55 protein-coding genes, 2 tRNA genes and 4 rRNA genes (1 of these 61 running past the window's edge) are annotated in these 57,671 nt (G+C 41.6%); 1 reads left to right on the top strand and 60 read right to left on the bottom strand.

Translation table 11 applies throughout. The annotated features are described in order from the left end of the window. The 47 genes from ATG70_RS18595 to metG all read right to left on the bottom strand — a co-directional run. Window positions 1-291 (bottom strand): 16S ribosomal RNA (locus ATG70_RS18595); it reaches 1,262 nt to the left of the window's first position. 430 nt (window positions 292-721) lie between these two features. Beyond that, the gene (lysS, locus tag ATG70_RS18590) at window positions 722-2,215 is read right to left on the bottom strand and encodes a lysine--tRNA ligase (protein ID WP_098445945.1); all 1,494 of its coding nucleotides are present in this window, start codon (window positions 2,213-2,215) and stop codon (window positions 722-724) included. 198 nt (window positions 2,216-2,413) lie between these two features. Further along, on the bottom strand, window positions 2,414-3,400 hold the full coding sequence (dusB, locus tag ATG70_RS18585; protein WP_098445944.1) for a tRNA dihydrouridine synthase DusB: 987 nt from the start codon (window positions 3,398-3,400) through the stop codon (window positions 2,414-2,416). A 16-nt stretch (window positions 3,401-3,416) separates the two neighbouring features. Then, entirely contained in the window at window positions 3,417-3,629 is a 213-nt protein-coding gene (locus tag ATG70_RS18580; RefSeq protein WP_098445943.1) for a helix-turn-helix domain-containing protein, read from the bottom strand. After that, window positions 3,581-4,105, bottom strand: a complete 525-nt coding sequence (gene folK / locus ATG70_RS18575) for a 2-amino-4-hydroxy-6-hydroxymethyldihydropteridine diphosphokinase (protein WP_098445942.1) — start codon at window positions 4,103-4,105, stop codon at window positions 3,581-3,583. The genes ATG70_RS18580 and folK overlap by 49 nt, the downstream gene beginning before the upstream one ends. Next, window positions 4,098-4,463 carry a dihydroneopterin aldolase gene (gene folB, locus ATG70_RS18570; RefSeq protein ID WP_098445941.1) on the bottom strand — a complete coding sequence of 122 codons (366 nt, stop codon included), beginning with the start codon at window positions 4,461-4,463 and terminating at the stop codon, window positions 4,098-4,100. Before folB ends, folK begins: the two co-directional genes overlap by 8 nt. Window positions 4,464-4,477: 14 nt before the next feature. Beyond that, a complete protein-coding gene (folP, locus tag ATG70_RS18565; protein ID WP_373560793.1) occupies window positions 4,478-5,296 on the bottom strand; it encodes a dihydropteroate synthase in 819 nt (272 codons plus the stop codon). Window positions 5,297-5,371: 75 nt separating this feature from the next. Then, window positions 5,372-6,226 carry an aminodeoxychorismate lyase gene (gene pabC / locus ATG70_RS18560; RefSeq protein ID WP_098445940.1) on the bottom strand — a complete coding sequence of 285 codons (855 nt, stop codon included), beginning with the start codon at window positions 6,224-6,226 and terminating at the stop codon, window positions 5,372-5,374. Next, window positions 6,217-6,801, bottom strand: a complete 585-nt coding sequence (pabA, locus tag ATG70_RS18555; RefSeq protein WP_098445939.1) for an aminodeoxychorismate/anthranilate synthase component II — start codon at window positions 6,799-6,801, stop codon at window positions 6,217-6,219. The genes pabC and pabA overlap by 10 nt, the downstream gene beginning before the upstream one ends. An 18-nt stretch (window positions 6,802-6,819) precedes the next feature. Then, entirely contained in the window at window positions 6,820-8,256 is a 1,437-nt protein-coding gene (locus ATG70_RS18550) for an anthranilate synthase component I family protein (protein ID WP_373560792.1), read from the bottom strand. A gap of 192 nt (window positions 8,257-8,448) precedes the next feature. Then, entirely contained in the window at window positions 8,449-9,372 is a 924-nt protein-coding gene (cysK, locus tag ATG70_RS18545) for a cysteine synthase A (protein WP_098445937.1), read from the bottom strand. 89 nt (window positions 9,373-9,461) lie between these two features. Further along, window positions 9,462-10,343: an Hsp33 family molecular chaperone HslO gene (gene hslO, locus ATG70_RS18540; protein ID WP_098445936.1), complete on the bottom strand. Its 882-nt coding sequence runs from the start codon at window positions 10,341-10,343 to the stop codon at window positions 9,462-9,464. A 270-nt stretch (window positions 10,344-10,613) separates the two neighbouring features. Then, window positions 10,614-11,399 (bottom strand): type III pantothenate kinase, encoded by a 786-nt coding sequence (locus tag ATG70_RS18535; RefSeq protein ID WP_098445935.1) that lies wholly within the window; start codon window positions 11,397-11,399, stop codon window positions 10,614-10,616. Between the two features lie 159 nt (window positions 11,400-11,558). After that, window positions 11,559-13,493 carry an ATP-dependent zinc metalloprotease FtsH gene (gene ftsH / locus ATG70_RS18525; protein ID WP_098445933.1) on the bottom strand — a complete coding sequence of 645 codons (1,935 nt, stop codon included), beginning with the start codon at window positions 13,491-13,493 and terminating at the stop codon, window positions 11,559-11,561. Window positions 13,494-13,563: 70 nt separating this feature from the next. Further along, the gene (hpt, locus tag ATG70_RS18520) at window positions 13,564-14,103 is read right to left on the bottom strand and encodes a hypoxanthine phosphoribosyltransferase (RefSeq protein WP_098445932.1); all 540 of its coding nucleotides are present in this window, start codon (window positions 14,101-14,103) and stop codon (window positions 13,564-13,566) included. Window positions 14,104-14,124: 21 nt separating this feature from the next. After that, window positions 14,125-15,510: a tRNA lysidine(34) synthetase TilS gene (tilS, locus tag ATG70_RS18515; protein ID WP_179886342.1), complete on the bottom strand. Its 1,386-nt coding sequence runs from the start codon at window positions 15,508-15,510 to the stop codon at window positions 14,125-14,127. A 91-nt stretch (window positions 15,511-15,601) separates the two neighbouring features. Further along, window positions 15,602-16,579 carry a protein kinase domain-containing protein gene (locus ATG70_RS18510; RefSeq protein ID WP_098445930.1) on the bottom strand — a complete coding sequence of 326 codons (978 nt, stop codon included), beginning with the start codon at window positions 16,577-16,579 and terminating at the stop codon, window positions 15,602-15,604. Further along, window positions 16,548-17,276, bottom strand: coding sequence for a VWA domain-containing protein (locus tag ATG70_RS18505; protein WP_098445929.1), 729 nt, complete (start codon window positions 17,274-17,276; stop codon window positions 16,548-16,550). Before ATG70_RS18505 ends, ATG70_RS18510 begins: the two co-directional genes overlap by 32 nt. Window positions 17,277-17,335: 59 nt before the next feature. Then, entirely contained in the window at window positions 17,336-19,795 is a 2,460-nt protein-coding gene (gene spoIIE, locus ATG70_RS18500) for a stage II sporulation protein E (RefSeq protein WP_257147805.1), read from the bottom strand. Window positions 19,796-20,288: 493 nt separating this feature from the next. Then, window positions 20,289-20,363: transfer RNA gene (locus ATG70_RS18495), tRNA-Glu, on the bottom strand. A gap of 12 nt (window positions 20,364-20,375) precedes the next feature. Next, window positions 20,376-20,452 (bottom strand) — tRNA-Met (locus ATG70_RS18490). Window positions 20,453-20,668: 216 nt separating this feature from the next. After that, a complete protein-coding gene (locus ATG70_RS18485; RefSeq protein ID WP_098445927.1) occupies window positions 20,669-21,151 on the bottom strand; it encodes a S1 domain-containing RNA-binding protein in 483 nt (160 codons plus the stop codon). A 74-nt stretch (window positions 21,152-21,225) separates the two neighbouring features. Then, a complete protein-coding gene (locus tag ATG70_RS18480; protein ID WP_098445926.1) occupies window positions 21,226-21,609 on the bottom strand; it encodes an FtsB family cell division protein in 384 nt (127 codons plus the stop codon). Window positions 21,610-21,621: 12 nt separating this feature from the next. Beyond that, window positions 21,622-22,212, bottom strand: coding sequence for a spore cortex biosynthesis protein YabQ (gene yabQ / locus ATG70_RS18475; protein WP_098445925.1), 591 nt, complete (start codon window positions 22,210-22,212; stop codon window positions 21,622-21,624). Next, a complete protein-coding gene (gene yabP, locus ATG70_RS18470) occupies window positions 22,209-22,517 on the bottom strand; it encodes a sporulation protein YabP (protein ID WP_098445924.1) in 309 nt (102 codons plus the stop codon). Before yabP ends, yabQ begins: the two co-directional genes overlap by 4 nt. A gap of 131 nt (window positions 22,518-22,648) precedes the next feature. Continuing rightward, a complete protein-coding gene (locus tag ATG70_RS18465) occupies window positions 22,649-22,909 on the bottom strand; it encodes an RNA-binding S4 domain-containing protein (protein ID WP_098445923.1) in 261 nt (86 codons plus the stop codon). Between the two features lie 15 nt (window positions 22,910-22,924). After that, window positions 22,925-24,382, bottom strand: coding sequence for a nucleoside triphosphate pyrophosphohydrolase (gene mazG, locus ATG70_RS18460; RefSeq protein ID WP_098445922.1), 1,458 nt, complete (start codon window positions 24,380-24,382; stop codon window positions 22,925-22,927). A 3-nt stretch (window positions 24,383-24,385) separates the two neighbouring features. Beyond that, window positions 24,386-25,978: a putative polysaccharide biosynthesis protein gene (locus ATG70_RS18455; protein ID WP_098445921.1), complete on the bottom strand. Its 1,593-nt coding sequence runs from the start codon at window positions 25,976-25,978 to the stop codon at window positions 24,386-24,388. A gap of 179 nt (window positions 25,979-26,157) precedes the next feature. Then, the gene (spoVT, locus tag ATG70_RS18450; protein ID WP_098445920.1) at window positions 26,158-26,688 is read right to left on the bottom strand and encodes a stage V sporulation protein T; all 531 of its coding nucleotides are present in this window, start codon (window positions 26,686-26,688) and stop codon (window positions 26,158-26,160) included. Window positions 26,689-26,839: 151 nt separating this feature from the next. Continuing rightward, window positions 26,840-30,373 carry a transcription-repair coupling factor gene (mfd, locus tag ATG70_RS18445; RefSeq protein WP_098445919.1) on the bottom strand — a complete coding sequence of 1,178 codons (3,534 nt, stop codon included), beginning with the start codon at window positions 30,371-30,373 and terminating at the stop codon, window positions 26,840-26,842. Between the two features lie 194 nt (window positions 30,374-30,567). Continuing rightward, window positions 30,568-30,798: an anti-sigma-F factor Fin family protein gene (locus tag ATG70_RS18440; RefSeq protein ID WP_098445918.1), complete on the bottom strand. Its 231-nt coding sequence runs from the start codon at window positions 30,796-30,798 to the stop codon at window positions 30,568-30,570. A gap of 57 nt (window positions 30,799-30,855) precedes the next feature. Next, on the bottom strand, window positions 30,856-31,413 hold the full coding sequence (pth, locus tag ATG70_RS18435) for an aminoacyl-tRNA hydrolase (RefSeq protein WP_098445917.1): 558 nt from the start codon (window positions 31,411-31,413) through the stop codon (window positions 30,856-30,858). Window positions 31,414-31,534: 121 nt separating this feature from the next. Next, window positions 31,535-32,185, bottom strand: a complete 651-nt coding sequence (locus ATG70_RS18430; RefSeq protein ID WP_098445916.1) for a 50S ribosomal protein L25/general stress protein Ctc — start codon at window positions 32,183-32,185, stop codon at window positions 31,535-31,537. A 77-nt stretch (window positions 32,186-32,262) separates the two neighbouring features. Then, the gene (locus tag ATG70_RS18425; protein WP_098445915.1) at window positions 32,263-33,213 is read right to left on the bottom strand and encodes a ribose-phosphate diphosphokinase; all 951 of its coding nucleotides are present in this window, start codon (window positions 33,211-33,213) and stop codon (window positions 32,263-32,265) included. A 106-nt stretch (window positions 33,214-33,319) separates the two neighbouring features. Further along, entirely contained in the window at window positions 33,320-34,687 is a 1,368-nt protein-coding gene (gene glmU / locus ATG70_RS18420) for a bifunctional UDP-N-acetylglucosamine diphosphorylase/glucosamine-1-phosphate N-acetyltransferase GlmU (RefSeq protein WP_098445914.1), read from the bottom strand. A 193-nt stretch (window positions 34,688-34,880) separates the two neighbouring features. Continuing rightward, window positions 34,881-35,171, bottom strand: coding sequence for a septation regulator SpoVG (spoVG, locus tag ATG70_RS18415; protein ID WP_098445913.1), 291 nt, complete (start codon window positions 35,169-35,171; stop codon window positions 34,881-34,883). Window positions 35,172-35,375: 204 nt separating this feature from the next. Then, window positions 35,376-35,750 carry a RidA family protein gene (locus ATG70_RS18410; protein WP_098445912.1) on the bottom strand — a complete coding sequence of 125 codons (375 nt, stop codon included), beginning with the start codon at window positions 35,748-35,750 and terminating at the stop codon, window positions 35,376-35,378. Beyond that, on the bottom strand, window positions 35,747-36,601 hold the full coding sequence (gene purR / locus ATG70_RS18405; RefSeq protein WP_098445911.1) for a pur operon repressor: 855 nt from the start codon (window positions 36,599-36,601) through the stop codon (window positions 35,747-35,749). The genes ATG70_RS18410 and purR overlap by 4 nt, the downstream gene beginning before the upstream one ends. A 61-nt stretch (window positions 36,602-36,662) precedes the next feature. After that, window positions 36,663-37,532, bottom strand: coding sequence for a 4-(cytidine 5'-diphospho)-2-C-methyl-D-erythritol kinase (gene ispE, locus ATG70_RS18400; RefSeq protein ID WP_098445910.1), 870 nt, complete (start codon window positions 37,530-37,532; stop codon window positions 36,663-36,665). Window positions 37,533-37,695: 163 nt separating this feature from the next. Beyond that, window positions 37,696-37,878 (bottom strand): small, acid-soluble spore protein, alpha/beta type, encoded by a 183-nt coding sequence (locus ATG70_RS18395; protein ID WP_098445909.1) that lies wholly within the window; start codon window positions 37,876-37,878, stop codon window positions 37,696-37,698. Window positions 37,879-38,012: 134 nt separating this feature from the next. Next, the gene (gene veg / locus ATG70_RS18390; RefSeq protein ID WP_098445908.1) at window positions 38,013-38,270 is read right to left on the bottom strand and encodes a biofilm formation stimulator Veg; all 258 of its coding nucleotides are present in this window, start codon (window positions 38,268-38,270) and stop codon (window positions 38,013-38,015) included. A gap of 289 nt (window positions 38,271-38,559) precedes the next feature. Next, complete coding sequence (gene yabG, locus ATG70_RS18385) at window positions 38,560-39,438, bottom strand: sporulation peptidase YabG (RefSeq protein WP_098445907.1); 879 nt, start codon at window positions 39,436-39,438, stop codon at window positions 38,560-38,562. A gap of 170 nt (window positions 39,439-39,608) precedes the next feature. Next, window positions 39,609-40,484, bottom strand: a complete 876-nt coding sequence (gene rsmA, locus ATG70_RS18380) for a 16S rRNA (adenine(1518)-N(6)/adenine(1519)-N(6))-dimethyltransferase RsmA (RefSeq protein ID WP_098445906.1) — start codon at window positions 40,482-40,484, stop codon at window positions 39,609-39,611. Then, on the bottom strand, window positions 40,481-41,038 hold the full coding sequence (rnmV, locus tag ATG70_RS18375; protein WP_098445905.1) for a ribonuclease M5: 558 nt from the start codon (window positions 41,036-41,038) through the stop codon (window positions 40,481-40,483). Before rnmV ends, rsmA begins: the two co-directional genes overlap by 4 nt. Window positions 41,039-41,183: 145 nt before the next feature. Continuing rightward, window positions 41,184-42,479, bottom strand: a complete 1,296-nt coding sequence (locus ATG70_RS18370; RefSeq protein WP_257147802.1) for a G5 and 3D domain-containing protein — start codon at window positions 42,477-42,479, stop codon at window positions 41,184-41,186. A gap of 155 nt (window positions 42,480-42,634) precedes the next feature. After that, complete coding sequence (locus ATG70_RS18365) at window positions 42,635-43,405, bottom strand: TatD family hydrolase (protein WP_098445904.1); 771 nt, start codon at window positions 43,403-43,405, stop codon at window positions 42,635-42,637. Between the two features lie 279 nt (window positions 43,406-43,684). Further along, window positions 43,685-45,625 (bottom strand): methionine--tRNA ligase, encoded by a 1,941-nt coding sequence (metG, locus tag ATG70_RS18360; RefSeq protein WP_098445903.1) that lies wholly within the window; start codon window positions 45,623-45,625, stop codon window positions 43,685-43,687. 515 nt (window positions 45,626-46,140) lie between these two features. Between metG and ATG70_RS18355 the strand changes: the two genes are divergently transcribed. Next, window positions 46,141-46,419 (top strand): AbrB/MazE/SpoVT family DNA-binding domain-containing protein, encoded by a 279-nt coding sequence (locus tag ATG70_RS18355; protein WP_098445902.1) that lies wholly within the window; start codon window positions 46,141-46,143, stop codon window positions 46,417-46,419. Window positions 46,420-46,469: 50 nt separating this feature from the next. Here the strand turns inward: ATG70_RS18355 and rsmI are convergent, their stop codons facing one another. The 13 genes from rsmI to ATG70_RS18285 form a co-directional block, all read right to left on the bottom strand. Further along, window positions 46,470-47,336: a 16S rRNA (cytidine(1402)-2'-O)-methyltransferase gene (gene rsmI / locus ATG70_RS18350; protein WP_098445901.1), complete on the bottom strand. Its 867-nt coding sequence runs from the start codon at window positions 47,334-47,336 to the stop codon at window positions 46,470-46,472. Further along, on the bottom strand, window positions 47,296-47,598 hold the full coding sequence (locus ATG70_RS18345) for a GIY-YIG nuclease family protein (protein WP_098445900.1): 303 nt from the start codon (window positions 47,596-47,598) through the stop codon (window positions 47,296-47,298). Before ATG70_RS18345 ends, rsmI begins: the two co-directional genes overlap by 41 nt. After that, on the bottom strand, window positions 47,585-48,322 hold the full coding sequence (locus tag ATG70_RS18340; protein WP_098445899.1) for a tRNA1(Val) (adenine(37)-N6)-methyltransferase: 738 nt from the start codon (window positions 48,320-48,322) through the stop codon (window positions 47,585-47,587). Before ATG70_RS18340 ends, ATG70_RS18345 begins: the two co-directional genes overlap by 14 nt. An 87-nt stretch (window positions 48,323-48,409) precedes the next feature. Further along, window positions 48,410-48,754: a DNA replication initiation control protein YabA gene (gene yabA, locus ATG70_RS18335; RefSeq protein ID WP_098445898.1), complete on the bottom strand. Its 345-nt coding sequence runs from the start codon at window positions 48,752-48,754 to the stop codon at window positions 48,410-48,412. A gap of 16 nt (window positions 48,755-48,770) precedes the next feature. Then, complete coding sequence (locus ATG70_RS18330) at window positions 48,771-49,598, bottom strand: PSP1 domain-containing protein (protein ID WP_098445897.1); 828 nt, start codon at window positions 49,596-49,598, stop codon at window positions 48,771-48,773. A 4-nt stretch (window positions 49,599-49,602) separates the two neighbouring features. Further along, window positions 49,603-50,589 carry a DNA polymerase III subunit delta' gene (holB, locus tag ATG70_RS18325; protein WP_098445896.1) on the bottom strand — a complete coding sequence of 329 codons (987 nt, stop codon included), beginning with the start codon at window positions 50,587-50,589 and terminating at the stop codon, window positions 49,603-49,605. A 22-nt stretch (window positions 50,590-50,611) separates the two neighbouring features. Then, window positions 50,612-50,941: a cyclic-di-AMP receptor gene (locus ATG70_RS18320; RefSeq protein WP_098445895.1), complete on the bottom strand. Its 330-nt coding sequence runs from the start codon at window positions 50,939-50,941 to the stop codon at window positions 50,612-50,614. 35 nt (window positions 50,942-50,976) lie between these two features. Then, the gene (gene tmk, locus ATG70_RS18315) at window positions 50,977-51,618 is read right to left on the bottom strand and encodes a dTMP kinase (RefSeq protein ID WP_098445894.1); all 642 of its coding nucleotides are present in this window, start codon (window positions 51,616-51,618) and stop codon (window positions 50,977-50,979) included. A gap of 4 nt (window positions 51,619-51,622) precedes the next feature. Then, window positions 51,623-53,062: an aminotransferase class I/II-fold pyridoxal phosphate-dependent enzyme gene (locus ATG70_RS18310; protein ID WP_098445893.1), complete on the bottom strand. Its 1,440-nt coding sequence runs from the start codon at window positions 53,060-53,062 to the stop codon at window positions 51,623-51,625. A 154-nt stretch (window positions 53,063-53,216) separates the two neighbouring features. Further along, window positions 53,217-53,411 carry a sigma factor G inhibitor Gin gene (locus ATG70_RS18305; protein ID WP_098445892.1) on the bottom strand — a complete coding sequence of 65 codons (195 nt, stop codon included), beginning with the start codon at window positions 53,409-53,411 and terminating at the stop codon, window positions 53,217-53,219. Window positions 53,412-54,047: 636 nt separating this feature from the next. Beyond that, window positions 54,048-54,164: ribosomal RNA gene (gene rrf / locus ATG70_RS18295) — 5S ribosomal RNA — on the bottom strand. A gap of 91 nt (window positions 54,165-54,255) precedes the next feature. Next, window positions 54,256-57,185, bottom strand: a 23S ribosomal RNA gene (locus tag ATG70_RS18290). Between the two features lie 237 nt (window positions 57,186-57,422). After that, window positions 57,423-57,671, bottom strand: a 16S ribosomal RNA gene (locus ATG70_RS18285); the annotation flags it as partial.

The raw sequence follows: 57,671 nt of genomic DNA, 5'->3' as shown, positions 1-57,671 counted from the left end.
TCGTCGCCTTGGTAAGCCATTACCTTACCAACTAGCTAATGCGCCGCGGGCCCATCCTGCAGTGTTAGCTCAGAAAGCCAACTTTCAACATTGCACCATGCGGTGCGATGTATTACCCGGTATTAGCTCCGGTTTCCCGGAGTTATCCCAGTCTGCAGGGCAGGTTGCCCACGTGTTACTCACCCGTCCGCCGCTAAGATCAGGGAGCAAGCTCCCATCTCTTCGCTCGACTTGCATGTATTAGGCACGCCGCCAGCGTTCGTCCTGAGCCAGGATCAAACTCTCCGATAGAAAGCTTAATCTAGCTTTTAAAACAATTTTTGTTTCCGTAGAAACAACTACTTACATGGCGTTTCGTTCAGTTTTCAAAGAGCAATCCATTTCTTTCAATGTCGTTTTCAGCGACTTTATTAATATACCATATTAACTCAGTTGGCGTCAACAACTTTTTTTAAATTGTTTTTCGTGTCAACCGCGTTGTTGCGGCGACCTATATAACTATATCAGGGTTGTCTTAGTAACGCAACCTTTTTTCAAATCTTTTTCAAAAAAGATTCATTACCTCCTGATGCCTTGTGTATTGTAATGAAATCATTGTACTGAGACCTCCCTAAGACATACATTTATTTGAACAACCTTCGACACAGAGTCTTCCACTGAACGATGGAAACAAAGATAAAAAAAGAATGAAGCTCGATGAACGAACTTCATTCTTAATCTTTTACCGCTCCGTATTTCTCATCTGCGGAAATAGAAGAACATCTCTAATGGAAGGAGAATTCGTTAATAGCATAACGAGACGATCAATTCCAATACCTAGACCGCCGGTTGGTGGTAAACCATACTCTAGCGCTTCAATAAAGTCATGGTCCATCATATGTGCCTCATCATTACCTTGCTCGCGCTCGACTAATTGCGCTTCAAAACGTTCTCTCTGATCAATTGGATCATTAAGCTCAGTAAAGGCATTTGCATGTTCACGAGCTACGATGAACAACTCAAAACGATCTGTAAAACGACCGTCTTCAGGGTTTTTCTTAGCAAGAGGTGAAATCGCAACAGGATGGCCGTAGACAAATGTCGGTTGAATTAGCGTGTCTTCTACTTTCTGTTCAAAGAATTCATTCACAACGTGACCAAATTCCATTGTTTCTTTTACGTCTACACCGTGTTCTTTTGCAAGACTCCGCGCTTCTTCATCCGTCATTTCCTTCCAGAAATCAACGCCAGTTAGTTCTTTAACAGCATCAACCATATGAACTCTCTTCCATTCTGGTTCAAGATTGATTTCCTCTTCCCCATACTGGATAGTTGTAGAGCCTGTAACTTCTTTCGCGATATGAGCTACCATTTCCTCAGTCAACGTCATCACATCTTTATAGTCCGCGTAAGCTTCATACAGTTCAAGCATTGTAAATTCAGGGTTATGCCTAGTCGATACACCCTCGTTTCGGAAAACACGTCCAATTTCATAGACGCGCTCCATACCACCCACAATTAAACGCTTAAGATGAAGCTCAATAGCAATACGCATGTAAAGCTCCATATCAAGTGCATTATGATGAGTGACGAACGGACGTGCCGAGGCCCCTCCTGGAATGGAATGCATCATTGGTGTTTCCACCTCAAGAAAGCCTTGATCATCAAGGTAGCGGCGCATCGATTGAATGATACGACTTCTGGCAATAAAGGTTTCTTTTGATTCTGGACTCATAATCAAATCAAGGTAACGCTGACGGTACCGTTGTTCAACATCTTTTAAACCATGGAATTTATCAGGTAGCGGACGAAGTGACTTCGAAAGCAAATGAAGGTCATTAACCTTTACGGAAAGCTCTCCCACTTTTGTTTTAAATGCCTCACCGCTTACTCCGATGATATCTCCAATATCCATAGAATCAAAAAGATCATATTGCTCATCTCCAACAGTATCTTTTCTAATATAGAGCTGGATTTGACCAGTTAAATCCTGTATATGCGTGAAGCCAGCTTTTCCTTTTCCACGTTTAGTCATAATTCTACCAGCTAACGAAACGGTTTTATTTTGTTCAGCTAGTTCTTCTTTTGTGAAAGAATCAAATTCTTCTAGCATTTTGCTAGCAGTATGAGAACGATCAAATCGATGTCCGAATGGATCGATGTTGTTCTCTTTTAGCACATCAAGCTTTTCTCTTCTTACTTTTAGAAGGTCATTCAATTCAAGCTCCTGACTCATCTCTATCACTCCTGTCAAGTCTATGTTTATCCCGCTATAACTTTATCGGAAAGCACTATGAATAGCAAGCCTTCCCATATATAAAATCAGTGACAAATGCGCCGGGTGTATCATGACATATATGAAGAAAACTGCCAGTATCCATTACTGGCAGTCCGTTATTTCCTAGATGTAGTATAGGAAATGCTAGTTAGAAAGTCAAACCGCCTGTTTCGCTTCCAATTCTTCAATAAATCCGTACAGTAGTTCAGCTACACCGTTTCTTGTATTCGTTTCATTAACTTTATTCCTTATTGTCCCATTACCGCGAATTCCTTTTAAATACCATGCTGCATGCTTACGCATCTCACGTACTGCGACATTTTCACCTTTTAGTGGGATGAGACGATCAAGATGGAGCATAGCGACATCAATTTTCTCACGAGGTGTTGGATCATCTAGAATCTTTCCAGTTTCGAGATACTGAACCGTACGATAAAGCATCCACGGATTTCCGAGTGCGCCTCTTCCAATCATCACTCCGTCTACTCCCGTTGTCTCCATCATTCTTTTTGCATCCTGGGGCGTCTTCACATCTCCATTCCCGATTACAGGAATAGAAACTGACTCTTTCACTTGTCGAATAATATCCCAATCCGCTTCCCCTTCATACATCTGGACGCGTGTACGGCCATGAAGTGAAACAGCTTTGCCACCTGCAGCTTCAATTGCTTTTGCATTCTCAATCGCATAAATGTGATCTTCGTCCCATCCACTACGCATTTTAACCGTAACAGGTTTTTCTACTTCCTTTGTAACAGCTGAAACCATTTCATAGATTTTATTAGGATCTAGAAGCCACTTGGCACCCGCATCACATTTTGTTATCTTCGGAACAGGGCATCCCATATTAATATCAATAATATCTGCGTTTGTCGCTTGGTCAACATAGCGAGCAGCACCAACAAGCGTATCTTTTTCGCCACCAAAGATTTGAAGACTCATTGGTTTCTCTCGATCATCTACAAAAAGCATATCCATCGTCTTCTCATTCTTGTGCAAAACAGCTTTATCGCTAACCATTTCGGCACAGACTAACCCCGCACCAAACTCTCGAGCGATTAAACGAAAAGCTGGATTACACACGCCGGCCATGGGAGCAAGTACAACGGGATTCTTTAACGAAACATCTCCTATTTTCAACATACTATCACCTCAATTCTCAATTGTGTTCTAATGGAAAAAGTTCATCTATTGAAACTCTAAGCTTTTGTGCTACTAATTGCATAAAGTCGTTTGTAGGCTTTCGATTTCCCCGCTCGATCTCCCCTAGTACAGATACCGATACACTAAGTTCTTTTGCTAGCTGTTCCTGAGTATAACCTTTTAACTTTCGAAAAGCGCGAATACGTCTTCCGTAGATTTCCGCTTCCATAGACGTACACCTTCTTTATCTTCTATATGATTAAAATAAGAATCAATCCTCTTATTAGTAGTTGGAATAATAATTTCAGGATTCAGTTCATGAAGAGGAATGATAACAAACCCCCTTTGAAGAAGTCTAGGGTGTGGAACCACCAGACCCTCTGCTACAATATTTTCTTGATTATAAAGCAGAATGTCAAGGTCTATTGTTCGAGGCCCCCATCTGATATCACGCTCTCTCCCAAGAGACTGCTCAATGCCCTGGAGAATCTCAAGTAGTTGGAAAGCGTTCATCTCCGTTCCTAGTATAGCTACCATATTAAGAAATGGGCCTTGCTCCGTCACTCCTATAGGGGCAGTTTCATATAAAGAAGATGTCGAAGTAATCTGTACTCCTGGGTATTCTTGCAACCTTAGTAAGGAGGTTTGGATATAGCTCTCTCTATCCCCGATGTTGGAACCAATTCCAATATATACACTATTCATTTCGTTCCCTCTTCATCTCGATCGCAACAGAGTCATAATGGCCATCTATTGGTGGATCAGGTTTAATCACTTTAACCGTACACGCACGAACAATTTCAAATTGCAGAAACATCTTATCCGCTATTTCCTCAGCTACTGTTTCAACTAATTTCCTAGGCGTCCCTTCTACGATACCTTTTATAACATTATACGCATCTGCATAATTCACTGTATAGTTTAGATCATCCGATTGACTGGCATTCGAAAGATCTGCTTCGAGGGTTAGATCGACATAAAAACGTTGGCCGAGCTTATTCTCTTCAGGGAATACTCCGTGGTAACCGTAGAATTTCATTCCGTTTAGATAGATTTTATCCATCCCATTCACTCTCCTTATCCATTGAGATGAGGTTTAAGCATCGCATCCATCATACGAGCCATTCGTGCCATCTGCTTCACGTCATGAACTCTGATAATTTGTGAGCCCCGCTCAATGCCAAGACAAACAGTTGCCCCAGTTCCTTCCACCCGATCATCTGGTGGCGTATTTAAAGTCTTTGCTACGATGGATTTTCTTGATGTACCAAGCAACACAGGATATCCCAATGCAACGAATTCATTAAGCCTTCTCATTACTTCGAGATTCTGCTCATGTGTTTTGGCAAAACCAATGCCGGGATCAAGAATGATATTCTCATCTTTCACGCCTGCTAAACGAGCAATCGCTACGCTTTCTTCTATATCTGCCTTTATATCAATCATGATATCACTATAGTTCATGTCATTACGATTATGCATTAAAATAATAGGAACTTCGTGTTCTGCAGCCACAGTAGCCATTTCTGGATCTGCCTTGGCTCCCCACACATCATTAATGATATCTGCACCAGCCAGAACCGCTTGGTTGGCAACTTCTGCTTTATACGTATCAATTGAAATAGGTACATTAACCGCGTGACGAACTGCTTTTATAACAGGAACAACACGGCGAAGCTCTTCTTCCAATGAGACAGGAGTTGCCCCAGGTCGAGTTGATTCTCCCCCAATGTCAATTAGATCTGCGCCGTCTTCAACTAGTTGGACCGCATGGGCAACTGCCTGGGCCGTCGTATTATATTCTCCACCATCTGAAAATGAATCCGGAGTTGTATTCAGGATACCCATAACCCAGGTTTTTTCATTCCAGTTAATTAGCTTGTCCCGCCACTTCATCATCATTGGATGTGCTTTATGCTTATCAATTACCGTTGCCACGCAGCTCACTCCTCTTCGTACGTATGTTCTTAGTTAGTATTCCTCTCGGCTCATTAATGACGTGCGATGGTGTTCATATTGAAGGATGAGCTCGTTCGTCGCAGGACCATCAAGTCCGGGCAATGGCTTTTGTTCGATTTGAAACAACGGAACGATTTCTTGAATAGAGTTTGTTACAAACACTTCATCTGCTTCAACAAGGGATTCTCTCTCGAAGCCACCTTCTCTAACGCTAATTCCCATTTTTTTCGCAACATGCACAACAAACTGTCTTGTGATTCCATTTAAAATTCCTGTCGAAAGGTCCGGGGTAAAGAGAATGCCGTTTTTAAACCAAAATAGATTCGAAACTATGCCTTCCGCTAGCCTTCCATCTTGTGATAGAAAAATGCCTTCAATTGAAGGGTCACTTCCAACTTCTCTTTTCGCGAGGATATTATTTAAATAATGATGTGACTTTAACCTATATTCCCCCTCGGGGGAATTCCGCCTAAGAGAAAGAATGACACCTCGCTTTGCATTTCGAACAGGATTGCCAATTACTTTCACATAAACAATAACCGTCGGAGTTAGGTATTCATCTGTTTTAAGTCCGATTTCTCCGGCTCCCGCTGAAACGTTTAGTCGAACATACGCATCCTTCATTTCATTGGCTTCTATCGTTTGCTTTATCTGTAATAGGAGTTCGTCATACGTATAAGGGAGTGAGATCTGAAGATTTTCAAGTGAATCACGTAGGCGCTTATAGTGATCACCGAATAAAAAAGGGTGACCTTCATAAGTTCGGAATGTCTCAAATACGCCCACACCATATAAATAACCATGATCAAAAACCGAGATAGCCGCTTCTTTTTCGTCAATTAGCTTCCCATTAATCGTTAGAAACATGCTTCTTTTCGATGCGTTTCAATAAAGTTTTTCAATAATTTTTTTCCAGTACCGGTCATAATGGATTCAGGATGGAATTGAACGCCTTCGATCGCAAGTTCTTTATGTCGGATCGCCATAATTTCACCCTCTGCTGTCCACGAGCTAATCTCAAAACATTCTGGAAGAGTTTCTTTTTTTACTATTAGCGAATGATACCTCGTTGCAGTAAATGGATTCTCAAGATCTTTGAAGATTGATCTTCCATCATGATGCATTTGAGACGTTTTTCCATGCATCAGTCGATCTGCTTTTATAACATCACCACCAAATACTTGAGCAATGGATTGATGACCAAGACATACACCGAATATAGGTATGTTTCCTGCAAAATGCTTAATAACTGCCATGCTAATACCCGCTTCATTTGGACTGCATGGTCCGGGCGATACCATTATGGAGGATGGATTAAGCTCCTCGATTTCCGAGATAGTGATTTCATCATTTCGTTTCACAACAAGCTCTTCACCCATTTCACCAAGGTACTGAACCAAGTTATACGTAAATGAATCGTAATTATCAATCATTAAAATCATTCTAATTCCTCCTCTAAGCTAATCTCTGCTAGTCTCTTTTCCTTCACTTAACTCTTTTGCCTTCCATAAAGCTCTTGCTTTCTTTAATGATTCTTTATACTCAGCTTCTGGATTGGAGTCAATCACTATACCTGCGCCAGCCTGGACATGTGCAATGTTATCTTTAATAACCATTGTGCGGATAGCAATATTCAACTCCATATCATCATTAAACCCTATCCATCCAATAGAACCAGTGTAAACCCCACGGCGCACAGGCTCAAGTTCTTCAATAATTTCCATCGTTCTGATCTTTGGAGCACCCGTAATCGTACCACCTGGAAATGTGGCTTTAATAGCATCAAAAGCAGTTGCTTCTTTTGAAGAAATACCACGCACGTTGGAAACGATATGCTGCACGTGTGAATATTTCTCAATCACCATAAACTCATCTACTTCAACCGTGCCGTATTCACATACACGACCAAGATCATTACGTTCAAGATCAACAAGCATCACATGCTCAGCACGTTCTTTTTCATTTTCGATGAGCGTACGAGCAAGCTGTTGATCCTCTTCATCATTCTTCCCCCGTGAACGCGTACCAGCGATTGGCCTAGTACTCAATTCTACGCCCTTTTTCTTGATTAGAAGCTCCGGGGATGCACTGACAAGATCGAATGTATCGGTATGGATAAAAGACATGTATGGTGAAGGATTAATCGTTCTAAGCGTTTCATATATCGAAACAGGGTCAGAATGGAGTGTCCTAGATTCTCTAAGTGAAAGATTTACTTGAAAAACATCTCCATCCGATATATATGCTTGTATCTTTTGAACAGCTGACGAAAAGGCGTGCTGATCCATTGAAAATAACTGTCTTGCTTCTTTTGAAAAAGAAGAAGAGTTTAACGGTTTACTTACGTCCTTTTTCGTCCACTTTCGTTTATACATTTTCAGACGCTGTTCAGCTTCATATTCCTCACCATTTGGAGCCTGTGAAATGAACCACAGCTTTTCTGATAAATGATCATACACGCCAACATCTTCATAAACGATGAAGAAAAGTTCCGGTAGTTTGAGATCATCGGCAGCTAGCTGTGGTAGTTTTTCAATTTGGCGAACAATATCGTAACTAAGATACCCCATGGCACCGCCTTGAAAGTCCGGTAAAGACTTGTCATTGATCGCCACATGACGCTGCATCCATTCTTGCATTAACTCTAATAAATTACCGTCTAAGTATTTAGGATCTTTTCCTTCCTCTATGATGGTTAGAGAAGTACCATATCCAATAAGCGAAGCAATTGGCTTGATTCCAAACATACTATATCGACCACCACGTGTACTATCCAATAAAATATGCTCTTCACATTCTTCGGCGAATGATTTATATCGTGAAAACCACTCATTCGCGCTTAACTCGATTGTTTCATAAATTGAATGACGCGTGGTTTTCTCTAGCTGTTCTGGCAAACTGTTCACACCCTATCAAAAGCTTAAGCATACGCTGCCGCTCAGTTTATGCCTCTATTCTACATGAAGTTCCCTTACGCTTCATCCTTTTTATCCTCCCCAAACACTTTCAAATACTCAATTAGAAATACTTACCTATTCTATTACTTAAAATAGAAAAGCAGCCCTTATAAGGACTGCTTTTCGCGCTTTTTATTCATCATCGAATTGAAACAGTGGTGTACTTAGGTAACGTTCCCCATTACTTGGAATGACAGCAAGAACTTTTTTACCTTTACCAAGCTTCTTAGCTACTTCAAGCGCTGCATAAATTGCAGCACCTGAAGAAATACCGCCTAGAATACCTTCTTCTCTTGCTGCCTTTCTAGCCCACTCAAAAGCTTGATCGTTTTGAACTTGAATGACTTCATCATAGACATCCGTATTCAGAACCGCGGGTACAAATCCAGCACCAATCCCTTGAATCTTATGAGGACCAGGTTTACCACCAGATAAAATAGGCGAGTCGGTTGGCTCTACAGCGTAAAGCTTAACTGACGGAAAGTGCTTTTTCAATACTTCACCTGCACCTGTAATTGTTCCACCAGTACCAATACCCGCAACAAATCCATCAAGCTGGTCCATCTGTTCAACAATCTCTTGACCTGTTGTACGACGATGCACGTCAGGATTTGCTTCATTTTTAAATTGTTGGGGCATGAAATACCCGTGCTCTTTTGCTAACTCCTCGGATTTGCGAATAGCTCCGCCCATACCTTCAGAACCAGGAGTAAGAACAAGCTTTGCTCCGTATGCTTTCAATAGGTTACGTCGTTCCATACTCATCGTATCAGGCATAACGAGAACAGCCTGGTAGCCTTTTGCTGCTGCAACCATTGCAAGACCAATTCCCGTATTACCACTTGTAGGCTCCACAAAAGTATCTCCGGGCTTTAATTCGCCCTTTTCTTCAGCTGCTTCAATCATTGCAAGGGCAATACGATCTTTCACGCTGCTTCCAGGATTCATAAATTCAAGCTTTAAGTATACCTCTGCTTGGCCCTCATCAGCGATGCGGTTAAGTTTCACAATAGGTGTTTGACCGATTAGATCTGTAATTGAATTTGCTATTCTCATCGTCGCGCCTCCTCAAACCCGAGTATTTTTATAGGGATTATCTAACCTAAAGAATATCACCACTAAACTTATCTGTCAATTTGAACCTTTTATACTTTGCTTTCAGCGTATAACTCTTGGAGTTCTTCTTTTGAAAAGTGGTAGTGGGCATTACAGAAGTGACAAGCGGTTTCTGCTTCTCCATCTTCCTCAATCATATTATTAATTTCTTCTTTTCCAAGTCCCATAATCCCATTTGAGAAACGCTCTTTCGAACAGCTACACTCAAATTGCACAGGCATGTTGTCGATGATTTTAATATTTTCTTCTCCAAGAAGAGCGTACAAAATCTCTTCTGGCGTTTTTCCAGATTCGATTAATTTTGAAATTGGCGGAATCGCTTCAATTCGCTTCTCAATAAAACGGATGGTTTCCTCACCAGCGCCAGGAAGCAATTGAATCATAAAACCTCCAGCTGCAAGGATCGTGTTATCCGGATTTACAAGGACACCAACGCCAACTGCTGAAGGCACTTGCTCTGAAGTAACAAGATAATACGTAAAATCTTCCCCTAATTCACCAGACACAATCGGAACTTGCCCTGTGAATTTCTCGCGCATGCCAATATCTTTCACCACTGATAGAAAGCCGTCGCGTCCTACCGCTTGAGCCACATCAAGCTTACCTTGATCATTTAAATCAAAGTGAACGTGTGGGTTGCTGACATACCCGCGTGTTTCACCTTTGGCATTCGCGTCCACAATAATAGCGCCGATCGGACCGCCACCTTCAATTTTTACCGTAATTTTTTCTTCTCCTTTTAGTCCAGTAGCCATCATTGTCGATGCTGTCATGGCGCGCCCAAGCGCAGCAGATGCAGTTGGCCAAGTCGTATGACGTCGCTGTGCCTCCGCAACCATTTCTGTACTAGATATCGCATAAGCCCTTACATTACCATCGAATGCAAGTGCTTTAATTAAATAATCATTCATTACTTTGTAGCTCCTTTCACTAGTGGGCCATTGCCCACTTACACGATACATTATTTTTTCAAGAACTTCCATTATGAGCAACTGGGTCTAGAATGTAGGAAGATCCTTGCATTAAAAGTCGTGATTTCATTACTTTTCCCTTGATCACCGTAAACTTTCTGATGCTATTAAAATTCTCGAGAAAGTTGTGAAGGATCAAGACAACTGTTTATTGAAATGCCTATTATTCATAATTTCCCCAAAAACGTCAAATGAAAAACGCATCCCTTTTTATCGGTATGCGTTTAACTCTTCTTTGTTCTTATTATAGATAAAATGCAAACCTTTCAGCGTTAAGAATGGGTCGACCACATCTATAAGGTCGCATTCCTCCGCAATTAGAGAAGCGAGTCCCCCGGTAGCAATAACAGTTGGTTCTTTAGGAGAATGCTTTTTCATACGAGAAACGATTCCTTCTACTTGACCAACATAACCATAAAGCGTCCCGCTCTGCATCGCGCTCACCGTGTTTTTCCCAACAATATGGTTTGGCTTTGCGATTTCTATACGCGGAAGCTTCGCTGCATGCATGTAAAGTGCTTCGGTTGAAATGTTAATGCCTGGCGCAATCGCTCCACCAACATACTGTTTTTGTTCATCAATATAGCAGTATGTTGTGGCGGTTCCAAAGTCAACAATAATAAGAGGCGCTCCATATACATGAATGCCTGCTACAGCATTGACGATCCGATCGGCTCCTACTTCTTTTGGGTTATCATACTTTATATTGAGTCCTGTCTTAATTCCAGGACCGATGACTAACGGTTTGTGGTGAAAATACTTCTGGCACATACGCTCAAGAGCGAACATGATTGGAGGCACAACAGATGAAATGATAATGCCTTCTACATCATCAAACGAAAGTTCTTCATGAGAAAAAAGGCCTTTGATGACCATAGCGTATTCATCTTCTGTCTGCTTTCTGCTTGTCCCCATTCGCCAGTGGTGGGTTAACTCTTCACCTTCATACACACCGAGAACAATATTCGTATTTCCTACATCAAGCACAAGTATCATATTATCACCTTATTTAAAAATTTAACTTCGGTAACACTCTCTATAGTTATACCACACATTGGATTCAAAAACGAAGGTCTTTTTTGAAAACGGTTACCAATTCTGTAAAGCGATAGAAAAAGCAGGATGTCATCGTCGACATCCTGCTTTAGCATAACCTTATTCTTGCTCTTCATTTGTTTCAGGATTTTCTTCCTTCTTAGAGATGTTTACTTTCACATCTTCAGAGCTACCAGTAGCATGGTGACCTTCAGGAAGTTTTCCATCTTCAACAAGAGAGCGGATCTGTTCGGCATCAAGTGTTTCGATATCTTTTAACGTTTCAGCAACAAGATTTAACTTATCCTGATTTTCAAGAAGAATCTCACGACAGCGAGTGTACGCTGATTTAATAATGCTTTGAACTTCAAGATCAATCTCATTGGCGAATGAATCACTATAGTTCTGTTCATTTTGGATATCACGTCCAAGGAAGACGTTTCCTCCTGAACCTGATCCAAACTGCATCGGACCTAGCTTTTCACTCATACCATATTCCGTAACCATGCTACGGGCAATGGCTGTCGCACGTTGGAAGTCATTACTTGCTCCGGTACTTGCTTCACCGAAGGTAATTTCTTCTGCAACGCGGCCACCGAGTAAACCAATGATTTTATCAACCAATTCTGGTTTAGTCATTAGGTAACGATCTTCCTTAGGAAGGGTTACAGCATAACCACCAGCCTGTCCACGCGGTACAATAGTAACCTTATGAACAATATCGGCATTATCAAGCTGTGTACCGATAATCGTGTGACCCGCTTCATGATATGCAACGATGTTTTTCTCTTTTTGAGAGATCACACGGCTCTTCTTAGCTGGACCTGCAATCACGCGGTCTGTCGCTTCATCGATATCATTCATATCAACCTTTTTCTTGTTATGACGAGCAGCTACAAGAGCAGCTTCGTTCAATAAGTTCTCAAGGTCTGCACCAGAGAATCCTGGTGTACGCATCGCGATCGTTTTTAAATCAACTTCATCGCTTAACGGTTTGTTTCGTGCATGTACTTTAAGGACAGCTTCACGACCATTTACATCGGGACGGTTAACCGGAATTTGACGGTCAAAACGTCCTGGACGAAGAAGTGCCGGATCAAGAATATCAGGACGGTTTGTAGCTGCAACAATGATAATTCCTTCATTTGCACTAAAGCCATCCATTTCTACGAGAAGTTGGTTAAGCGTCTGTTCACGCTCATCGTGACCGCCACCAAGACCGGCACCACGTTGACGACCAACTGCATCAATCTCATCAATAAAGATAATACAAGGTGCGTTCTTCTTCGCATTTTCGAATAGGTCACGTACACGAGATGCACCGACACCAACGAACATTTCTACGAAATCAGAACCAGAAATTGAGAAGAACGGAACGCCTGCTTCACCAGCAACTGCTCGTGCAAGCAACGTTTTACCTGTACCTGGAGGTCCTACGAGTAGAACACCCTTTGGAATACGGGCACCAACTGCAGCAAACTTACGAGGATCCTTCAAGAACTCAACGACCTCGACAAGCTCTTGCTTCTCTTCATCAGCACCAGCTACGTCTTTAAAAGTAACTTTCTTTTTCTCTTCGCTGTATAACTTCGCTTTACTCTTACCAAAGTTCATAACACGGCCACCGCCGCCTTGAGCCTGGTTAAGAAGGAAGAAGAACAGAATGAAGATAATGACGAAAGGAATGATACTTGTTAGAAATGTAACCCAACCGCTTTGTTCAGGAGCTGGTTCTGTCGTTAACTCTACATTTCCTTCATCAGCTGCAGTTAAGATATTCTCCACAGCTCTTTCTGAGTCAGGTACATTCGTAACGAATGTATTAGCATCTTCGCTATCTTCACCGCCACCAGCTAATTGACCAGTAACCGTGTAAACCCCACGCTCAGGTTGTAACGTTAACTCTTGAATTTCACCATTATTCAATTTGGACTGAAATTCGCCGTAATCGAGGACATTTGCCTCATTGTTTGTTCCGTTAAAGAAACTGACAACACCTACTACGACGAGGAAAATTAACAAATAAAATATTGTATTTCGGAAGATACGATTCATTCCTTACCTCCTCCCACGAACAGGAAACCATAGATTATCTTACCATACTGGCACAACTGACTACAACAAATTAACCTTGATAAATCTCGGGTTTAAGAATCCCGATAAACGGAAGATTACGATACCTCTCAGCGAAGTCAAGACCGTACCCAACAACAAACTCATCAGGAACAATAAATCCTGCTACATCAGGCTTAAGATCAACTTTTCTTCCAGTTGGTTTGTCCAGCAGCGTTACAATCTTAATTGACTTTGCTTTGCGGTACTTTAGAAGATCAATCAGATAACTTAGCGTTAACCCACTATCAATAATATCTTCGAGAATAAGAACGTCGCGTCCTTCTACTGAAGTATCAAGATCTTTGATGATCTTTACTTCCCCAGAAGAAACAGTTGAGTTCCCATAACTTGAAACGTCCATAAAGTCCATTTCTAGATGACAAGTCATGCGCTTTGTTAAATCACCCATGAAAGGCATTGCACCTTTAAGGACGCCAATCACAAGTGGAAAGCGATCCTCATATTCATCCGAAAGCCGTTTCCCTAACTCGCGGCATTTCTCTTGAATCTGTTCTTCACTAATTAATGTTTCTTGAATTTCGTTTAACATCAGTAGTATTGCCCTCCCAACCTATGTAAGTGTTTTTTTCTCATAGTGCAAATGCACAAGCTGACTCTTTCTTGCAGACAGTGTTGCCTTTTCAGAACGGGTTACTCCAGCGACCCAGATAATTTGACCCGTTACATCCTCAACAATTGGCCAAACATCACGTTCTGAACGGTCTATTTTACGGTCGATAAAAATATCTTTTACCTTTTTCGTCCCTATCATGCCTTTTGGCTGAATTCGATCACCAGGACGTCTCGAGCGCACAACTGCTGGAAGCAAGTGTTTCTCAACAATAAGATCATTTCCCGCGAGTGATTGTGGTACGTCTTTAACTGGAACGGCCGTAATCGTTCCGGTCGGAGTTTCCACAGAACCCCATAAAGGGAGATGATACGTATACGGTTCTGGTTGCAAAAAGGTTTCAAAAGAAAAATAACAGGTGGTATAAGATTTTACCGCCCTCAATTTTAGAGGTAAATTAAGGGAAGCAGAAGGGTGCTCAGAATCGAGCATTAACCGCAAATCCTCAATATGTATAGAAGAAAAAGGAGCATTGCCTCTATAAAGATAGTTTAATATTAGATGAATCACTCTTCTTTGTAAAGGAATAGGGAGGCATTGATACGCCTTGTTGTCCATCTTCACAAATTTGTCATTTTGATCAATGATCACTTTTTCTAGATGTTGCTTTGCTAACTCCACTAAAAACCCTTCATCATCTTGCATTCGTTCGCTATATAGTTGGTACCGTTTGTGAACATTTGGATTCTCTTCTTTAAGAAAAGGAAGCACATGGTGGCGAAAGCGATTCCTCATATAATCATCTTTGTCATTAGATGGGTCACTTCTATAGTCCAACATATGATCGCTACAATAACGCAAAATCTGTTCCTTCGACACACAAAGAAAAGGGCGAATAAGGTATCCTGTTGAGAAAGGACGCCTAGCAGACATACCCGCAAGTCCTGAACTGATGCTGCCATGAACTTGTCTCATTAACATTGTTTCAACTTGGTCGTCTCCATGGTGAGCAAGTGCAAGGAGATTTGCCTGGTGTTTTTCCATCTTTTCCTTAAAAAAGTGGTAGCGACATTCCCTAGCTGCAACCTGCGTCGAAATGTGATGTTGCTCTTTATAGTGGTTTACATCCATTGTAGAAGCTTCAAAGGTGATGCCTTCCTGATGGCAGTAGTGCTTTACGAACAATAAATCCTCTGCAGACTCTTTGCCTCGTAGGCCATGATCGACATGTGCAGCAACCAACTTTAATTGGAAAGACAATGCGACATTGCCCAAATAGTGAAGCAACGCAATTGAGTCTGGTCCTCCAGAAACCCCAACGACAATTGTATCTCCACGATTGATCAGATGATGCTTATGAATAAACTGGTCGACATCTTGCAACAACCTCTGTCTTCCTCTCACTTCCTGCTTGAATTAAACAGTTATTCATTTTAGTACTATTAACCTAACGACCACGTTCTCAAACATATCTTTTTTAAAAAATGTGACCAACTAAGTATAAAGTATAGAAGAATAGAAGGAAAGCTACGAGAAGAACGGTTTCAATCCACCCTGACCGTTTTTTCTTGGCTGGAGGACGATTACGACGTGATGCGACTCGAGAATTAGCAGAGCGACTTTTATTTTTACGTACTTTCGATTTCTCTCCTCCTTGTAAAAGAACGAAGAGTTCTTGCCTCATTTCTGAAGCGTGTTGATACTTTCCGAGTAAAGCTTTGCTAAGAATCGGTTTATATTCTTTAAGAAGTTGATTATTCTCAATCTTGTTCATTAAATAGTCTTCTGTCCCTTTCTTGGGGCGGTCAAACCGTTTTGGATAGCCAGCGTTTAGAACGATCATAGCTACTGAAAACAAATCATAGGAAGGCTCGGCTACCCGATTACCGAGTCCCCAATAGCCCCGATCGAAAAACTCCGTGAATTCCTTAACAGACCTTCCTATCGACGTCGTCCCTCCCACATCGAGCCACCTCAATTTTGGAGGGGATCCTTCAACCAAAAGGTTGTCCGGCTTTAAATCCCCAAAAACCCATCCTTCTCTATGAAGAGCCGAAAGGTCACGAAGCAATTGAAGCATTAAAATGCCAATCCACTCTTTTCCTCTTCGATTAATAAAAGCAAAAAGCGGTTCTCCATCAATGTATTCCATGACGTAGAAAGGATAACATTTCCCATTTCGTTCCCAATCATCGATCTCATAGAAAAACGGCCCAAGAACTGTTCCCTGGACCATCGAAAGCTGCTTTAGAACATTTACTTCTGACGTAATGGACATACTGTCAATTCCTATTTTTAAAGCTACTCGTCCTTTTATAGAGTCTGCCAAATACACAGTACCGAGAGCACCGCTCCCTAATTTTTTCATAATTTGATAGGTTTGTTTGTTCCATTTCCCGCTAATTCTTGTTCCACGGGGAACATCAGCTACTTGATTCTTCGATGTACCCGTCATCTAGCAGCCCTCTCTTTGAACGTTTTTTCTGATAAGCATCAATGGCTTCTTTTAAGGCAGGACCTGTTGGCGTAATACCACCCGTTGTTAGTTTTGGGAATATGGTATGAATATCCTTCAGTATCGGTGTCCAATCCATCAGCCTCTCTACCTGCTTTCGTTTCCCGGGAAATGCATAAAGGGCATACTCATTTTCACCAATTCTTGAATGAAGACTAATCGAAAGATCGAGCAGGGCATCTTCTACTGTTGGAAGTTTATGCTGCATACTCGCACTTGTATCAATCATAATTAACACTTCCAAATCCATCGTTTCCCCCAGTTCGTCAACCACTTCGACTACCTGCCCCCGTTTGTCAGGTGGTAAGTCTTCTATTTCTTTATCTTGACCCAAGATCGATTGCAATTCCTTATGAATAAATCCTTGAATCGTCTGGGTCATTGCTTTACGCGTTACCATTTGCACCGTATGCGATAGCTGTTTCGCATAAACTAGCTGGTGGATGCCCCCGCCAGATAAAGCGATGTTTTCTATTTCCTTTAATCCATCGGTCCGCTCATTTTCATCAAGTACACCTATTACATTAACCGTCATCCCGTGCTCTCTTGCAAGAGCAGCCATAGCCACCGGATCTTCCCCCTGATTCGAACATCCATCTGTTATTAAAAGAATCTGCCGTAGTGTTCCTTTTTTCATCTGGACTCCTCCTTTTTTGCTGTTACAAGCATCGCCTTTAGGAGGAGAGTTTATACACCCTACTGCGCCTTTTTCTTTCGAAATGATGGGGCTGAATAAATTGGGATCGTCGACCATTTCGGTACGTTTCGTTTTATTCGCGCAACAACAATTGTCATGTCGTCATCAATTCTGCCATATTCCGTTCGTATCACCTCTTCCATAATGAGGTCTGCGATTTCTTGCGGTTTATCTGTGTCCAGCTCTCGAATTTTACGCTTCATCCAAAATTCTGGATTCTCAATATTTTTCACACCTTCATAAATGCCATCACTCATCATTATTAGTAAATCGCCAGCCTTTAATTGCTCACTTACGACCTCAACATCAAATTCAGGAATAATACCCATTGGTAGATTACCTGATTCCACCATCATTACGCGATCGCCTCTCTTAATAAAACTTGGAATAGAGCCGATCTTAAGGAACTTTGCCGAAGCATCTTGTAAATCAATCATCGCTAAATCGAGTGTAGAAAACATTTCATCGGTATTCCGTAAAGAAAGCACGGAGTTAACCGATTTAATGGCAACTGTTTCATCAATTCCAGAATGAAGAATTTTTTGGAGAAGTTGAATCGTTTCTGTGCTTTCTTGATGCGCTCTCTCTCCATTGCCCATTCCATCGCTAATCGCAATCGCATATTTTCCAGCACCTAATTCAATTGTTGAATGGCTATCTCCAGAAAGCCATGCTCCTCCTTTTGCTGCATTTGCTACACCCGTTTCAATCACAAAATCTTTTGCTGATCCAAAGTAAAGGTGACAAGTATCGTGCTCGTGCTCAGCACAGACTTCTCTTTTGACAATGATGTTTTCTTTTAAAATGTCTGAAAGCATCGGCGCGATTACTTTCTCTCCTTCCCCCCTTCCGCCACATGCTGGAATCTTCATCTCAATGTCGACGTTTCCTTCATCAAGACAATAAATTTCTACCTGTCCAACTTCTAAACCCATACTTTGAATCGCATCCATGATTTGTTCTTCTTGTTGATGGAGGTTATCACGCTCTTTTTGAATCTCCCTCGCAAAATCTCCCATCACATGTGAAACGCCGCGTAATTGATCTGCGACGATTTTTCTACTCTCACGAACCTGCTTTTTTAACAAGCGATTTGCGTGATAGTGACTCATCTCCTTACCAATAATATCGATAACTTTATTGGCCTTAATGCAGTGCTTATCAAAATCTCTTTTTAAGCTATAGTTCGTTAATTCAGTCGTTTGTTCAAGTTCCTCCATAATTCCTGTCATATAACCGTATGTGGCATCAAAGTTTTTTGCCCAGCACGTTTCTTTCTTAAAACAATTTTGGCACGTTTTTTCAGTCACATGACTTAGAAAATAATCAACTTCCCTCTCAGACTGATCATCAGCTTGTACATCAGAATCCGTAAAGCTACTTGAGAGCGCTTGAAATAAATTCGAAAATTGCTCGACGCGATTGGCTGTAACGTCGCGTACTTTCCGAAGATATTGCTGCTGTTCATTGGCATGCTCAACCGTCCCTGGAATGTATTTAGAAAGTTGAGAGGTAACTTTAGATGGGGTAAAGAAAAAGAGCAATACGGCAATCACCGATTCCATCAGGTTAGGATACAAAAATTCAGGACCGCTCCCGTATAGGGCAATCAATAGTGTCCCTATAAGAAGCCCCATCCCGACGCCGACTTTCCTCCCATCCTTTAGTAAACCCCCAAGTAATCCCGAAAATGCGAGCATACTCATCTGATAGAGACTGGCAACATTAGCAAGTGCCAGAATTAATCCAGTCACTACCCCCACCGTTGAACCAATGGCCGCACCTCCAACATAAGCAAAAATTAATACAAGATAACGAGATAAAATGTTTTCAATCGAAAATCCATAAACGACCCAACCGATCGTTCCAGTTAACATGGTTGCAAGCAAAATAATGAAGCTAATGATCTCCTCATTCTTAAGCGCCTGCGTTCTTTTCTTGATTGAAAGAATCGGTATGCTTTGAATAAATATAATGGTTAAAATCATTCCAAGCGCACCCTCTACCGCTGCTAAAATCCAATTTGTGTTAGCTAGAGATCGCTCTGTCAGTAAACTCAAAATGAGTCTTCCTATCATACTTGTAGCAAACACTAGGATCGGTAGGGTCTTAACGAGAGAAAGAGAAGATAATTTCACAAAACGATTAATGATCAGAAAAACAAGAATGCCACACATAATAAATGCAGTGTTCTGTAGATTAGAAGTAGAAATGGCTCCGGCTAGCAAGGCGGCGATTATCATAGGTGCACGTTCACGTCTTAGAAAAAACACAGCTCCAAAGAAAGGAATGGCGAAAGGGGTTACTTGTGTAAGAATGACGGCTCGTCCTAGTAAAAATCCTATTACAAACAGAAGTAATCCACGTTGGAAAAGAATCGTTTCTAACCGACTTTTTGTTCCATGAATCCATTTTCCCACCCTTGATTTTGACCTCTCCATGACTAATTCGCTTTGCATTCCCCCACCTGCTTTCATTGATTCTATTTTTCACCGATCTGCTTGAAGCAGTTTGTGTAAATTATTAAACCATAATCAATTTTCGCTTTTTGTCAAAAAACAGGAGAGATATGTTAAAAACTTCTCGACTTCTTTCAGGGAAGCTTGTCAATCACGTGTAGAGAGAGGAAGAAATCTGTAAGCAAGGTGAGGGGGTTTTTTATCATCTTCAGTGAATTAACTTAATAAAAATCTAGCTTCGCCCCTCTTTTTCAAATCGTACAGTCGTTAAAAATAAAAAGGTCGAAATGTTAAAAATAAACTAGAAAAGAAATGTGATCGAAAGGGAAAAACGAGGTTCCTTTCTTCTTTTCCACCAGATAAGTGAACCATCAATTTAGAATCTCGCTCAGAACAAACTAAAAAAAGGTCCGACATTTTAGATAATGTCGGACCTTTTTAGCAAACTTTGTATATTGTAAGCATTTATATGTATAGTTATTTAAGTATAAGTTGGTGACCCGTACGGGATTCGAACCCGTGATACCGCCGTGAAAGGGCGGTGTCTTAACCACTTGACCAACGGGCCAACTTATAAAAATGGTAGCGGCGGAGGGGATCGAACCCCCGACCTCACGGGTATGAACCGTACGCTCTAGCCAGCTGAGCTACACCGCCATAAGACTGTTGCTTTCTTAAGCACAAGTTATATAATACATTGCAGAAAAGTTTGTGTCAACTTGTTTTTTATATTTTTTGCATACAAACTTTCAAAATAGGGTAGGACGTTCCAGATCGATCATCAACAAGTTCTGAATAACACCATCATAAACAAAACCGGCATGCAAACACATGCCGGTTTTGTTTATAAATATAGTTAGTAGACAACAAGCTCTAGCCGCGACGAGCGCCACGACCGCCTCGTTTTGACTCTGTTTGTTTCTTCAAAGTTGAAAGGCGGTCTTCACTGTCTTTAAGGAACTTGCTCATTTTATCCTCAAATGACTCTACCTGTGGACGGCCACCTCCGCGAGGCTTACCTTTGTAACCACCGCCACCGGGTCTGCCACCGCCACCTTGAGGGCGGCCTCCACCCTGCGGGCGACCTTGTGGACGCCCCTGCGGACGCTCAGTTGCAGGTCGATCTTTTGCTTTCTTGATCGATAAACCAATTTTACCGTCGTTTTCAACCTGGATGACTTTAACCTCAACCTGATCGCCAACTGTAAGAAAATCATTAATATCCTTAACGTAATTGTCTGCAACTTCACTGATGTGAACGAGACCTGTTTTGCCGTCTGGTAGTTCAACAAACGCACCAAAATTTGTAATACCTGTTACCTTTCCCTGTAACTTGCTGCCTACTTCGATTGCCATGTAAAAAAAGCTCCTCCTTAAAATCTTTAAAAGATCAGTCGTACGCTAATTATACCCCTTCAAAAAACAACGTGTCAATTTGAGGAAGAAGGAAGCTTAAAGATTGTCTCACCGGGTTTTGACATAAAGTAGTCTCTTCTTGCCAATTCACCGATATAATCAAGGTCATTAAGTTTCTCAATTTCTTCAGTTAAATATTTTTCTTGCTCTTTTAATTTCGTTAATTCTTCTTCAGCCTGCTTTTGCTGTAAGTTTTTTTCTTCGATCGTTGCTGCCTGTGAAGTGAATACGGAGATAAATAGAATAGCTATGGCTAAAGCAGCTACCGCGAAAGCAGTAAGACGTCGAACAAGACCTCTTTTTCTACGTTCCTTCACTTTATCCTGTAGCTGTTTTTCTTGATGATATTCCGAATGAACTTCCGTTACTTTAGGCTTGTGCTTATTCGCAGTAACCAAGCTTTTCCCTCCTCACTTTCGTATTTTAGTTAACCATTGGTATATGTAGTTCTTTATTTTATCGGCAACTCCTGCTACTTTTGTTAGTGATGTCTGCACCTGTTGAGGTAATAATCGCCATATCAACGAGATTACCCACTTTAACGGTACCCAAAAAACATTAAAGATAAACCAAATAATGGTTGTCATCATACTCACTATCATCATACATAAGCTAAATAGAACTTTCAATATGAACCTTAAAGGCTTATAGATCAAATGAAGAAACAGTGATTTAATAAAGCGACTGGTTGCTAGAACCACTAAAATAATTCGTTCTAACAAACGACGATATAACGGTTGAAAAAGAGCGCGATAGGCTGAATAACCACATAATATGGCTAAAAAGACATAAAATCGGATCGCTCCTTCATTAACAAAATACAGAACATAAAAAATAATTAGTCCCTGTAGAAGCCAAAAGACAACATCATTGGCATAGAGAAACCAATTTTTTTTCCTATTTGGATGAAGAAAACGGCTATAGGTATCCATGGCTATTCCAAGCCACACTCCCATAGCCACCATCGAAACCATCGTATAGAATTGCACAGATAATGTCATTTGAATAACTTGCTAAAGAATCCTTTAGCTTTTTCCCCTTCGTGATGGTCGAGGTAGCTCAGATCAAAGATTTTCCCTTCAATTGAGACACGTCCTTGCTCCACATTTAAATTTTTCATTTTCAAGTGCTGACCGCGTATTGCGAGAAAGCCCATGGTGGTCTCTAAAAGGAATTCCTCATTATCAAAGCTATCGACGTGCTTCACTCCAGTAATTTCAAGCGACTTACGTGACTTCATAACTAAATCGTGTTCAGGTGTGTTTGCCGCTTTATCATATGTGCCGTACTCATAATAATTATCCATCGCTCTCCCCCTCTTCTCGATACATGTCTATGAAAAAGAGGTATCTTTTAGAACAAGCTATGGATAGCGATAACGGATCAGCATAAACCTTTCTTCTTCTCCTAGCAAAAAAAGGACCTGATCAGGTCCTTTTATTCACCAGCTGCTTCTTCTTTTAGGATGGTAAACATGTTATTTGCTTCTTCTTTCTTTGTCGTTTCTTTTATCTCATCCACGCGAGCCGTCACTTTTTTATGGCCAAATGAAATCACTAGCTCATCACCCGCTTTAACATTCGTGCCTGCTTTCGCTTTGTTACCATTTACTTCAATACGACCTTTATCACAAATTTCTTTTGCGATGGATCGGCGCTTAATTAATCGTGATACTTTTAGAAATTTATCTAATCTCATTTGTTTCAACGCTCCCTATTTAATTCCTTTTTGCTTTGCTTCATTCCAGAAATAATCTAGTTCTTCAAGAGATAACTTCTCTATTTCAAGTCCTTTTTCCTTTACTCGTCTCTCAATATATTGAAAACGAGAAACAAATTTATGATTGGTTCGGTGAATGGCTACTTCTGGATCAATTTTATAGTAGCGAGCTACATTCACGAGCGCAAATAATAAGTCTCCAAGCTCGTCTTCCTGATCATGAAACGTTTTATTGTTCACAGCTTCTTTAAATTCTGTTAGTTCCTCTTGAACCTTCTCCAAAATTGGATCGACTTCATCCCAGTCGAAGTCAACTTTTGCAGCTGCTTTTTGTAGTTCGTTTGCTCGCATGAGACCAGGAAGACCTTTCGGAATCGTATCAAACTGTGATGGGGCAGCATCCTTTTCCTGTTCTTTCACTTGATTCCAAAGCCCCACTACTTCCTCAGCGGTTTGAACCTGTTCGTCTCCAAATACGTGTGGATGTCTTCGAATTAATTTATCGCTTAACTTTCCGATAACGTCCTCCATTGTAAACATCCCCTCATCCTCACCAATTTGAGCATGTAAGAGAACCTGAAGCAATACATCTCCTAATTCATCAGCAAGATGTTCATCGTCTTGATCGTCTATTGCTTCTAACACTTCATAAGCTTCTTCAATTAAGTATTTTTTTAATGATTCGTGCGTTTGCTTCTGATCCCAAGGACAGCCTCCAGGACCGCGTAGTCTTGCTACCACATGTCGAACCCATTCAAAATCCTGATATAAAAGCGTTGTATCCTTTACAGGAGGAACGTATACTGCCGTCAAATTATTAACTTCCATTGACCGGTCTAACTCGAACAAGGGTACTGTCATTATTTTCTCGTCCTGACTCCCCGCTGCTTGTAGAACAGTCACCTCGTAATCATCAGGCAAAAGCTCCATTAAGGTTAATTTAACACTTGAAGCAGTGAACTGATCATAAACCTGTACAAATATTAAATGATTGCGTACTTGAACTTCGGATTTTGTAAAACGTGTTGCATCGAGAATCTGACAGCCTTCAATTGGATCGATTCGAACCGCAGTAAATAGATCATCAAGGAAACTTTGTCCTCCTGCAACAATCACTTCAACACCATGCTGAGCTTGTTCCTCTAATAGGAGCTGTACAGTCGCCTCAGCCATCATTGGATGTCCAGGAACAGCATAAATGAGAGAGCCCTGTTGTGCCTCTTCAAATAGACGGTCAACAATGGTGCGGTAAGTTTCCTCAAAAGAATCATTACTTTCATAAATGTCGTCAAAACCTGTCACCACAAGCCCTTCACCGATTAACTCTCTAAGGACAGGGTGATCAAGCGTTCTTGCAAAAATTCGATCAGCCGACTTCAGCTTCCGATAGCTGCCGAGAGAGAGCTGAGTAAGGTCTCCCGCTCCAGTTCCAATAATTGTAATACTCGCCATCGTTCAGGCTCCTTTCTTTAATTTGGTTTGATACAAAGAGATCTTCTCTCCTTTAGGTAATTGCAGTAATTCTTTCTCTGTAAATACTTGCAGTATGAGTGTTGCGAAACCGAACATGAGACCTCCAACTATGGCTCCTGCAAGTGCTGAGATACTGGATAGTCCTCTAGAGAGAAACGATGGAATAAAGAACTGCAGTATCACTACAGCTGTACTCATGACCATCACAGCCGCTACAGCTCGTCTTAAATAGAAAGGATATTCAATCAATTTAACTTTAGAATGCACAGCAAAAACAGTTAGTCCGGCAACCACTGCAAAGCCAATGACTGTTGCAAATGCAGCCCCATTAATGCCTATTAGTGGAATCAAAATAAGATTTAAAAAGCCCTTCACAAATATGCCAATTACAGCATAACGAGCCGCTTTTCTTGCTAAACCCACACCTTGCAAAACACCTGCTGCAGTCATCGCAAGGGAACTGAAGAAAATCGCAAATGCAAGAAGACTGAGCGTAGGTGAAAGAGATTGATCTTTAAAAAGCATCACATTGGTTTCCTTCATGATGATCGCTAGCCCCGCGGAAGCTGCAAGTCCAATAACAAAACTAACTTTTAGAGAAAGAGCAGCCTTATCACGAATGAACGCCTTCTGTTTTTCCGCCGATGCTTTCGAGATCACCGGTACGATTGATAACGAAAGTGAGGTAGCAAGCACTGTGCCCACCTGCATAAGGGGCTGACCGCGATCAAATATTCCTTTTGTTTCCCTAGCCCCTATTGAAGAAAGTCCATGTTCCATTAACCCCGGTACGATGGTTAATGCGTCCATTAGCTGGAAAAGTACCATCACAAGAGCACTGACACATACTAATGTCCCTTCCGTTAAAATCCTGCGAGCGACGCCAAAAAAACGAAATGAGCGTTTTGTTAGAGAATTTATACGGAGCGGCTGATGTCGATAGCGAAGAACAAAGAGCAGAATGAAGGCTGCAAGGCCACCTACTAATGAACCCAGTGCAGCCCCAGTTCCCGCTGCATAGGCATCCGCTCCGCCTGCAACAAGACTTATCGATATCGTCAGAATAGCTACGACACGAACAGATTGTTCGGTGACTTGTGACCACGCTGTAGGAACAACATTTTCTTGCCCTTGAAAATAACCTCTAATCGACGCAATACCAGGCATAATTAGAAAAGAAAAGGCTGTGGTGCGCAGCGGTCCAATTAAACGATGATCCTCCATTAACGTAGCTAACAAAGGAGCAGAAACATACAGAAGCAGAAACCCGCCAAAACCAAGCATAGCAAGGATATAGAAACTATAACGAGAAAGCTCTTTCGCTTGATCAACGTTATTTTCTGCAAGCTGTTCAGAGATAAGACGTGAAATGACAACCGGAAACCCATATGTAGCGAGAATGATAGCGATCGAGTAGAACGGGTAAATTTGTTGATAGACGTAAAAACCGATGTCACCAGTAATATTTTGATAAGGAATTCGATAGCCAACGCTTAGTACCTTCATAAAAAGAGCGACTGCAGTAAGTAAAAGCGCTCCGTGCCAGAATCCTTTTTGATTTTCTTCTGTTTTCATACACACCTGCCAAAATTCAATACGTGTTTATGTACGAATTATATCATATGAGCCAAGATGGGAAAGTTTTGAAAGCCGATAAGAGTAGTGCAAGCGCCTTGTTCACCACCGCTCGGCTAGACTTTCCTACCCTTTAAACCAAAGAAAATGGAGGCGTTGGCCTCCATTTAATTGCTGTTCTATTGTTCCATTTGTCTTGCAAGAAAACCCGCTGCTGTTTCAGATAGCTTTTGTTCCAATTCCGTTACCTTTTCATCTTCTTTTGCAAGTAAGATGACCGTTCCAATTGGATCGCCATTCGCTATTATTGGAGCAATCACATGTCCTGTTTCAACAGGAACTCCTTCAATGAGTTCAGATTTACTTTCATTTAGCAAACATCTTCGTTCATTCATCGCTTTTTCTACAGATTCGCCAATGCTTTTGTTTAAGTATTCTTTCTTTGGACCACCCGCAGTTGTAATGTAGACGTCGCGATCAGAGATAAGGGCAATATGCCCCGAATGCTCTGCTAGAGACTCTGCGTATTCTTTCGCAAAATCACCAAGCTCACTGATTGGAGAGTATTTTTTGAGAATAACTTCCCCTTCTCGATCAACAAAAATCTCCAGTGGGTCCCCTTCTCTAATCCTGAGTGTTCTGCGAATTTCTTTCGGGATAACTACACGCCCCAAATCATCAATACGACGCACGATACCTGTTGCTTTCATCTAAGTTGCCTCGCTTTCTGGAAGTTGTAGGTGATTGCTCCAATCACTTTTTCTATTGCATGTTCTACAATATGTTTCCATTAGTATCGTTTGGACGTATGAGTTCTATTCACAAACCTGTCAAAATTATGAGGTTCCTCCAAAATCGGCTTTAATTCGCATTCATTGGCTGCTTTTTTGCTCCCTTTACTTTCTTTAAAACTTTTTCAACAAGCTGAAGATGTCCCTTTGTTTCAAGGCCTCTTCCTTTCACAACTACCTTTACTTTATTACCATCTGCTCCCAGGGAGAGCTTATTCCCAAATTCATTCGCTACCTCAAAGATTGTTTCTCCCCCAATTGCTTCTCGCGCTGATTCATGGAAAAGTAGCTGAATGTCTTTCTTACTTCGGCCAATTTTTTCAACTTTTACTTCTTTGGCAAGCTCTTTCATACGAGACACTTGGAAGAGATATTCAACCTCTTCTGGAAAATCTCCAAATCGATCCATCATCTCATCTTGTAAATCCATGATGTCTTTCAATGATTCAATTGACCGGAAGCGTTTATACATATCAATTTTCTGCTTCTCATCGTTAATATACGTACCAGGAATGTAAGCATCTACCTCAAGATCAATTTCAACGCTGAACGCTTTCTCTTTTGGTGCATCGCCTTTTCGTTCTTCAATTGCATCTTTTAACATCTGAGAATACAAATCGAAACCGACCGAATCAATAAATCCATGCTGTTCTGCTCCAAGAAGGTTACCAGCACCTCGAATAGAAAGATCGCGCATAGCGATTTTAAATCCGGAACCTAACTCAGTAAATTCTTTAATCGCTTGAAGGCGTTTCTCTGCTACTTCTGTTAGAACTTTATCTCGTTGATACGTAATATAAGCATAAGCAACACGATTCGAGCGACCTACTCGACCACGGAGCTGATAAAGCTGAGACAGGCCCATTTTATCGCCATCGTATACAAGAAGGGTATTGACGTTTGGAATATCTACACCTGTTTCAATAATGGTTGTACTAACGAGCACATCATAATTCCCATCAAGAAAATCAATCATCACAGATTCGAGCTCGGTTTCACTCATTTGACCATGAGCGTAGCTAACTCTCGCTTCTGGGACAAGCGTTCGAATTTGATCTGTCATGTAATCAATTGAATCTACACGGTTATAAAGGAAATAAACCTGTCCTCCACGTGCAAGTTCCCTTTCAATGGCCTCTCGTACAAGTGTCCCATTATATTCAACCACATACGTTTGTACAGGGAAGCGGTTTTCTGGGGGCGTCTCGATAACGGATAAATCTCGAACACCTAACATCGACATATGAAGCGTTCTTGGAATTGGTGTTGCAGTAAGGGTTAACACATCTACGTTCGCTTTTAACTTCTTGATTTTTTCTTTATGTGTCACACCAAAACGTTGTTCTTCATCGACTATCAGGAGGCCAAGATCATGATACGTGACGTCTTTCGATAAAAGTCGGTGTGTACCGATCACAATATCAACCGTACCGTTCTTAACACCCTTTAACGTCTCATTTTGCTCCTTCCTTGAGCGGAAGCGGCTTAATAGCCCAATGTTAATGGGGTGATCCGCAAACCGCTCCTGTATCGTCGCAAAATGCTGTTGAGCGAGAATCGTTGTCGGGACTAGAAAAGCCACCTGTTTTCCATCCATAATGGCTTTAAATGCAGCTCGAATACTAACTTCGGTTTTGCCATAACCCACATCACCACACAGCAATCGATCCATCGGACGTGTTTTTTCCATGTCTTCTTTAATTTCTTGAATGGCTCGGAGTTGATCATCCGTTTCCTGGTACGGAAAGGCAGCTTCGAACTCCCTTTGCTCTTCTGTATCCTTCTCAAACTTATGCCCAACACTCGCCTCACGTTCGGCATACAATTTAATTAAGTCGTCAGCTATGTCTTCAACAGAAGATTGAACTTTACGCTTTACTTTTTTCCATTCCGTTCCACCAAGTTTGTAGAGCTTCGGTTCTTTTCCTTCAGAACCTACATATTTCATCACTTGATCGATTTGCTCCACCGGAACATACAAATTATCATTACCCGCATAACTCACATAAAGATAATCTTTATGAATGCCGCTAACTTCTAGTGTGCGTATACCGAGATATTTCCCTATTCCGTGATTGACGTGAACAATGTAATCGCCCACCTTCAACTCTGAATAGCTTTTAATTCGTTCAGCATTCGACATCTTTTGAGAACGTCTTGGCTTTTTCGATTGTTTCGTGAATACTTCCGCTTCCGTTAGAACAGCTAGCTTCTGCATCGGGAGTTCAAACCCACCGTTTAGGCTACCTATTAAAATTTGTGGCTGCTGATGGGAAATCGGCGTATCTTGTTCTACCATCATCGCATTGATTTCATAATCTTCTAGAACTCGCTCAAGGCGCTTCCTTCGCTCTTCTGTTGCTGCAAGAAAAACAATGGCGTTACCGCTTTTTTTCCACCGCTCAATTTCACTAGTTAGTACTTTCATTTGACCATGGAAGTTCTGCATTGCTTTACTTGAAACATTAATAATGTTTTGTGGATTTGTATATGGAACGTGTCGTAAGAAGATCGATAAATAGATTGTTGAGTGAACAGGCTTTGCGAATAACGTATCGTAAGATCTCGATAAGGAAACAGATGACACAATTTCCCCCTGATTTAGGAGAGCTGTTTGCCATTCTGCTTCTTCTTTATCCAGATCAGAAGACATTTCTTGAATTCGGCTCACTTCATCAAAAACAACAAGACCATCCTCAGGTAAATAATCTAGTAAACTTGCAGGCTGGTCATAATAATAATCCATATACTTGATCACACCCTGAAAATTTTGCTCACTTTTCAGCTGATCAATTTCATACGTAATGTTTTCGTGCATGGCTTCTTTTACTTTCTGATCTTTCACTTTTTTTAGTGAATCCTGCAATTCTTTCTGAAGGCGCTCTGCCCCTCGTCGATAATTTTCTGGAAATAACACGACCTCATCTGCAGGTCCAATTGTAATGCGATCTGTTTTATTTGCAGATCGTTGAGACTCGATATCAAAAAACCGAATAGAATCCACTTCTGTATCGAATAATTCAATTCGGATTGGGCTATTTTCCGTCAAAGGATAAATATCGATAATACCGCCTCTGACGCTAAATTCGCCTGGTGAAGAAACCATTGGTACACGTTCATAACCCATAGCGACAAAAGTTGCGAGCGTTTCTTCTAAAGGAATGTCATCGCCGACAGCAAATGAAATCTGGCTTTTTTGCCAGATACTTTTTGGTGGAAGATATCTTCTAACGCCAGAAATTGGCGCAATAACGATCCCGTTTTTATTCTTCATCCAATAATTTAAAGCTTCCATTCGCTGTCCTCTTAATTCAGGGCTTGCTATGGCAATTTCTGAAGAAATGAGCTCATTTACAGGATACAAGTAAACTTCATCTTGAGAGACAAGCTCACACATATCTTCATAGAGCTTCTGAGCTTGATACAAATTGTGGGTAATAATGAGCTGAGGACGCTTTGTTTCATGATAGAGAGAGGCCATCAGAAGCATCCGAGCAGAACCAGCTAGCCCTGCAACAAGTTGTTCTTTAAGCCCCTCTTTCACCCCGGTAAACACGGACTGAAATTCATCGCCCTTACTAAAATATTCTCTTAAACCTAACATCGGTAAGTTATTCTCCCCTCTCACTATGGAAAAGTGCAAGCATGTCGTAAATCGTCTTAATACGCTAGTGCTGAAACGATGGACATTAACAAACTTGGCACAGAATCTAAAAAACCTCTAAAATCTATTGGTCTTGAAATCGGTTGGTTCCTTTGGTTAACGCAAAAATGCTTTGGACTCACTCCCAAAGCTTCTTACTGAATAAATGTATCAAGCTCATGAAAAGATGGCGATCGCTCCATGGCTTCATGGCAATCTTCGCAAATGGCTTTCACTTCAATTGTTCCATCATGGTGATAGTGAACCATTGTCTGGCGCTCCTTCTCAGTGAGCTGTTGAAACCCTAGTTCGTCAGCTGTGTGGTTTTGTTGTGACAGTCTTCCAATCTCCGTTCCACAGTGACGGCATACGTAATGAATATCCATAAAAGATCCTCCCTGTTCCTATCTTTTACTAGTATGGACGGGAGAATGACAGGATATTCACGAGTTATACTGATTCATCACTTCTGGAAAAGAGGTTGTTGTCCATGCTTCACACGCTTTTGCCGTTTGCTCGATAGCAAGTTGAATCGGCTCTATTTCTTCCTTTGAGAAAGGTTTTAAAACATAGTCAATGACAGTTTGGCGTGCTGATCGATCAATTCCGATTCGTACCCTCTTAAAATCCTGTGTATGGAGGTGTGTGATAATGGACTTCATTCCATTATGTCCACCAGCGCTACCTTTCTGACGAATTCGTACTTTACCAGTAGGAAGATCCAAATCATCATATATGACAAGCAAGTCCGCTACCTCAATATTAAAGTATTCCATCAATGGACGCACGGATTCTCCTGACAAATTCATAAAGGTTTGTGGTTTTAATAGATAAACGGCTTCTCCATTTACTACTCCTTTACCATATATACCCTGAAACTTCTTTTGATCTAACGAGATTCCCATCTCTTTTGCAAGTTGGTCAATCGCCATAAATCCTACATTATGTCTTGTATTAGAAAATTTCTTTCCCGGGTTACCGAGACCTACAATTAATTTCAACGGCTGACGCCCTACCTTTCATTGCTTTTCTTCTATCGTATCAAAAATTCGTGCACTTATTCACCCGAAGTATCTTTATCTTGAAAAAAAGACGTAACCCGTTCGGTTACGTCCTTGTTGTTTATTCTGTTTTCTTTGTTTCGTCACCAGTTTCTTCCTGATCTGCTGGTGGTTCTTCTGCTACCTCATCAGCTTCTTCTTCGTCTTCAACAGGCTCTTCTGTTGGAGGTACGATTGAAGCAATTGGCTCTTCATCATCTAGAAGAATTTCGTATTTATCACCTTTTGGAAGATCTCCAGCTTGTACAGCGTCACCCACGTTAAGCTCTGAAATATCGATATCGATGCTATCAGGGAAATCATTCGGCTTAGCTTTCACAAGAATTTCATGAAGCATTTGCTGAACGACGCCACCCTCTTTACTTCCTGCAGCTTCACCAGTTAAGTGAACTGGAACTTCTGCTTCTACTTCCTTGTTAAGGTCAACAGAATAGAAGTCAACGTGAAGAACGTGGTTTTTAATTGGATCAACTTGCATGTCATATACCATAACAGGATAAGTACCCTGTCCTTCGAAGTTTAACTCAATAACGCCATTTTTTCCGACCTGACGATATACCTTAATGAACTCAAGAGCGTCTACCTGTACCGGAGCGCTTTTGCGGTCTTTCCCGTAAAGAACGGCCGGAAGGCCTTCTTCAGTTTCGCGTAATGTTCTAAGTTCGCTTCTTTTTTTCGTATTACGATCTAATGCTTTTAATGTTGCTGCCATTATTAATCACCTTCCTGATTAGGTTTTACTCTACTATTATGAATACCCATAATCAGGAGGCAATAAACGTATTTTACTTAATCAAATAATTTACTTACTGAAAGTTGCTCATGAACACGGATGATTGCTTCACCAAGAAGAGGTGCCACAGACAGCTGTGTAATCTTATCGATTTGCTTGTCATTTGGAAGCGGAATCGTGTTCGTAATGGCAAGCTCTTTAATTTTAGAGTCATCAATTCGTTCAATTGCAGGACCTGATAAGACAGGGTGTGTACAGCAGGCAAACACTTCTTTTGCTCCGTTTTCGATGAGCGCGTTAGCTGCTAGCGTAATTGTACCGGCCGTATCAATAATGTCGTCAATAATAATGGCTGTTTTGCCTTCAATGTTACCAACAATATTCATAACTTCAGCCACATTCGGACGTGGGCGACGCTTATCAATAATCGCAATTGGCGCTTTTAAGCGCTCAGCAAGCTTACGAGCACGAGTCACTCCACCATGGTCTGGGGACACCACGACAATATCTTCAAGGTTCTTTTCTTCAAAGTGTTTCGCAAGCGTAGGAACACCCATCAACTGGTCAACCGGAATATCGAAAAATCCTTGAATCTGGGATGCGTGAAGATCCAACGTAATAAGACGAGTTACTCCTGCTACTTCAAGAAGGTTTGCTACCAATTTCGCTGTAATCGGTTCACGAGATCTTGCCTTACGATCCTGACGAGCGTATCCGTAATAAGGAAGCACAATATTGATTGTTTTCGCGGAAGCTCTCTTTAAAGCATCAATCATAATGAGAAGCTCCATAATGTTTTCATTTACAGGGGCACATGTTGATTGAATCACATAAACATCGCAGCCACGAATACTTTCTTCGATGTTAATTTGGATTTCTCCGTCACTAAAGCGCACAACAGAACATTTTCCCATTGGAACACCTATGTGCTCTACAATCTCTTCTGCAAGGTCAGGATTCGAGTTTAAACTAAACACTTTCAAATTTGGATCTAAATAATTAGCCATCGGCTGGTACCCCTCCATTTATTAATAAGAAAAACACAAATGCCATATCGACTCCTCAAAGCTTGAGCAGACAACACTCTTTTCATACTTTCTTATCCTATAAAAATCAATTATCCTTCTTCTTTGTTGCATAATCTTCTTTATTCGTCTGACGAGAGCGCGCAATGGATAGCGCCTGGTTAGGAACATCATCTGTAATAGTAGAGCCGGCAGCTACCGTTGCACCTTTGCCTACTGTTACAGGTGCGATCAAATTCACATTACAGCCAATGAATGCCCCATCTTCAACTTTCGTTAAGTACTTTTTCTGACCATCATAATTGACAGTAATAGAACCACAGCCAAGATTCACATCTTTTCCGATTTCAGCATCGCCGACATAACTCAAGTGAGATGCTTTGCTTCCATGGCCCATAACAGCTTTTTTCACTTCCACAAAGTTTCCAATCTTCACTTCATCACCGATTTGTGAAGCCGGTCGAATGTGGGCAAACGGTCCAATATTTACAGCATTTCCTACTTCGCTATCATGAATAACCGATTGTTTCACAACGGTCATATCTCCAACCTGACTATCTTTTATTTCAGTATTAGGTCCAACCTTAGCTTCTTCACCAATTGTGGTGTTCCCAATTATCATTGTACCTGGATAAATAACCGTATCTTGACCAATCACAGCATCTGGAGAGATGTATGTTGCATCAGGATCAATCAGAGTAACGCCATTACGCATATGTTTCTCATTAATGCGCTTTTTCATTGCAACTTCTGCTTTTGAAAGCGCAACACGATCATTCACGCCCATTGTTTCATCGAAATCTGCTGTTTGATAAGCTGCTACGACTTCACCTTGTTTTTGAAGAATCTCAACAACATCCGGTAGATAATATTCTCCCTGAGCATTTTCATTTTTCACTAACTGAAGCGTCTCAAAAAGGGTTTTGTTATCAAAACAGTATGTACCTGTATTAATTTCCGTCACTTGCTGTTCATCGTCAGTTGCATCTTTTTGTTCAACAATACGTTGAACACGTCCATTTTCATCCCGAATAATTCGTCCGTAACCAAATGGATTATCAGCGTCTGCCGTCAGAATTGTAGCTTTTGCACCCTTCTCCTCATGATATGTTAAGAGAGCATCCATGGTTTCTTTCGTAATGAGAGGAGTATCACCGCATACTACAAGCGTCACACCTTCATTATTTGCCAGTGTTTCTTGCGTCTGCATGACCGCATGAGCCGTTCCTAACTGTTCTTCTTGGAGAACATAATTGACTCGACTACCAAGTTGATCACGAACTTTCTCAGCACCGTGACCGACAACAGTGACAATGTTCTCAAGCTTAAGCTCTTCGAGTTGACCCACTACGTGCTCAACCATCGGCTTCCCACAAACGGGATGGAGCACTTTATAAAGCTTTGATTTCATCCGCGTGCCTTGACCTGCTGCTAATACCACTGCAAATCTATTCATGTATATGGTTCCTCCATCGCATCCTATTTTTCCACTTTGACTATATCTCAAAAACCCCTCATTTTCAAGGAAGTTCCTGAAATCCTCACCATATATGAGGCTGGAAAAGAAAGGTTGATGAACATTTCGATTCGTATTCTTTTATTCGGTCGTAAAACATAAAAAAAGTCTGGTCAATTGACCAGACTTTTGATCAGGAAGCTCCTGCTTCTTCATAAGCTGCTTCCATTTCACCAACACGATGGTATTCAGCTAAAACTGCAGTTTGAATCTTTTCCCTTGTATTCGAGGAAATTGGATGAGCGATATCGCGAAACTCTCCATCCGGAGTTCTTTTGCTTGGCATCGCTACAAACATGCCGTTATTCCCATCAATAACGCGAATATCATGAACGACGAATTCATGATCCATTGTGATGGAAGCGATTGCGCGCATGCGTCCTTCCGTATTCACACGACGTAGGCGAACATCTGTAATTTCCAACTCGAGTGCACCACCTTTTTCCATTAATTAGAGCATATATGCACTATTCAACTTATACTCAACAAATCCTTCTTCTAAATATAAAAAATGTTATAAAAATTTGCTGTTAGCAGCTCATAAAATCCATGTTCGACACAAATGAGAGAATCTAAACAGAAAAATCATTAAAAAAGACGCACTCAGTAAATGAGTGCGTCAACTTGATTAACCGACTAAGGCAATCACTTCTATTTCAATAAGGGCATCTTTAGGAAGTCGCGCTACTTCAACACAGGAGCGCGCTGGCTTGTGTGTATCAAAGTATTCCCCGTATATTTCATTAATCGCTCCAAATTGATTCATATCCTTAATGTACACGGTTGTTTTCACAACGCGATTAAGTGATGATCCCGCAGCTTCGAGAACAGCTTTTACATTCGAAAAGACTTGATGTGTCTGCTCTTCAATGGCGCCATCAACAAATGTTCCATCTGCTCGTAAAGGAATTTGACCCGAGCTATAAAACAGGTTGTTAACGATCATTCCTTGTGAATAAGGGCCAATGGCTTCTGGTGCTGATTTCGTGTAGACAGTTTTCATTCGTTCTCCACTCCTTCAGTTAATCGCGCAAGAAATTTTTTGTAGTTTCCTGGTGCTACCTGAATCGAACGTTCTTTCATATCGACTCCACCTAGGTTCATCATCGAGACATACTCTTCTACCAATCGTTCTTCTCCTTCACCTTCCGCTTCAACAAGAACGCCTATTCCAGCTACGTCAGCCTGGAACTCTTCAAGAAGGTTTACCATTCCTTGAATCGTTCCTCCCGCTTTCATAAAGTCGTCCACGATTAGGACATTAGCGCCAGGCTTCAAACTCCTACGAGCAAGAGCCATCGTTTGAATGCGTTTTGATGAGCCAGATACATAGTTAATACTTACCGTTGAGCCTTCCGTCACCTTGCTATCACGCCTTACGATAACAACTGGCACGTTAAGGTGGCTGGCCGCTGCATACGCAAGTGGAATCCCTTTCGTTGCAACGGTCATCACGCAATCAATTTTACGATCAGCGAACACAGATGCGAAAAGACGGCCAACCTGGTTCATAATTTCTGGATTCCCTAGGATATCAGTTAAATACAAATACCCACCTGGGAGAAGGCGATCAGGACTTTCTAAGAAATCACACAGCTCGCCAACAACGCGGTCTGCTTCTTCATCACTGATGAGCGGCATATATCGAACACCACCAGCTGCACCAGGAACAGTCAATAACGAGCCAACACCTTGTTGCTCGAAATTTTCTTTAATAATAACCAAATCTTCGCTGATTGAAGATTTAGCTGCGCCATAGCGCTCTGAAAAATAAGTTAGTGAAACTAAGCGGTGTGGATGCTCTAACATATACCTTGTCATGTCCACTAACCGAGAACTCCGTTTCATCTTCATAGAAGAACCTCCAAAAAATCCGAATAATTACTCATAATATATCACTAATGTACGGATTTATTCAAGGGTTCTTCTCACCTAGCAGACGAACCGCATAAACTTGACCACAAAAGCCTCTTAATCCATTATAAATTCGCTGCATTCTTGATTCGTGACGAGTTAGTCCAAAGACAGTGGGTCCACTTCCACTCATAAGGACGCCATCAGCACCTAGACTTTCCATTTTCTCTTTGATTTGACGCACTTCCGGGTGAAGTTTTAATGTCACATCTTCTAAAACATTTCCTAGAAGGTCACAAATGGCTTCGTAATTTTTGTCCTCAATCGCCTGCATCATCCCTTTTACATCTGGATGACCCATTTCACTTGTACGAAGACGTCGATAAACTTCTGCTGTCGAAACCCCAATCGACGGTTTTGCAAGAATGACCCAACACGGAGGAGGTGAATCGATCGGCTTGATAATCTCTCCTCGTCCCTTGGCAAGGGCAGTACCTCCATAAACGCAAAATGCCACGTCTGAGCCAATCTCAGAACCTATATCAGCAAGCTCATCATAAGTAAGTCCTAATTCCCAAAGTTCATTAAGACCTCTTAATGTTGCTGCCGCATCACTACTTCCGCCAGCTAATCCAGCTGCTACAGGAATTTGCTTATCGATTTTAATGGCAATCCCCTGTCGGATGTTAAATTTCTTTTTGAGGAGGGCTGCCGCTTGAAACGCCAAATTTCTCTGATCATCAGGTACAAAACCACTAGTGGATTCAATAATGATTTCATTCCGTCTTAGCTCGGTTAACTCAAGACGGTCCGCCAGATCTACATTCGTCATAACCATTTCCACTTCATGAAAGCCATCAGGTCGTTTATGAAGCACATCAAGTGCTAAGTTTATCTTCGCTGGCGCTTTCACACTCAATTTTTTTCTCATCTCGTTCACCTACATTTTCGTCCTACCGTTCGACATTTTAACTTACTGTGAATTATTGTAACACAACAACCCTAAAAGAAAGAAACAGATTAAAAAGGAGTGTAGCAGCATTTCGCAACAAAAAAAGCCCCTGGCTATTAGCCAGGAGCGGTCGTCACAGGGTTCAGTGTTTTTGTTGGTTTCCAAGCTGTTCTTCTGCTAGTTGAATCGCACGCTTCACGATGTTACCTGCATCGCGAGCTTTAATTCCTCCCCAACCTTCTTTCTGAACCGTATCATAAAAGCCAAGCTCTTTCGCAATTTCTTCTTTCAAATGATCGGACATAATCCCTCTACGTCTCGCCATGCCAATCAAGCTCCTTTCTATCCTGTGACACACTTAGTTTGAGGATAGAAAGCAACCATTATACTACGAATATGTAACCATAAAAGGGAATAAATCTTTCTAAAGAAAGCAAAAAAGCAGTTAGACCAATTGCCTTAACCGCTTACTGCCGCTTGTTCTTCATTAAATGTAATTTGTACTGTATCTGTAAGAATATCTGTGTAGCTGTACGACACGCGCTCAAATGCGTTAGTGTCCTGATCCAGCTTAACTATGAACACTGCCGGGTAGGTTTCTTCAAGGATGCCTGAACGTTGAATTGTCTTTCTGCGACCTCCGTTTGCCTTTAAGGTCAAGCGTTTGCCAACCTGAGATTGTAACGTTTGTTTGATCTCAATAATCGTTTTTGCCATCGGAACCTCCACCTCACTTAGACAAATTATAACATCTTTTGCACCATCTTGTCAAATAAAACTTAAATTATAACAACGAAGCAAAAACAATGTCAATTGTTATTTACTACTGATGTGCATTTTTATTATTTCTTAATTTGTCGAAAAATATGTGTAATCGATGAAAACTGTTTATTTATAGGCGTTTTCATTATAGATAGCATGTCTTTTTCTGACCCGTCTCTTTACCAGAAACTTAAAAGATAGAGTAAAAAAAGAAAACGGATGAGTATCGCTACCATCCGTTCTTTCACTCTGAATAATCTTCATTTTCTTTCATAGGCATGCCAGTTCGCAGTATTCCTTTCGTTTCAACGCCTCCAAGGCCGTCTTCACCGGTTAACGTATTCCTTAGAGCATCCCAAACGTTCACATGGTCAGTAAATGACGTGAGCGCGATTTTAGACACAATAAAAACGGGATCCAACATATGGATGTTAATTCTTGAAGGTGAGCTTGCAAAATTAGCACCCGCTCGAATTAATGATTCAAAATGAGACTGACACGCGCCGGCAAAAATCACAAGATGATCGAGGTTCGGAAAAATACTTCTTACTTCTTTTACTGCACGAACAAAATAGCGTGAGTTACGATAGGACTGCAAATCTTTTTTTTCGCCTTTATGTTTACTATACGCATCATGTCCTGTTATCACTAGAATATCTGGTCTTACATTGTTAACTAATTTAATGATATTCTCAGGAATTTCACTTTCTTTCATATACAAACCATAGACTGGAACTCCTAAACGCTTATACATTTCTAAACATTTGCTTAAATAAAGTGGATCGCCATCAATATGAAGAATTTTACCTGGAAGTTCAAAGAAACTCGTTTCTTTCTTAAAATGGCTAGTAGCCGAATATTCTCGCTTCATACGTAACAACTGATAATCTTGTCTGAACAAGCGAAACGAATAATCCTCTTTCTCTTTCGACTGCTCTCGCCTCATTTTATGTTCACTTGAGTCAATTAACACGAGATCGTCATATGGGGCATCTGCGATGAGCCTCATATCTTCACCTACGAGCTCTGCTGACTTGTTCGCTTCGTTTAATCTCGTAACACGGAAGATTAAATCACAGCCGTATGAACGCCTTGCAACGATATCTCCTTCTTTCATCGTCATCTCTTCCCTCCACGCCTCTTGACCTTTAAACGAAACGATGGCTCCTTTTTCTACTATATGAGAAGTTTTCGAAAAGATGTTTTTCTAGAGCTGATTAAGAGTGTCGACCAGCCCTTACCATACGAAAGCAAAAGCGAATAAAAAAAACACCCTCTAAGGTGTTTTTCAAATCAAGTTCTTCGCTTATAAAATGCATTGCTTAATGCCGCAAACTCTTCCATGGAGAGTGTTTCTCCACGACGTCTTCCATCAATTCCTGTTTCTGTTAATACTTCTTCAATCATTGGCTTTTGATCTTTGCTCAGTAAATTATTTTGCAAGTTATTTAATAATGTTTTTCTGCGCTGACCAAAACTTGCTCGAATAACTTCAAAGAAATAAGCTTCATCCAAAAGATCAACAGGAGGCTTCTCGCGCAACTCTAAATGAAGTACAGCAGAATCAACATTGGGTTTAGGGACGAATACCGTTTTAGGAACAGTTAAAGCGGTTTTTGCTACGGCATGATACTGAACAGCTAGTGAAAGCGATCCATATTCTTTTGAGCCAGGTTTAGCTGCTATACGCTCAGCCACTTCTTTTTGGATCATTACCACAATACCACGAACCGGCAGTTTTTCTTCTAATAACTTCATCAGAATAGGGGTTGTCACATAGTATGGAAGGTTTGCCACCACCATTAAATCCTGACCTTCTTCAAATTCTTCAGCGATAACTTGATGAACGTCTGCTTCTAACACATCGCTATGGCGGATATGAACATGGGGGTAAGGTGATAGCGTATCATCCAGAATTGGGAGAAGGCGCTGGTCAATTTCAAACGCCACTACTTTCTTTGCTCGTTTCGCAAGTTTTTCTGTGAGCGCACCAATTCCAGGACCAATTTCGATGGCACCTGACTCAGGTGATAATTGAGCCTGATCGACAATTTTAGTTAGGACATTTGAGTCAATTAGAAAGTTTTGTCCAAGACTTTTCTTAAATGTAAAGCCATATTTTGAGAGTATTTCTTTTGTTCTAACGGGGGTTGATATTTCTTTATTCATTTCTCTTCCTCCTGTAACACTTCTTCGAGTGCCTGACGAAACTCTTCTTTTGATATTTGAAACATTTGAAGTCGTTTGAATAGCTGCTTGCCATTCATATAGCCCATCTGCAACCGCTCACCAAGAGCTTTTCTTCTCTCCTTCGCACGATCACCAACCACAAGACCTGCTGCAATTAAATCTTCCCATTCAATTAAAACCTCTGGTGTCTCAAACTCTTCTCTTACTGAAAGGATGGCCTCTTGAATATCCTGAATCGAAGCGTGCTCGATCCCAACTTTTTTTCCATTTGAAGAGATCGCTCGCTTTTTGTTAAGAAAAGCATGCTTGCATGAAGGAAGTCGCTCGCTTATGATCTGTCGAATACGTGTCCCAGGATAATCGGGGTCTGTAAAAACAATAACGCCTCTTCTCTTCCAGGCTAATTCAATTCGTATGAGCGTTTCTTCACTAATTTCTGAACCATTTGTTTCAAGCGTATCAGCATCTAAAGCACGCTTAACAGCCAGCGTATCGTTCTTACCCTCTACGATAATAACTTCTTTTACTTTCACTCTGTTTCCTCCATAATACGTAACCGATTCTATTTATAACGCGTGAATTCTTTTAGTTTTCCTCATTAAACTTTTCTTTATCATACAAAAAACACAGAGAGAGATTTGCCTCACTCTGTGTTAATAGCATATCATAGATCGATCACTAATCGAGAATTGTAATTTGGACGGTCTTATTTCCCCATGCATAGGCCTGTGACTTGGATGAGAAAAAGACGTCAATTTTATTCCCTTTGATTGCTCCCCCTGTATCAGCAGCAATCGCCGTTCCATATCCTTCAACAAATACTTTTGAACCAAGTGGAATAACACTCGGATCAACCGCAATCACTTTCGCATTAGGATTGGACTTTAAGTTAAACCCAGTCGAAGTAATTCCTGAACATCCTGTACAGTTTGCTGTGTATGCTGTAGTTGATACGTTAAGTACTTTACCAGCAGGTTCACTTTTAGCTTTTGGTTCAGGCTTCTTCACATCAGCAGCAGGCTCAGGCTTACTAGACGACTTCGTTGATTTAGTAGGCGTTGTTGAAGGCTCACTACTTGTTTTAACAGCTGTTTGCATAATCACCTGAGTTCCAACAGCAACGATTTTGTCACTGCTTTCCTTCACAACATCGGTTTTCTTAAGTTCACGTGAAACCTCTTTGCCATTTTCTAAAACAACTTCATAATGTTTCTCTTGTTTGCCTTCTTGTCCATCTTCTACTACTTTTTCAGTTCCTTTTTGCATCGAGCTATCGTTTTTCTTAATGGTTGCATAATCGATTGGTTCTTCCACTACATCGGTGACCTTTTCTACTCGAATCACGTTGATTGTCGAGTTCGCTTTTACATTCTCGTCTTTTCCTGGCTCTACACGATCAAGTTCTCCAAGTTGAATGTTCTGCTGTTCTAAAAAGCCAGCGACCGTAGTCGAAGTTGTCCAAATATCATTCTGCTTTCCACCGTCATTTACAGCCACTTTAAACGCCTCATCAACTGCAATTGTCATATCTTCCTTCAATTCATCATCGAGAGAAACAGACATTTCATCACGTTCTTTTAGCTTGATATTCTGATCTTCTAGAAAACCTTTAACAGTCTCTTGCGTTGACCAGACCTGTTGATCCTTGCCATTAACCGACAGTGTTACTTGAAAAGCCGGCTTCCATTCAATCACGTCAACAGCATCCAGCTGTGCTGATAAATCGTGACTTAAATAATCATGAGCATCAGGACTCAAGTTTTCATCTTTTAATAACTCCGCAACTGTATCTGCATGTGTATCTACTAACTTCTCTTCCCCATCAAGGACAAGCGTGACCGAAGCTTTTGTAGTTTCAAACACGATAAAGCCGGAGACTAAACCCAGTACAATTACACTTAAGCAAATCATGAATACGTTCTTTCCGCCCTTAAGACGAGCAAAAAAGTTTTCCATGTTCGATTTCATTGTCATAGATCCCCCCTGAACCGACTGTGTTTCATAAAGAAAAGCTTCTGACTTATCCCCTTATTACGAGATTAATAGAAAAGGTTTTATTTTCACTATTGATGGGGAAGTTTCTGAAAAAAGCATAAGATGATCTCTTTTTTTAACGACAACGGTTTTGATTAGCGATTGATTCCAAATAGGTTCATCGCATTTTCAGATGTTCTTCTTGCTAATTCTTCGTAGTCCATTCCCTTTAACTCCGCAATTTGCTCTGCTACAAGCTTTACGTAAGCAGGCTCATTTCGTTTACCTCGGTTTGGGTGCGGTGCTAAAAATGGACAATCTGTTTCAATAAGCAAACGATCAACTGGTATTTCTTTCGCAACTTCCTTAGGTAGTTTAGCGTTTTTAAATGTCACTGGACCACCAAGAGAAATGTAGAAATTCATCTCAAGACACTCATTTGCCTCTTCTACAGTTCCAGCGAAACAATGCATAATGCCGCCTACTTCTGCTGCATTTTCTTCCTTCAATACCTCAATGACATCTCTCGTCGCTTCACGATTATGTATGATGATCGGTAAATTCACTCTTTTCGCAAGCGCAATTTGCTTACGAAAAACGTCTTTTTGTATGTCATGAGGTGACTTGTCCCAATGGTAATCAAGGCCCATTTCGCCGATTGCAACGACTTTTGGATGGCCAGCAAGTTCTTCAATCCACTCGAGGTCTTCCTCTTTCATGTCAATTGCATCAACAGGGTGCCAACCTACTGCTGCGTAAAGAAAATCATACTTTTCTACAAGCGCCATAGCATGTGTAATGGTTTCACGATCAAAACCAACCACAACCATCTTACTGACTCCAGCTGATTGAGCTCGCTCAATCACTTCTTGTTGATCTTCGGAAAATTGTTCAACATTCAAATGTGTATGTGTGTCGAATAGCATGTCAAAACTCCTTCTCCGCTCTAGTACGATGCTAGTGTACCAAATGTCCTAGTTTTTTTCTAAGTCTAAACAGTTTCATTTTAATTACAATTTGTTTACAACGAACAAAAAATAAGTTAGAATATTCTGTATATTAAGGCTTTCTATCATAGTTTGCTTTGCTTTTATGATGTACAAGCGAAGGAAATCCACTCATAAATCCTCTATTTATTTACAGGGATAAATTGTGAAATGAAAAGTAAAAAAGACCCGGTCTGATTAAGACCGAGTCTTGAGTGATTATTTAATTTGAGTTCCATTCGGCAAACTTTCAGCAATGGTCGACAATTTTAGTTCACCATCGTGTTCACCTGCTAGAATCATGCCTTCAGATAATTCTCCTCTTAGGGTTACTGGCTTAAGATTGGATACACAAACGACCTTCTTGCCGATGAGATCCTCTGCTTTATAATGTTTTGCAATTCCTGAAACAACCTGCCTTGTTTCATAACCGAGATCTAACTTCAATTTCAAAAGCTTATTTGCTTTTTTAACCGGCTCAACTTCCAGCACTTGAGCTACTCTTAAATCAACTTTTGTAAAGTCATCAATTGTAATTTCATCTAGATCTGGTTTTTCTACAGCAGGTGCTTCTTTCACAACATTGCCACCCATCTGTTCGACGATATAGGCAACCTCTTCTTCACGATCAAGACGTGGGAAAAGTGGTGCATCTTTTTGAACAGTCGTACCACCGTAGCCTTTTTTGAATCCTAATGAATCCCAGCTTGTTTTCTCACCTTCTGCTATTCCCAGCTGCGCCCAAATCTTTTTAGGCGTTTGCGTTAGGAAAGGCTGTAAAAGAATACCAACTTGTCTTAACGATTCAGCAAGATGAACCATTACGGCGCCAAGTTTCTCCTTATTAGCCTCATCTTTTGCAAGAATCCAAGGTTCCGTTTCATCAATGTACTTGTTCGTACGACTAATGAGCTGCCAAATGGATGCTAGCGCTACAGAAAACTCCATATTCTCAAGAGAGTTTTCTACTTTTGAAATGGTGGAATCGACCATCTCAACGAGAGTATCGTCAAAAGCGGTAACAGACCCTTGATAAACAGGTACTTCACCGTCAAAATATTTCGCAATCATGGCTACTGTTCGATTTAACAAGTTACCAAGATCGTTAGCTAAATCATGATTAATTCGTTCAACAAAGCTCTCTGGTGTAAAGACGCCATCTGAACCAAACGGTACTTCGCGTAATAGATAGTAACGCAACGCATCCAAACCATAACGGTCGATTAATGTTACGGGATCTACGACGTTACCTTTTGATTTCGACATTTTTCCATCTTTCATTAACAACCATCCATGAGCAAAAACTTTCTTAGGAAGAGGAAGATCAAGAGACATTAACATAATCGGCCAGTAAATCGTATGGAAACGAACGATTTCCTTACCAACAAGATGGACATCGGCTGGCCAAAACTTATTATAAAGCTCATCATTTTCAGTTCCATACCCCAGGGAGGTGATGTAATTGGACAACGCATCAATCCAAACGTAAATGACGTGTTTGGGATCGCCAGGAACTTTAACGCCCCAGTCGAAAGAAGTTCGCGATACGGCAAGATCTTCAAGACCAGGCTTGATGAAGTTGTTGATCATTTCATTCTTTCTAGATTCCGGCTGGATAAACTCAGGATTATCTTCGTAAAATTTCAGGAGACGGTCAGCATATTTACCCATTTTAAAGAAATAAGATTCTTCCTTCACTTTTTCTACTTCTCGTCCACAGTCGGGACACTTGCCATCAACTAACTGGCGTTCAGTAAAGAAAGACTCGCACTGAGTGCAATACCATCCTTCGTACTGGTCAAGATAGATATCGCCTTTCTCGTACATCTTTTGGAAAATTGTTTCGACAATCTCTTCGTGTCGCTTCTCTGTTGTGCGGATAAAATCGTCGTAACTAATGTCTAATTTATCCCAAAGGTCTTTAATACCCGCAACGATGTCATCAACATATGATTGAGGCGTAACACCTTGTTCCTGAGCTTTCTTTTGGATTTTTTGTCCATGCTCATCGGTTCCAGTTAAGTATTGAACTTCAAAGCCTCTTAGTCGCTTGTAACGAGCCATTGCATCGCCAGCTACTGTTGTATAGGCATGGCCAATGTGTAGCTTACCGCTAGGATAATAGATCGGTGTCGTAATATAAAACGTCTTGTCACCCATGTTGCTTCCTCCTTGATTAAAACAGTTATAAGTGGAACGTCTCGATCGTTCTTTAAAAACAAAGAATTCCCCACCTTAACGTCCAAATGAACTCACGTTTTGAGGTGGGGGCTACTAGATAAAAAGCTCCCGTCCCACCTTGGACGAGAACATTAGCACCTTTTAACTACAGCCTGCAATTGCGTTCCGCTATGTACGTCACTTCTTCATCAAAATATAACTAATTTAAGGAATAATTGCAAGGAAGCGGAGCTTAAATCCTTTTTACCTACACAAATTTACAATTCATGTCGAAGGATTTACAAGAAAATTGTCGAATTATTATTATAGGCAAGTCAGGTTTTGGCAATTTCATAGTACTATAAATCCCTTAACGTACCTTTTTAAGGAAATATTTACCCATTCAAAAGGATTGACGCTAATGGGAAACACTGGTATTATATAGAACATAAATAGAGAAATTTGTCGAATCCTGACGGAATTAATAAAAAATTGGGAATAGGGGAGTATAAAACATGAAATCTACTGGTATTGTACGTAAAGTTGACGAGCTTGGCCGTGTTGTTATTCCGATCGAATTACGCCGTACACTTGGTATCGCAGAAAAGGACGCTCTTGAAATCTATGTTGACGACGAGCGCATCATCCTAAAGAAATATAAGCCTAACATGACTTGTCAGGTAACTGGCGAAGTATCCGATGACAACCTTGCAATCGGTAATGGCAAGCTTATTCTTAGCAAAGAAGGCGCAGAGCAAGTATTGGAAGAAATTCAAAAAGCTCTTGCAAAATAATATTAGTTTACAAAAGCTCCTGCCTTGGCAGGAGCTTTTTTTCAACATGATTATTCGACATGATAGACCTGATAGACCTCCCGTTTCGGAAGTTCTCTTTCAACAGATACCTGTTTGATCGCATCTTTACTTTTCATTCCCTCATTAATATAATGCTCAACGTGTTCTTGGACAGAAAGGGTTGCCCACCAATGTTCTTCATTTGACTCTTCTTCATTACCACCTTCAACAATGACGCAGAATTCACCACGAATCTCTGACTGTTCACACCATTCCAACACATCTTCTGCAGTTCCACGGATAAATTCTTCATACCGCTTCGTTAATTCTCTCGCTATTACAACTTCTCTATTGCCAAGTACTTCAATGATTGCTTTCATCATTTCCTTTAACCGATGGGGGGCTTCGTAGAACAAAATTGGCGACGGAATTCCTTTTAGATGAGAAAGTTCCTTTTTTCGCTCCTTTTTCTGGCGCGAGAGAAAACCGTAATAATAGAAATGTTGGGTCGGTAACCCTGATGCTATAAGTGCAGTAATCGCTGCATTTGCTCCTGGCAAAGGAATAACAGGAATATTTTCAGCAACGCAAGAAGATACAATTTCATAACCAGGATCTGAAATAGCAGGCATTCCAGCATCACTAATCAGGGCGATAGTTTGTCCTTCTCTTAAACGTTCTAATAATTTATGGCCACTAGACTCTTTGTTATGCTCATGATAACTAATTAACTTTGTTTCAATTTCGAAGTGGTTCGTCAATTTTTTGGATTGTCTCGTATCTTCTGCTGCAATAAGATCAGCGTCTTTTAAGGTCTGAATTGCACGAAAGGTCATATCGTTTAAATTGCCTATTGGGGTCGGGACGAGATAAAGCTTACCTGTCTCGGTCTCTTTGTAGCTTTGTTGACTCCACATGATTTTGCCTCTCTTCTTTTATAATCTTTTCTTTTTGAGCGCGCGATCGTTGTTTGATCTGATACTCTACTTGCATCGCTTCACGCTTTGTCTTGAACTCCGCTTGGTAAACGAGGGTTAACGGACCTCTTCCCCTTGTATATTTCGCACCTTTTCCACATTCATGCTGAGCCAACCGATGTGATAAATCAGTCGTATAGCCAGTATAATAGCTTCCGTCGCCACACTGCACTATATACACATAGTGATTAGAGCTCTGCATAAACATGTCTCATTTCATCAGTGTAGTGATTGTCGTCTCGATACACAATGAAGGGCGGCAATACTTTTAAATCAGGTTTTCCATCTTTAATTCCTTCAATTAACAATGTATTTGCTTCTTTACCAGCTTTCGGATAGACGAGCTGCATCCTTTTTGGTTCGATTCGATACTTTCGCATTAATGTCATAATGTCCAGTAATCTTTCAGGACGATGCACAAGGGATACCTTACCGCCCTGCTTAACTAATTGGCTACAGGATTGAATGACATCTTCAAGGGTACACATCACTTCATGTCGAGCGATAGTAAGATGCTCGTTTAAGTTACGCTGCTCGTTTCGCCTACTTTTAAAATATGGTGGATTACACGTAACAGCATCATATGATTCCCGTTTAATGGTTGAAGGTAATTCACGAATATCCGCATGATGGAGGGTTAATTGAGCGCTTAGTTTATTTAATTCAATACTCCTCTGCCCCATATTAAAGAGGCGATCTTGAATTTCCACCCCTTCAATCGTAACTTCACTTTTCCTCGATATTAACAGCGGGATAATACCGTTTCCTGTACAAAGATCGATTATCTTTCCACGCTTGATTGGAACCCATGCAAACCTAGCTAGTAAGATTGCATCTAAGGAAAAAGAAAAAACAGTTGGACTTTGAATAATGCTTAGTTCGTTTTCAACGATGTAATCAATTCGTTCATCACCGTTTAATTGCATGATGCTGTTCTCCTATCTATATGAATTGTTTATCAAATCACTCGAAAGTGTAAAAAAGGTCTTTCCAGATACGGAAAGACCAGATCACTACTTTTTATTTAAGAATGACAGGCAGAAAAGGCAATCTCCTTCTGTCCGAATACTACCATAGTGGAGATTACATATATGAAAACCTTCCTGGTACAACCTGGCAAGATTATCATAGCCTTCTCCAACTTCTGGTTTACCACGCTTCTTCTTGCCAGATGAATGACTCTTCGGCTCTGAAGTTTGTTCTAACCGCTCTCGCAAGTGGTGATTCTCAATTTCGAGATGGTGATTTTCTTCCAGCAGTCCTGCAAGATGTTCTTTAAGTTCGCCTAATTGTTTGTATAAGTCACCAATCTGTTCTTCCATTGAGCTTACACGTGAAAAAACTTCTTTTTTCTCCACTTCCGTTCCACCTCAATCAATCTGTGGCTTGCGTAGATACTGCACCGTCTTGTATTAATTCATCAAGCGTATATTCTGTCACGCGGTTAAGTTCGAACAATTCGACCTGAACAAGACGTTCCAATATATTCAACCCAACAACTTTTCCTTTGCCCTGTCCGGTATGAATCGTCTTCCCAACGTCTGGAAGCTCTTTTTTACCAGACTCATAAGCATCGTTCTCATACTTCAAGCAACACATTAATCTGCCGCAAAGTCCTGATATTTTAGCAGGATTTAAGGATAAATTTTGATCTTTCGCCATCTTTATTGAAACAGGTTCAAAATCGCCAAGCCACGTTGAGCAACAAAGCATTCTGCCACACGGTCCAATACCACCAAGCATCTTCGCTTCATCGCGTACCCCAATCTGACGAAGTTCAATTCTTGTTCGAAAAATGGATGCGAGCCCTTTCACAAGTTCGCGAAAATCTACTCTTCCATCTGCTGTGAAATAAAAAATAATTTTATTTCGATCAAATGTATATTCCACATCAACAAGCTTCATATCAAGCTTGTACTCTTCAATTTTAGAAACGCATACATCAAATGCTTCTTCAGCTGCATGTTTATTATCTTCGACCGCAAGACGATCTTTCTCATCGGCTATGCGAATTACTTTCTTAAGAGGAAGAACGATATCTTCTTCATCAACTTGCTTGTTAGCTAATACAACTTTCCCAAATTCAACCCCTCTGGCAGTCTCCACGATAACAAATTCTTTGTCGGACACCTGGAGGCTACTCGGATCAAAGTAATAGATCTTCCCCGCTTTTTTAAAGCGAACGCCAACTACTTCATACACAAACTTATCCCTCCCGTAACCTGAGCACTAGCTGTTCCATCACAAACTGTGGGTTTGTGTTTGCACTCAGACGTCTTTTGGCATCGAGTATCGCCATCATATGCTGACTTATCTTCTTTCTTCCGAATTGAAGGGCATAACGTTCGAGCTTATCCTTCTGATCTGCATAGACAATCCGATTATCCTGCAGTTGTATTTTCAATAAATCCTTATACCAAAAAAGCATAAGGTTAAGGCCCATATCCTGCTGCGTTTTATCCTTAAAATGTGCTAGCCATTTGTCATGGATCGTTAGGAAAACCTGATGAGGTCTTTCCTTCAACTCTTCAGTCAATTGTATCACTATCGCTCTTGCCTGTGCAAACCACTCATCAAGTGCAAGCTCCTTTGCTGCACGCTGATCATTCGTTAGCTGAGCAGCCGATTTAGCAAGGTATGAGGGCACTCCATCATTTATAAGAGCTTCCTCCACTCCATTTGTTGAAAGTGGCTGAAAGGTAATGACCTGACACCTCGAATAAATCGTCGAAAGAATGTGCTGCTTTTGTTCAGTTAACAAAATCGCCATCGTCATTTGCCCCGGCTCTTCTAGGAATTTAAGTAAACTATTTGCAGCCTGCGTTGTCATTCGATCTGAATGATTCAAGATATAAACTTTTTTTCGAGACTCAACTCCAAGATAGGAGAATTCCTTTTGTAACTTTCTTATTTGATCAATTTTAATTGATTGACCTTCAGGCTCTATGAGGTGAAGGTCCGGGTGGTTCCCTGAATCAATTCGCTTGCAGTCTTTGCAGTGTTGACAAGGCTCAATCCCCGTACGTTCCTGACAAAAATAAGTTTTTGCCATATGAACGGCGACATCTTTTTTACCAGTTCCTGCTCCACCATCAAATAAGTACGCATGAGAAAGACGATCCTTTGTGAAGCTGTTAGTTACCATCCTAACAACCGTAGGCTGACGTTCTTTTAATTCATTCCAATCTACCATTTCTATCCCTCATCCTACCGTATTAAAAATGATGGAAAGCCTCTACTGGAAGAACAAACACCGTTGCTCCTCCTACCGACACCTCAACAGGATAAGGGACATAAGAGTCCGCATTTCCTCCCATTGGAGATACCGGTGCCACCATTTGCTCTCTGCTTTGGCAATTGTCTTTAATGATATCAAGAAGCTTTTGCACACGATGGTCTTCTGTACCAATAAGGAATGTTGTATTTCCTGCACGCAAAAATCCACCGGTGGTCGCAAGCTTTGTCGCCTGAAAATTATGGTCGACCAGGGCGTTGGATAAGCGATTGCTATCTTTATCCTGTACGACAGCCATGACTAACTTCATTTGTATCCCTCCCTGGGCGGCAAATTCCCACCCTTTTATTTGCTATTAGTAGAATAATTATCCCAAAGTGTTTTAAAATCCTTTATTATAGAGGAAAAAATCTCATCAACATTTTGCTCACCATTAATTAAATGAATCCGGTCTTTATTATCTTTATATAGTTCCAAAAAGGCTTCTCTTACTTTTTCATGATAAGCTGTTCCTTTTTGTTCAATGCGGTCTAGTTGATTTCTAGCAATCATTCTTTCTTTACCAACGGAAACTGGCAGATCAATCATATAGCTCCGATCCGGTGTAAGTCCACCGGTAGCAAATTCGTTAATGACCTTCACACTTTCCACATCTAATCCAAGCCCAACTGCCTGATATGCAATTGATGCATCAACAAAGCGATCACAGATCACAAGGTACCCTTCATTTAATGCCGGAATGATCTTCTCCCTTACGTGCTGCGCACGCGATGAAGCATAAAGAAGAACTTCTGTCTCATCCACCATCTCTTTATGTTCTGGGTTCAAAATCAACGAACGAATCTGATCACTGATTGCTGTACCCCCAGGCTCTCGTGTATGAATAAAACGAATCCCCTCTTCATTTAAATAATCAGCTAGTTTCTGAACCTGTGTGGATTTACCCGCACCATCTGGTCCTTCAAAAGTTATAAATAATCCTTTCAATGCCCTACTCCTCATCTCTTGCAATCTCAATCATGTCACCATCTAATCCTTGTATGTGCCCACCAGCACGTAAAATCATATCTAACTGTTCCATTTTCTCTAATTCAATTCGTTCACCCGGTATGACAATAGGAACACCCGGTGGATAGGGAATGACAGCTTTTGCTGCAATCAATCCCTTCGCCTCAGTTATCTTAACCTTCTCTTTCATCATCGTCTCCAACTTCGCAAAGGAATAAGCAGGAAAAGTAATATCTTCATCAGCTATCTTAATTAATGACACGTTAAAATTAGCTTCATCTCTGAGAGAAGCAATTTTTTTAAATGCCTGTAATCCCCGGTCAAAAACCTTCTTATTAGAAGCAATTGGGCATACAAGTAAAACATTTAAAGGATCACTAAGCTCAACAAATACATTCTCATTTTCAAGTTTCTTTGCTAACTCATATCCCGACATGCCAAACAACTGTACCGTAATTTTGAGAGGATCAAGCTGGTGATACGCTTGACCTACATCCCCTATGACGCTTATACCAGGAACCTCACTTAGTTGTTTCTTAAATTGATGAACCTCTTCTAAAATAAGACTAAGCTGATCATCTCTCAGCGAAAAAAGATAGTGTCTCGCTAAATCGAGCGAAGCCATAATTGGATAGGAAGGACTGCTTGATTGAAAAAGTTGTAAATAGTCATTGATTGCATCCCTATACGTTACATTCCCTACGTGTAAGTAAGAACCCATCGTCATAGCAGGTAGGGTTTTGTGGGCAGATTGAACAACCACATCTGCTCCTTGCTTTAAAGCACTCTCAGGGAAAAACTCCCCTTTTACAAAATGTGCACCGTGCGCCTCATCAACTAGAACCGGAATTCCATTCTGGTGAGCATAAGAGATAATCGGCTCTAGGTTAACAGTCATTCCATAATAATTTGGATTGGTTAGTACAATCACTTTGATATCTTTATATTGATTCAATGCACGACGTATGAGATCGAGTGTTACTCCTGTTGGCACCTGACTTGCTTCATCAATAGATGGGCTGAGAAAAATAGGTCTAGCTTTAGCTAAGCGCAGTCCATTCAATACGGATTTGTGACAGTTCTTCTGAACAAGAACACGGTCTCCTTCAGAACATAACGCCATGATCATCGCCAGGTTCCCAGCTGTAGAACCCCCCACCAAAAAGCGACTTTCAACACTTCCATAGAGATGAGCAGTAAGCTGCTCTGCTTTTTTAATTGGACCATCTGCATGATGAAGATCATCTAGTCCAGAAAGTTCGGTTGCATCTATTTTCAATAAGTCTTTATATAAATCATCCGCACGTTTATATGTAGAAAAACTCGTCCCATTCTTATGCCCAGGGACATGAAAGGAAAGAGGATTTTGATCTTTCCACGATAGTAGAGCTTCATATAATGGAGCTTGATCCATTTTGTTCATTAAATCAACTTCAATCTATTGAAGAGTCATTTCCTTATACTAGTATTCTATCATTATCTCGACTATCGGAGAAGTAAAGGGATAAGCAAATCACTATGATTCTCCCTTCTTTAGGTCAAGTAAAAAACAGATAGCTTATGGAACAGCTATCTGCTTATGCTAATCGACTTAGTCGTAGTTTGCGTAGTTTTTCAAGGTAAAATTGATAGTTTTCATGACTGGTCTCTGTTTGAATGACCTTTCGCTCACAGTCATGACAGATAAAACGATCACAAATATGGATGCCTTTGAAACTGTGCTCTTCACAAACAAGACAGCACTCGCTGCTCTCCCTGATTGTCTTCTCCATCTTCCCACCTCCATGGTAAAAGCATTGCCCAATTATAGCGGATCTATACCGATTTTTTAATTTAAGCTGAATTTTCGCTTCTTTCTAAGGATATGTGCCTGTAACTTATCCCGTGTCTGTGATTTACGAAAAGAAAGAAAATTTCAAAGGTATATTATCCTTATCGCTCAAGGAGATATGTGAAGGTAGCAAGTTTATTCCGCGAATTTGAGATTAATTCCGCGAACGTGTTGAATGAGGGATTTGAGCTAGTGAAAATTCGTCCACAAAACCATACAAAAAAGCGAGAAACCGTTTGGTCTCTCGCTTCTTTTCAGTTGCCCAGCGACGTCCTACTCTTGCAGGGGGAGATCCCCCAACTACCATCGGCGCTAGAGCTTAACTTCCGTGTTCTCATACGGGGCGCGATAAGCGGCGAACTTCTTCGTCAGCTGCGCGCTGCCAGATCCTCATGGATCTTCAAATATCCACTCCGGTCTGACATCACTTGCTTCCTCGAATTTCTTGCTTCTCCCACCCCTACGTAGCTTTCGAAGAAGTCGATTGACAACAATCAAAAAAGATAAAATAAAAAATCAAGATACAAAACCATACAAAAAAAGCGAGAAACCATTTGGTCTCTCGCCTTTCTTCTTTGCCCAGCGACGTCCTACTCTTGCAGGGGGAGATCCCCCAACTACCATCGGCGCTGAAGAGCTTAACTTCCGTGTTCGGCATGGGAACGGGTGTGACCTCTTCGCCATCATCACTAGACTATTCAGGTATTCCCTGAAAACTAGATAGCACGCACAACGTATTCCAATAATATCAAGTTTAGTGAGACATACTCACATCACTTTTGTTTTAGGTTAAGCCCTCGATCGATTAGTATTCGTCAGCTCCACGTGTTGCCACGCTTCCACCCCGAACCTATCTACCTCATCATCTCTAAGGGATCTTACCAGCTTAATGCTGTGGGAAATCTCATCTCGAGGGGGGCTTCATGCTTAGATGCTTTCAGCACTTATCCATTCCACACGTAGCTACCCAGCTATGCTCCTGGCGGAACAACTGGTACACCAGCGGTGTGTCCATCCCGGTCCTCTCGTACTAAGGACAGCTCCTCTCAAATTTCCTGCGCCCGCGACGGATAGGGACCGAACTGTCTCACGACGTTCTGAACCCAGCTCGCGTACCGCTTTAATGGGCGAACAGCCCAACCCTTGGGACCTACTTCAGCCCCAGGATGCGATGAGCCGACATCGAGGTGCCAAACCTCCCCGTCGATGTGGACTCTTGGGGGAGATAAGCCTGTTATCCCCAGGGTAGCTTTTATCCGTTGAGCGATGGCCCTTCCATGCGGAACCACCGGATCACTAAGCCCGACTTTCGTCCCTGCTCGACTTGTAGGTCTCGCAGTCAAGCTCCCTTGTGCCTTTACACTCTGCGAATGATTTCCAACCATTCTGAGGGAACCTTTGGGCGCCTCCGTTACACTTTAGGAGGCGACCGCCCCAGTCAAACTGCCCACCTGACACTGTCTCCGCACCGGATCACGGTGCTGGGTTAGAATGTCAGTACAGCCAGGGTAGTATCCCACCGACGCCTCCATCGAACCTGGCGGTCCGACTTCTATGGCTCCTACCTATCCTGTACAAGCTGTACCAAAATCCAATATCAGGCTACAGTAAAGCTCCATGGGGTCTTTCCGTCCTGTCGCGGGTAACCTGCATCTTCACAGGTACTATAATTTCACCGGGTCTCTCGTTGAGACAGTATCCAAGTCGTTGCACCTTTCGTGCGGGTCGGAACTTACCCGACAAGGAATTTCGCTACCTTAGGACCGTTATAGTTACGGCCGCCGTTTACTGGGGCTTCGATTCAGAGCTTCTCCCGTAAGGGATAACCCCTCCTCTTAACCTTCCAGCACCGGGCAGGTGTCAGCCCCTATACTTCGCCTTACGGCTTTGCAGAGACCTGTGTTTTTGCTAAACAGTCGCTTGGATCTTTTCACTGCGGCTCCCCTGGGCTATTAACCCGAGGAAGCACCCCTTCTCCCGAAGTTACGGGGTCATTTTGCCGAGTTCCTTAACGAGAGTTCTCCCGATCGTCTTAGGATTCTCTCCTCGCCTACCTGTGTCGGTTTGCGGTACGGGCACCTCTTTCCTCACTAGAGGCTTTTCTTGGCAGCGTAGAATCAAGGACTTCGGTACTAAATTTCCCTCGCCATCACGACTCAGCCTTCACGGTGAACGGATTTACCTATTCACCAGCCTAATCGCTTGGACGCGCATTTCCAGCAGCGCGCTCTCCCTATCTTTCTGCGTCCCCCCGTCGTTCAAACGGAAAGGAGGTGGTACAGGAATATCAACCTGTTATCCATCGCCTACGCCTTTCGGCCTCGGCTTAGGTCCCGACTAACCCTGAGCGGACGAGCCTTCCTCAGGAAACCTTGGGCTTTCGACGGACAAGATTCTCACTTGTCTTTCGCTACTCATACCGGCATTCTCACTTCTAAGCGCTCCACCAGTCCTTTCGGTCTGACTTCACAGCCCTTAGAACGCTCTCCTACCATTGTCGTAAGACAATCCACAGCTTCGGTGATACGTTTAGCCCCGGTACATTTTCGGCGCAGCGTCACTCGACCAGTGAGCTATTACGCACTCTTTAAATGATGGCTGCTTCTAAGCCAACATCCTGGTTGTCTAAGCAACGCCACATCCTTTTCCACTTAACGTATACTTTGGGACCTTAGCTGGTGGTCTGGGCTGTTTCCCTCTCGACTACGGATCTTATCACTCGCAGTCTGACTCCCGCGGATAAATCGTTGGCATTCGGAGTTTGACTGGATTCGGTAATCCGGTAAGGACCCCTAGTCCAATCAGTGCTCTACCTCCAAGATTCTTGCCGCGAGGCTAGCCCTAAAGCTATTTCGGAGAGAACCAGCTATCTCCAGGTTCGATTGGCATTTCACCGCTACCCACACCTCATCCCCGCATTTTTCAACATGCGTGGGTTCGGGCCTCCATTCAGTGTTACCTGAACTTCACCCTGGACATGGGTAGATCACCTGGTTTCGGGTCTACGACCACGTACTATTTCGCCCTATTCAGACTCGCTTTCGCTGCGGCTCCGCCTTATCAGCTTAACCTTGCACGGGATCGTAACTCGCCGGTTCATTCTACAAAAGGCACGCTGTCACCCATTAACGGGCTCCAACTAGTTGTAGGCACACGGTTTCAGGTTCTCTTTCACTCCCCTTCCGGGGTGCTTTTCACCTTTCCCTCACGGTACTGGTTCACTATCGGTCACTAGAGAGTATTTAGCCTTGGGAGATGGTCCTCCCAGATTCCGACGGGGTTTCACGTGTCCCGCCGTACTCAGGATCCGTCTCGGAGGGCAGCGGATTTTGACTACAGGATTGTTACCTTCTCTGATGGACCTTTCCAGGTCGCTTCGTCTATCCGTGCCTTTGTAACTCCAAAGAGACGTCCTACAACCCCAGAGGGCAAGCCCTCTGGTTTGGGCTGATTCCGTTTCGCTCGCCGCTACTCAGGAAATCGCATTTGCTTTCTCTTCCTCCGGGTAATGAGATGTTTCAGTTCCCCGGGTCTGCCTTCCATTCCCTATGTATTCAGAAATGGATACCATCCTATTAAAGATGGTGGGTTCCCCCATTCGGAAATCTCCGGATCAAAGCGTACTTACAGCTCCCCGAAGCATATCGGTGTTCGTCCCGTCCTTCTTAGGCTTCTAGTGCCAAGGCATCCACCGTGCGCCCTTAGTAGCTTAACCTTCGATTTGTTAGGCATTGCTGCCATAACGCATCAGTTATTACTAAGTTCTTGCATAAAAAATAATTATTGGATGTCGTTGTTTATGCTATCTAGTTTTCAAGGAACAAGGCTACTACTTGAATCAGCGTAAGCTTCATCACTTCACCTATTTTGAAAGAATAAATCATTCTTTCAAAACTAAACGAAACGCTCATGTAAGGTTGGTAACGTAAGTTACCTTCGTAATTCTCCATAGAAAGGAGGTGATCCAGCCGCACCTTCCGATACGGCTACCTTGTTACGACTTCACCCCAATCATTTGTCCCACCTTCGGCGGCTGGCTCCATAAAGGTTACCCCACCGACTTCGGGTGTTACAAACTCTCGTGGTGTGACGGGCGGTGTGTACAAGGCCCGGGAACGTATTCACCGCGGCATGCTGATCCGCGATTACTAGCAATTCCGGCTTCATGCAGGCGAGTTGCAGCCTGCAATCCGAACTGAGA

Source organism: Bacillus sp. es.036, assembly GCF_002563635.1.
Lineage (GTDB): Bacteria > Bacillota > Bacilli > Bacillales > Guptibacillaceae > Guptibacillus.
This window is presented reverse-complemented; position numbering and strand designations above follow the sequence as displayed.

Coding starts and splice junctions, on each gene's coding strand:
- lysS (WP_098445945.1), bottom strand. CDS start 2,215: ATGAGTCAGGAGCTTGAATTGAATGACCTTCTAAAAGTAAGAAGAGAA.
- dusB (WP_098445944.1), bottom strand. CDS start 3,400: ATGTTGAAAATAGGAGATGTTTCGTTAAAGAATCCCGTTGTACTTGCT.
- ATG70_RS18580 (WP_098445943.1), bottom strand. CDS start 3,629: ATGGAAGCGGAAATCTACGGAAGACGTATTCGCGCTTTTCGAAAGTTA.
- folK (WP_098445942.1), bottom strand. CDS start 4,105: ATGAATAGTGTATATATTGGAATTGGTTCCAACATCGGGGATAGAGAG.
- folB (WP_098445941.1), bottom strand. CDS start 4,463: ATGGATAAAATCTATCTAAACGGAATGAAATTCTACGGTTACCACGGA.
- folP (WP_373560793.1), bottom strand. CDS start 5,296: ATGAAGTGGCGGGACAAGCTAATTAACTGGAATGAAAAAACCTGGGTT.
- pabC (WP_098445940.1), bottom strand. CDS start 6,226: ATGTTTCTAACGATTAATGGGAAGCTAATTGACGAAAAAGAAGCGGCT.
- pabA (WP_098445939.1), bottom strand. CDS start 6,801: ATGATTTTAATGATTGATAATTACGATTCATTTACGTATAACTTGGTT.
- cysK (WP_098445937.1), bottom strand. CDS start 9,372: ATGAGAATAGCAAATTCAATTACAGATCTAATCGGTCAAACACCTATT.
- hslO (WP_098445936.1), bottom strand. CDS start 10,343: ATGAATGATTATTTAATTAAAGCACTTGCATTCGATGGTAATGTAAGG.
- ATG70_RS18535 (WP_098445935.1), bottom strand. CDS start 11,399: ATGATACTTGTGCTTGATGTAGGAAATACGAATATTGTTCTCGGTGTG.
- ftsH (WP_098445933.1), bottom strand. CDS start 13,493: ATGAATCGTATCTTCCGAAATACAATATTTTATTTGTTAATTTTCCTC.
- hpt (WP_098445932.1), bottom strand. CDS start 14,103: ATGTTAAACGAAATTCAAGAAACATTAATTAGTGAAGAACAGATTCAA.
- ATG70_RS18510 (WP_098445930.1), bottom strand. CDS start 16,579: ATGACGGGTACATCGAAGAATCAAGTAGCTGATGTTCCCCGTGGAACA.
- ATG70_RS18505 (WP_098445929.1), bottom strand. CDS start 17,276: ATGAAAAAAGGAACACTACGGCAGATTCTTTTAATAACAGATGGATGT.
- spoIIE (WP_257147805.1), bottom strand. CDS start 19,795: ATGCAAAGCGAATTAGTCATGGAGAGGTCAAAATCAAGGGTGGGAAAA.
- ATG70_RS18485 (WP_098445927.1), bottom strand. CDS start 21,151: ATGGCAATCGAAGTAGGCAGCAAGTTACAGGGAAAGGTAACAGGTATT.
- yabQ (WP_098445925.1), bottom strand. CDS start 22,212: ATGACATTATCTGTGCAATTCTATACGATGGTTTCGATGGTGGCTATG.
- yabP (WP_098445924.1), bottom strand. CDS start 22,517: ATGGATAATTATTATGAGTACGGCACATATGATAAAGCGGCAAACACA.
- ATG70_RS18465 (WP_098445923.1), bottom strand. CDS start 22,909: ATGAGATTAGATAAATTTCTAAAAGTATCACGATTAATTAAGCGCCGA.
- mazG (WP_098445922.1), bottom strand. CDS start 24,382: ATGGCGAGTATTACAATTATTGGAACTGGAGCGGGAGACCTTACTCAG.
- ATG70_RS18455 (WP_098445921.1), bottom strand. CDS start 25,978: ATGAAAACAGAAGAAAATCAAAAAGGATTCTGGCACGGAGCGCTTTTA.
- spoVT (WP_098445920.1), bottom strand. CDS start 26,688: ATGAAAGCAACAGGTATCGTGCGTCGTATTGATGATTTGGGGCGTGTA.
- mfd (WP_098445919.1), bottom strand. CDS start 30,373: ATGTTAGGTTTAAGAGAATATTTTAGTAAGGGCGATGAATTTCAGTCC.
- ATG70_RS18440 (WP_098445918.1), bottom strand. CDS start 30,798: ATGGATATTCATTACGTATGCCGTCACTGTGGAACGGAGATTGGAAGA.
- ATG70_RS18430 (WP_098445916.1), bottom strand. CDS start 32,185: ATGGCAGCAACATTAAAAGCATTAGATCGTAATACGAAAAAAAGAAGC.
- ATG70_RS18425 (WP_098445915.1), bottom strand. CDS start 33,213: ATGGCTAATTATTTAGATCCAAATTTGAAAGTGTTTAGTTTAAACTCG.
- glmU (WP_098445914.1), bottom strand. CDS start 34,687: ATGAATAGATTTGCAGTGGTATTAGCAGCAGGTCAAGGCACGCGGATG.
- ATG70_RS18410 (WP_098445912.1), bottom strand. CDS start 35,750: ATGAAAACTGTCTACACGAAATCAGCACCAGAAGCCATTGGCCCTTAT.
- purR (WP_098445911.1), bottom strand. CDS start 36,601: ATGAAGATGAAACGGAGTTCTCGGTTAGTGGACATGACAAGGTATATG.
- ispE (WP_098445910.1), bottom strand. CDS start 37,532: ATGAGAAAAAAATTGAGTGTGAAAGCGCCAGCGAAGATAAACTTAGCA.
- ATG70_RS18395 (WP_098445909.1), bottom strand. CDS start 37,878: ATGGCGAGACGTAGAGGGATTATGTCCGATCATTTGAAAGAAGAAATT.
- veg (WP_098445908.1), bottom strand. CDS start 38,270: ATGGCAAAAACGATTATTGAGATCAAACAAACGTTACAATCTCAGGTT.
- yabG (WP_098445907.1), bottom strand. CDS start 39,438: ATGACGATGAAAGAAGGAGATATCGTTGCAAGGCGTTCATACGGCTGT.
- rsmA (WP_098445906.1), bottom strand. CDS start 40,484: ATGAATAAAGAAATATCAACCCCCGTTAGAACAAAAGAAATACTCTCA.
- ATG70_RS18370 (WP_257147802.1), bottom strand. CDS start 42,479: ATGACAATGAAATCGAACATGGAAAACTTTTTTGCTCGTCTTAAGGGC.
- ATG70_RS18365 (WP_098445904.1), bottom strand. CDS start 43,405: ATGCTATTCGACACACATACACATTTGAATGTTGAACAATTTTCCGAA.
- metG (WP_098445903.1), bottom strand. CDS start 45,625: ATGGGTGACAAGACGTTTTATATTACGACACCGATCTATTATCCTAGC.
- ATG70_RS18355 (WP_098445902.1), top strand. CDS start 46,141: ATGAAATCTACTGGTATTGTACGTAAAGTTGACGAGCTTGGCCGTGTT.
- rsmI (WP_098445901.1), bottom strand. CDS start 47,336: ATGTGGAGTCAACAAAGCTACAAAGAGACCGAGACAGGTAAGCTTTAT.
- ATG70_RS18345 (WP_098445900.1), bottom strand. CDS start 47,598: ATGCAGAGCTCTAATCACTATGTGTATATAGTGCAGTGTGGCGACGGA.
- ATG70_RS18340 (WP_098445899.1), bottom strand. CDS start 48,322: ATGCAATTAAACGGTGATGAACGAATTGATTACATCGTTGAAAACGAA.
- holB (WP_098445896.1), bottom strand. CDS start 50,589: ATGGTAGATTGGAATGAATTAAAAGAACGTCAGCCTACGGTTGTTAGG.
- ATG70_RS18320 (WP_098445895.1), bottom strand. CDS start 50,941: ATGAAGTTAGTCATGGCTGTCGTACAGGATAAAGATAGCAATCGCTTA.
- ATG70_RS18310 (WP_098445893.1), bottom strand. CDS start 53,062: ATGAACAAAATGGATCAAGCTCCATTATATGAAGCTCTACTATCGTGG.
- ATG70_RS18305 (WP_098445892.1), bottom strand. CDS start 53,411: ATGGAGAAGACAATCAGGGAGAGCAGCGAGTGCTGTCTTGTTTGTGAA.